Below are 57,671 nucleotides of genomic sequence, written 5' to 3'. Positions count from 1 at the left end.
ATGATCTTGAACTTGCCCAGAGGTACCGGGTCGTCCTCGAGGAGCATCGCGCCCTCGACGACCAGTTCGCGCAAAGCGGGCGCCAACATGTCCGCCGCTTCGAGGAAGGCGATGAAAGCGAGGCAGTCCGGGCCAAGTTTGCGTTGCTCCTCTGGCAGGTAGACGCGTAGCGCGCGTTGATCGCGTGGCCGCTCAATGAGTGGCGTCGTTTTCAGGCCGTCCAGCCAGCCCAGGGCGACGGTGATCGCCTCTTCTTCGAAACCGACGGCGCTCAAGCGCCGCTTCAGCATCTTGCTCTTTGGGCGGGTGCTGAAGTCGTGATAGTTCTCGAAAAGGTAGACCAGAATGTCGATCATCAGAAAAGGCTCTCAGGCTTGGCAAATGCGTTGGTAGCGGCCGCCTGGCAGAGTGGCGACCTGACCATCCAGTTCCAAGTGGAGGAGCATCACCGAAACGACGTCAGCCGTCAAGCCGCTGCGCTCGACCAGCTCGTCGAGGCTGCAGGGATCGAATCCCATGCTTGGCAGTAGGCCGCTGCCTTGCGGAGCAGGGTCGTCAGGGCTCGCGGAGGTCGTCGCCGTCAGCAGTGGCCAGGTGAGCTCGTCGAGGACGTCCTGAACGGTTTCTACCAGTTTGGCACCTTCTCTGATCAGTTTGTGGCAGCCGCGCGAATGCGGCGAATGAATCGATCCCGGAATGGCGAATACCTCGCGTCCTTGTTCGGCCGCAAGGCGTGCGGTGATCAGCGAACCGCTGTCGACGGTCGCTTCGATGACCAGGGTGCCGCGCGAGAAGCCCGCGATCAGGCGGTTGCGGCGCGGGAAGTTGGCGGCGGCGGGTGGCGCGCCGAGTGGAAACTCGGAAACGACTGTGCCTCGGGCGGCGATATCAAGGGCCAGTTGCTGGTTGGCGGCAGGGTATAGGCGGTCGATCCCGGTGCCGATGAAAGCCACCGTGCTTGCCGACGCGCGCAGCGCGCCGCGATGCGCAGCAGCGTCGATACCCAGTGCCAGGCCGCTGGCAATCGTCAGTCCGGCTTCGGCCAGGGCGGCGGCGAAGCGCTCGGCGTTGTTGACCCCTTGGGGAGTTGGGTTGCGACTGCCCACGATGGCCAGCGCCGGCTGGTTGAGCAGATCGATGCGACCACGGACATAGAGCAGCGTCGGTGGATCGGTAATCTGCAGCAGGGCTTGCGGATACTCGCGGTCGGCGAGGGTGAGCAGCTCGTGGTCAGGCGCAGCGGACCAGGCCAGGGCTCTTTCCACCCCTGCGCGATTGTCGGCAGCGAGGAGCAGGCTGGCCGCCTTGTCGCCAACAACGCCGACAATGGCGGCGCGATCCGCTGCGAAGATGGCTTCTGGAAGCCCGAAGGCGTTGAGCAGTTTGCGCTGGGTCTTGCCGCCAACACCCGGAATCAGGGTCAGTCGCAACCAGGCGGCGAGCGACTCGCCGGTGTCCATTTCTAGGGTGTGCGGACGAAGTCGTTGATATCTACCGTGCCTTCGGATTGCACGACCAGGCCATAGGAAATTCGTTCGAAGCTTCGGAAGACGAAAAGCAGGCCAATGCGTGAAGGCGGAATGTCTACCACCGCCTTGTCACCCTGCTCGTCGCGTTCATGAATCACGCGATTACGTTCGAGAGCCAGCACGTGTCCGATCTCGATGCCATCGGTGGTGCCACGGTTGATCGAGATGATCGAGCCGCGACCGGCTGCGTCGACGCCGCCATAGACGGAGATCACGCGGCCATCGACGGCGAAATCAGGCTTGTGCGGAACGTAGGCGATCAGCGGCGGCGGCGTCGCTGGCAGAAGGCGATCGCCAAAGCCGACTTCCTGCGTGGCCGAGCGCACCTCGAAGGTCGCCGGGTTGCCCGGTTGCAGCTGCTTTGCGGTGCCCAGGTAGAAGGCTTCATAGCCCAGTATGTCGTTGCTTTCCGGGTCACGCAAAGGCTTGCCGTTGCGGTAGATCTTCCAGTCGCGATGGGCAGGGTCGGCATTGGTTACGTAGGCCAGGTCGCCGTTGCCGAGAAAGACCCGATCGAGTTGCGTGGCGACGATGCGTGCGGCGGCGTCGAGTGCATTCGCTTCGACGATCAGTGGGTCGGAGAGGAAAGGCCTGATGACGTTGGGCGGAATCGCCGGAATCGCCTGCTCGTTCATTTCGGAATGAATTTGCGGCTCCAGCCGGCCACTCTGCAGACGCAGGAAGGCGTTGCCCTGCGCGTCACGATCAAGGACGATCACGTCACCGGGATAGATCAGGTGCGGGTTCCTGACTTCCTGCCGGTTCATCCGCCAGATCTCCGGCCAGCGCCAGGGCTCCTTGAGGAAAGCCCCCGATATTCCCCAGAGCGTGTCACCGGGTACGACCACATGTCGGGTGGGGGCGCTTTCGGCCAGCAGCGGGGCTTGCCCGGCGGCCAGGCACAGCGCGCTGACCGTGGCCAGAATGAACGCGGATATAATGCGGATCATCATGTTATCCTCGTACGAGCCCTCGTACATGGCGGTGTGGCGAGATAGCGGCGTGGCGGCGTAATGCTCCGGCTGCAGGGTTTGCCCCAGTTCGCTGCTGGCCGCGTCTATGGCCGAAGTCATCGTGCGCCCGACGCAACAGGCGTTGGAATACTCAAGACACTACATTAGATTCTGCACGTAGTTATTTCTTCGATCAAGTTTTTTATGTCTCTACTACCGATACTCCGCTTTCCCGATCCACGTCTGAAGACGATGGCCGTGCGCGTCCAACGGATTGACGACAACCTTCGTCGCCTGGCGCGTGACATGGCCGAGACGATGTACGAAGCACCAGGAATCGGCCTTGCCGCAACGCAGGTGGATGTGCATAAGCAGCTGATAGTCATTGACGCCTCGGAAACCAGAGATCAACTGCTTACCCTGATCAATCCGGAGATTCTCGAGCAGGACGGTTTGCAGGTCTGCGAGGAAGGTTGTCTGTCGGTGCCCGGGATCTACGACAAGGTTGCGCGCGCCGAACACGTCGTGGTCCGCTATCTCGACCTGGATGGCGCTGAGCAGACCATCGAGGCCGTGGGTTTGCTGGCCGTCTGCCTGCAGCATGAAATTGATCATCTACAGGGGCAGGTCTTTGTCGAGCACCTCTCGCAGCTCAAGCAGCTGCGGATCAGGAACAAGCTCGCCAAGCAGGCGAGAATTACCGCGTGAGACTGGTTTTCGCGGGTACGCCCGAGTTCGCGAGAGTTGCCCTGCAGTCCATCATCGCTGCCGGTCATGAGGTGCTTGTGGTCCTCACGCAGCCCGACCGCGCGTCGGGACGTGGCCTGGCGCTACGAGCTTCGCCGGTCAAGCAGCTGGCTCTGGCGTCCGGGATCCGAGTCTTGCAGCCATCGACCTTGAAGGACCTCGCCGCGCAGGAGCAGATACGCGCGCTTGGCGCCGAGGCCATGGTCGTCGCGGCCTATGGGCTGATCCTTCCGCAGGTCGTTCTGGACATGCCGGCTTCCGGCTGCATCAACATCCATGCGTCGCTGTTGCCGCGCTGGCGCGGCGCTGCGCCAGTGCAGCGGGCGATTCTTGCGGGCGACCAGGAGACCGGGGTGTGCATCATGCAGATGGACGCCGGACTCGACACTGGCCCGGTATTGCTTTCCGAGAGCCTGCCGATTGCGTCCGACGACACGGCGGCATCGCTTGGCGACCGACTTGCCCTACTCGGCGCACGCTTGATCGTCGAGGCGCTGGCCCGTCTGCCGCTGTCGCCGCAAGCTCAAGCAGGCGCTGGGGCCACCTACGCTGCCAAGATCGAGAAGGCGGAAGCGGCGCTCGACTGGCGTTTGCCGGCGGTGCAGCTGGCTCGCTGCGTCAGGGCTTTCAACCCTTTTCCCGGGGCCTCGTGCACCGTCGATGGCCATCTGCTCAAGGTCTGGCGCGCCGCCGTGGTCGCCGGTGATGGCGAGCCCGGCGAGATTCTGGTCGCCGACCGCAACTCCGTGGTCGTTGCCTGTGGCGCAGGCGCTCTGCGCCTGGACGAGCTTCAGAAGGCCGGCGGAAAACGTTTGCCGGCGACACAGTTTCTGGTCGGAACGCGAATCGGGGCGGGTTCCCGCTGCGCTTTGCCGGCGGCGTGATCCCGCGGCCGTAATGCGCTCGGCTTTGCGCCTTGCCGGCAACCCACCGGACGGGATGAAGGGCAACCGCCGGACCGTCCTTGAAATTCTTGCCGGCCGGCACCATCTACGTCGCCACACCGTCGTGGTGTACTGTTGTTCTCGCGGAGGTCTCGGAAATGCTCGGTAACTGGGTAAAAACTTCGATCCTGATGGCGGCCATCGTGGCTCTTTTCGGGGCGATTGGGGCAATGGTCGGTGGCCAGACGGGGATGTTGCTGGCGCTGCTCTTTGGCGGGGCGATGAATTTCTTCGCCTACTGGTTCTCGGACAAGATGGTGCTCAAGATGTACAAGGCGCGCGAAGTCGACGAGGCGTCGGCGCCGCAGTTCTACGGCATGGTTCGCGACCTCGCCCAACGTGCCGAACTGCCGATGCCGAAGGTCTATCTGATCGATGAGGCGCAGCCGAACGCCTTTGCCACCGGTCGCAATCCGGAGAACGCGGCGGTCGCGGCGACGACCGGAATTCTGCAGTTGCTGTCGGCAAGGGAAATCCGAGGGGTCATGGCGCATGAACTGGCGCACGTCCGGCATCGCGACATTCTGATTTCGACGATTTCGGCGACCATGGCCGGAGCAATTTCCGCACTCGCCAACTTCGCGATGTTCTTCGGCGGCCGTGATTCGGAAGGGCGGCCAGGGAACCCCGTGGCGGGCATCCTGGTCGCCCTTCTCGCGCCGCTGGCAGCATCGCTGATTCAAATGGCCATTTCGCGGGCACGCGAGTTCGAGGCCGACCGCGGGGGGGCGGAGATCTCCGGTGACGCCAATGCGCTGGCCGATGCGCTGACCAAGATCGACGCTTATGCGCGAGGTATCCCGATGGTACCTGCCGAGGCGCATCCCGAGACGGCGCAGATGATGATCATGAATCCGCTCTCGGGCGGCGGCATCAAGGGCCTCTTCAGTACGCACCCGGCGACTGAGGAACGCGTCGCGCGTCTGCGTGCTTTGGCGCGCGGTTGAGCTGCTCGGCGCTGCCTTGCTGCTGAGTTCTCCTGCTTAGCAACCGCCGGTGTTTCACGTGGAACACTGCCGCCCCGCTCCCGAAAACACGCGCTGCAGCTGTTCGGCCAGACGATAGCCGGCTTGGCCAAGTCGCTGGCCGGTGATCTCCGCCGCCCTTGCCTGGAATTCGGCGCTGATCGTGAGCACGGCATCGTCGCCACTGGGATACGCCGCCTGTCGCGCGAGCTGCCAGCTTTCCTCGAGCCATTGCGTGGCGTCTCCCGCTTGCGCCGTCGGTGGGTAGAGGAGCGTCAGTACCTTGACCGTGCTCGCCAGGCGTTTTCCGCGTAACCACGGCTTGCCCGGGAGCTCGTCCCAATAGCTGTGCAGATTGGTGGACGGATACTTCGGCTGCAAGGGGTTGAAGATCCGCTGCTCATTGCCGCCGCTGTCGTCGTCCCCGTTCGGTCGATTTCGGCTCGCCGCGTGTAGCGGCTGATGCGCATCAGCGACCAGATGGATCAGCCAGGGGAGTGCATAGGCCCGCTCGGCTGCGCTGCTTTCCGGGTCGCACAGGATCTTCGGCAGCGCAGTCAGTTGGCGGGCTAGCGCGCCCGGTGACGGGCGCCTCTTTCGCTCAGGGTGCAATGGACGATCGACATAGTGCCAGGCCAGTCGACGCTCCATGTCCGGGAATCCGTGCAGCGTCGGCGTCGGCGGCGCACGTCCGGCGGTGTAGAAACGCCGGTCCCGGCGGATGTCGTCGGGCCACGTAGAGGCTTCGAGAAAAGCCGCACGGTCCGCGTCTGCGTCTTTGCCACGTGCCTGCCAGCGCTCGTAGTCCGGATGCTGGCGCAGCACGGAAGCCACCGCAGCCTTCGTCCGCTCGTCGAGTCGTTCCCAGGCGATCAAGGCGCTGATCCGATGGCCGGCGGCGTTCCAGGCGAATGCCGGTGGCGCGACGAGCAACAGCAGCGGCAACAGCAAGCTGGGCAAAAAGGCGGGCAGAAAGGCGGGCAGGGCAGTCAGCCAACGCGGCCGGCTGCGCCACGCGGCGCCGGCGCCCGGCTCAGCGGTCAAGGCCGAGATCCTGGTGCGAAGCCGGGTCCTCGCGAGGTTCGATATGGACGAACACGGAGGCGTGCGGGAGTTCCTGACGAAGCTCGCCTTCGAGGCCTTCGACCAGTTGATGAGCGCGCGCTACCGTCCACGCGCCGGGGACGAGAACGTGCAGCGAGATGAAGCTGCGCGCCCCCGCCTCGCGGCTGCGCAGGGCGTGGTAGTCGATCCCCTGGCTACGATAGCTTTCAAGGACGCGGAGAACCTGCGCCTGTTGTTCGGGCGGCAGACTGCCGTCCATCAGTCCGTTGGCCGAGCGGCGCAGCAATTGCCAGCCGGTCCGGACGATGTTGCCGGCGACGAGCAGGGCGAGAATCGGATCCAGCCATAGCCAACCGGTAAGCGCCACGCCGCCAACGCCGACGATGACCCCAAGCGAGGTCCACACATCGGTCAATAGATGATGGCCATCCGCCTCCAGGGTGATCGAGCGCTGCCGCCGCCCGGCGAGCAGCAGGACGCGCCCGACGATGAGATTGATCAGAGCAGCGATTGCCGACACCGTGAGACCGACGCCGACGGCCTCGAGTGGCTGTGGATTGAGCAGGCGTTCGCCGGCAGCAAGGGCAATCGCGACAGCGGCGAAAAGGATCAGCAGTCCCTCGAAGCCACTCGAGAAATACTCTGCCTTGCCGTGCCCAAAGCGATGCCCCTCGTCTTCCGGCTGCTCGGCAATCGACAGCATGGCCAGCGCCATGCAGGCGCCGGCCAGATTGACCAGGGATTCCAGTGCATCGGAGAGCAGGCCGACCGAGCCGGTGAGCAGCCAGGCGACACCCTTGAGGGCAATGGTGGCCAGCGCCGCGGCAATCGAAAGCCAGACGTAAGGTTTCAGCGAGGGTGAGGACATGTGGCCATTATCGCCCGCCACCGCCCGGGTCGCCATCGTCAGGCATCGTGCTAAACTCGCCTCTCTCTCCAGAGCAAAGCATTCAAGGCCTTGTCCACTTCGCCTCCATCCCCCTCCCCGTCCGCCCGTGCGGTGCGCGTACGCCGGCCCGCACCCGGGCAGCAGACAGCACCTGTGGGCCGTAGGGCGCCGGCGTCCTCGGCGCTGGCCAGCGATTCGCTGGCCCTCAGCCTCTTGCTGGCGGCGCGGCTGATCGCCGCGGTTCGCGCCGGGAAAAGCCTGACGCAGGCGCTCGGCAGGCTTGGCGGCGAAGCTCCGGCAGCGCGCGCCGCGGCCCAGGACGTGGCCTATGGGAGCCTGCGCCGCTATGGTTGCGGCGAGTTTGTCCTCGGCCGCCTGCTGGCGCGTGCCTTGCCGCATCCCGACGTTGAAGCGCTGTTGCTGGCCGCCCTGTATCGTCTGCACACGCGTCCTGATTCGGCTTATATGATCGTCGACCAGGCTGTGGCGGCTGCCGCCGAGCTCGCCGGCGGCGCTTTCAAGGGGCTGGTGAATGGCCTGTTGCGCAACTATCTGCGGCAGCGTCACGCCTTGCAGACGGCCATGGCCGACGATGACGAAGCTACGCAACAGCACCCACGCTGGTGGCTGGCACGCCTGCGTCGTGCTTATCCGGATCGCTGGCCGGGGATCGTCGCTGCCGGCAACGAACAGCCGCCGATGACCCTGCGCGTCAATCAGCGCCGGATCGAGGTCGCCGACTATCTTGTCCGCCTGCAGGCGGCGGGCCTTTGCGCGCGTTCGCTCGGTGGGCAGGCGTTGGTGCTCGACAAGCCCATGCCGGTCGATGCCTTGCCGGGTTTTGCCGATGGGCTGGTGTCGATCCAGGATGCCGGCGCCCAGCGCGCGGCCGAGTTGCTGGCGCCGGCAGCGGGCCAGCGCGTGCTCGACGCCTGCGCCGCGCCCGGTGGCAAAGCCGCGCATCTGCTTGAAGCGGCCGATGTCGACCTGCTGGCTGTCGATATCGACGCCGTTCGTACGCGTCGCGTCGAGGACAACCTGCGCCGGCTTGGTCTGACCGCCAAGGTCACGCCTGGCGACTGCTGTGCTACCGAGCAATGGTGGGATGGCCAGTTCTTCGATGCGATTCTTGCCGACGTGCCCTGCTCTGCCTCGGGTGTCGTTCGTCGCCATCCCGATATCAAGTACCTGCGCCGGGAGAGCGATATTCGAGGCTTCGTCCGCATCCAGGCCGAGATCCTCGATCGCCTCTGGCCACTATTGAAACCGGGAGGCAAGCTGCTCTATGCCACCTGTTCAGTTTTCCCGGAAGAGAACCGTGCGCAGATCGACGCCTTCGTCTTCCGCCAGCCCGACGCGCGGCGCCTGGTCGAAGAAGAACTCGTGCCGCAGCCCGACCATGACGGATTCTTCTATGCCCTGTTGCAGAAAGCGGCTTAGCGCGTTTTTCTTCTGGCTATGGCTGCTGGTCGCCTCACCCGGCTTGCAGGCAGCAGACATCAGCGCCCGTAATCCGCTGCTCTCGGTTGGCGACGAAGGCTATGTGCTGTCCGCCGACTTCAGCGTCAGTCTTAATGCGCGCCTGGAAGACGCCGTTGCCAGGGGCGTCGGGCTGTACTTCGTCGTCGATTTCGAACTCAGCCGTTCGCGTTGGTACTGGCTCGACGAACAGGTGGCCAGCCGCAGCCAGTCCCTACTCCTTTCCTACCACGCTCTCACCCGTCAGTATCGTTTGTCCAGCGGCGCATTGCACCAGAGCTTTGCCTCGCTCGACGAAGCGCTGCGCATTCTATCGCGCCTGCGCAATTGGCTGGTTTTCGAGAAAAGCGCGGTGCATGCCGAGCAGACCTATCTGGCTGCGGTGCGCATGCGCCTTGACCTGAGCCAGATGCCGAAGACGTTTCAGGTCAACGCCCTGGCCAACAGGGACTGGAACCTCGCGTCGGAGTGGGCTCGCTGGACATTCACCCCGAGCGACTCCGCCCAACTGGGGGGGGCGGGTACGCAGGTGGTGCCGGTGGCGCCGCCTTTACCCTTGCCGGCGGCAGTATCCAGCGGTGAAGAGAAATGAAATTCCTGATCGTCGCCGCGGCCTCGTTTGGCGCCATCCTGCTCTTTCTCCTCGCCTCGGCCAGCGCCAATACCGCGCTTTTTGCCAGCAACTACGCGTGGTTGCTGGGACTGAACGTCATCGTTGCCTTGTCTCTGCTGGCGCTGATTGCCTGGCAGTTGCGGCTGCTCTGGGGCGAACATCGGGCCAAGGTGTTCGGTTCGCGACTCAAGTTGCGCCTGATGCTGATGTTTGGCCTGATGGCCGTCCTGCCGGGCGTTCTGATCTACGCGGTGTCGGTCCAGTTTGTGACCAAGAGCATCGAAACCTGGTTCGACGTTCGCGTCGAAAAAGCGCTTGAAGCGGGGCTCAATCTCGGCCGTAGTGCGCTCGATTCCCTGCTGGAAGATCTCGCTGCCAAGGCACAGACGATGGCCCTGGAACTTGGCGAGCGTTCCGAAACGCAGCGCCGGCTCGACCTCAATCGTTTGCGCGAGCAGTATGGACTGCAGTCGGCGGCGCTGTTTGCGACCAGCGGCGAACTGTTGGCCACCGCCACCGGCGACCTGGCGACCCTGTTGCCCAAACAGCCGACAGGCGAGGAGCTGCGCAGGGTGCGCAAGGAGCGCCGGGTGGCGCTGCTCGAGAGCGACGGCGAAAAAGACCTCTCCTTGCGCGTTCTGGTCGCCGTGACGCCGCCGGGCCTCGGTGCCGAGACCCGTGTCCTGCAGTTGACCGACCCGGTGCCGGCTGCCCTCGCCGTCAACGCCGATAGCGTCCAGACCGTCTATGCGGACTATCAGGAGCTGTCGCTGGGCCGTGAGGGACTGACGCGCATCTATGCAATGACGCTGACGCTGACCGTGCTTCTCGCCCTGTTCACGGCGATCGCACTGGCCTTCGTGCTGGCACGTCGTTTGTCGGCTCCACTGTCGATTCTCGCCGAGGGAACGCAGGCAGTCACCGCCGGCGATTACACGCCTCGCAAGGAGGTCCACAGTAGCGACGAACTGGGCGTGCTGACGCGCTCGTTCAAACAGATGACCCGCCAACTCGACGAAGCGCGACGCGATAACGAGCGCCAGCGTGCCGAACTCGAAGCGGCACGAGCCTACCTGGAATCGATTCTCGCCAATCTCTCTGCCGGGGTGCTGGTGTTCGATGCGCGCTTCGTGTTGCGTACCGTCAACGAAGGTGCGCTGACCATTCTGGCTGACGACTTCAGCGATCTGCTCGGCGCAGCGGCCGGCGACTGGCCGCGCCAGAGGAGGCTTGGCGAGGCTATTCTCGATGCCTTTGCCGAGCACGCCAACAGCGAGTGGCAGGAACAGATAGAGCTCGACGCGGCCGGTAGCCTGCCCCAGATCCTGTTGCTGCGCGGCACGCAACTGCCGGGCGAGTCGCTCGGTGGCTACGTGGTGGTGTTCGATGACGTAACGCGCCTGATTGCCGCTCAGCGCAGTGCAGCCTGGGGCGAAGTGGCGCGTCGACTGGCGCACGAGATCAAGAATCCCTTGACGCCGATCCAGCTTTCGGCCGAGCGCTTGCAGATGAAGCTGGCCGATCGGCTCAGCGGTGCCGACGCTGACATGCTTGAGCGCTCGACGCAGACCATCATTCGCCAGGTCGAAGCAATGAAGCGGATGGTCAATGATTTCAGCGACTACGCGCGTCTGCCGGCTCCCGAACTCGCTGCTCTGGACCTCAACGCGCTGATCAGCGAAGTGCTCGGCCTCTACGAAACCTCGCGGGCGGCGATCAAGCTCAAGCTCGCTGCCGGGTTGCCGCCAGTCTGCGGTGACGCCACGCAGTTGCGGCAAGTCATCCACAACCTCCTGCGCAATGCCGAGGACGCGCAGGAAATGGTCGACTCGCCGCGTATCACGATCAGCACGCGCCTGCTCGGCAATACGGCCGAGATGGTAGTCGGCGATCGCGGGCCGGGCTTTCCGCCCGAAGTGATGGCCCGCGTACTGGAGCCTTACGTGACCACCAAGGCACGTGGCACCGGTCTCGGTCTGGCGATCGTCAAGAAGATCGTCGACGAACACCAGGGGCGCATCAAGGTGAACAATCGCGAAGCTGTTGGCGCAATGGTCAGCATCACCCTGCCGCTGGCTGTGTTGCCGGCGAGCGAGCATCGCTCGCACAATCTTTCCTCCGAGGCCTGACATGGCGCAAATACTGATCGTCGATGATGAAATGGGCATTCGCGAGCTGCTTTCCGAGATTCTTGCCGACGAGGGACACTCGATCTCCCTGGCTGAAAATGCCGCAGCGGCGCGCAAGGTGCGCGCTGACATGCGCCCCGATCTGGTCCTCCTGGATATCTGGATGCCTGATACTGATGGCATATCCTTGCTCAAGGAGTGGGCGGCGAGCGGCTTGCTGACCATGCCGGTGGTGATGATGTCCGGGCATGGAACGATCGATTCGGCGGTCGAGGCAACGCGCATCGGCGCCACCGACTTCCTCGAGAAACCCATCGCCCTGCAGAAGTTGCTGGCGACCGTAAAGAAGGCGCTCAAGCACGAAACAGTGCTCGAGAAGAAGCCGCTGACCCTCGACGCCTTCGCGCGCTCACCGCTGCTCAAGGACCTCAAGAGGCGTCTCGAACAGGCGGCCGCCAAGACCTCGGTTCTGCTGCTGAAAAGCGCCTCGGGCAGCATCGCGGAAATCTGCGCGCGTACCTTGCAGACGCACCGCACACCGTGGCTGGATCTCTCTGCGGCGAGTACGCCGCTGACCCAGGAGATGCTGCACAACGCCAGTGGCGGGGTGGTCTTCATCGCCGACCTGGCGCTGCTTGGCAAACTGCAGCAGATGAATCTTGTTTTCGCGCTCGAACGCCTGGAGCGGCACAACCTGCAAATGGTCGCCGCCTCCAGTCGCTCGCTGCCGGCACTGGTCGACGCCGGCTGGGATCCGCTGCTGGTCAGTCGTCTCGGCGAAGTCTGGGTGGCGCTACCGCAGATTTCCGGCCACGCCGACGACGTTCCCGAGATAGCCTCGCTGCTCCTCGCCCATCTCGCCGAGCGCGGTGAAGTGCCCTTGCGCCTGTTCTCGAGTGGTGCGCGTAATGCCCTGCGCCTGCACCACTGGCAGGGCGAATGGGCGGAACTGCTGACCACCGTGAAGAACCTCGCGCTCTCGGCGCTCGACGAGGAAATTGCCGCTGAAGACGTCGAGCGCATCCTGCAGACCGAGTCGGGCGGTGCTGCCGCGCCGCTGCCGGCGCTCTTTCTCGATCAGCCGCTCCGGGAAGCCCGAGAAGCCTTCGAACGAATGTATTTCGAATATCATCTGGCTGGCGAACGCGGTAATATGACGCGCTTGGCCGAGAGGACGGGCCTCGAACGCACCCACCTGTATCGAAAGCTGAGGCAGCTTGGCCTCAATATCGGTCGGCGTGGCGACGAGCGCGAGTAATTTCTCGCCGCGTGCTTGTCAGGGAGTGAGAAGGAAATGAGGATCGTCATTCTGGGTGCCGGTCAGGTCGGCGCCAGCGTCGCCGAAAGTCTGGTCTCCGAGAACAACGACATCACCGTCGTCGACAGCGATCAGGAGCGTCTGGCTTTCCTGCAGGATCGTCTCGACCTGCGTACGGTGATCGGCAACGCCTCGTGTCCCTCCGTACTGGCCAATGCCGGCCTCCAAGATGCTGACCTGCTGATCGCCGTGACGCAGAGCGACGAGACCAACCTCGTCGCCTGCAAGGTGGCCCACAGCATCTTCAATGTCCCCGCCCGCATCGCCAGATTGCGCGCGCGTGACTTCCTCGAGAGCGAAACACTCCTGGCCCCCGAGAATTTCGCCGTCGATTACGCCTTGTGCCCGGAACAGGTGATCACCGAGTACATCGCGCGTCTGATCGACTTCCCCGAAGCGCTGCAAGTGCTCAGCTTTGCCGGCGGACGCCTGGCGCTGGTCGGCCTGCGTGCCTACGCCGGCGGGCTGCTGGTGGGCAGCCCGATCTCCGAAATGCGTAATCATTTGCCACCGGAGATCGACGGGCGGATCGCCGCCATCTATCGTCACGGTGGCGCGATAACACCGACTGGTGAAACGATCATTGCCGACGGCGACGAAGTCTTCGTCCTTGCTGCGGACGAACACATCCGTACCGTGATGCGCGAGTTGCGCCGCTCGATGGAGCCCGTGCGGCGCGTGATGATTGCCGGTGGCGGCAACATCGGCCATCGCGTCGCACAAGCGCTGGAGGGCAAGTGCGAGGTCAAACTGATCGAGGTCGACCGCCGCCGCGCCGAATTCGTCGCCAACTCGCTGAAGTCGGTATTGGTCCTCAATGGCGATGCCACCGACGAGGAGTTGTTGCAGCAGGAAGGCATCGAAGAGATGGAGCTCTTCCTTGCCCTGAGCAACGCCGACGAAGACAACATCATGGGCGCCTCGCTGGCCAAGCGCATGGGCTGTCAGCGGGTGGTGGCGCTGATCAACCGGCGGGCCTACGCCGAACTGGTGCAGGGCGGGCCGATTGACATTGCGATCTCGCCGGCACAGGTCTCGATCGGCACCCTGCTCACCTATGTCCGCCATGGCGACGTTGTTCAGGTGCATAGCCTGCGCCGTGGCGCTGCGGAAGCGCTCGAGATTGTCGCCCATGGCGACAAGAAGAATTCGCGCGCAGTCGGTCGCTGCGTCGGCGAGTTGCCGGTGATTCATGGCGCCTTCATCGCTGCCATCGTGCGCGACCTCGGCGAGACGGACGACTTCAACTTCTTTCGCCTGGGAGCGAAGAAGCAGACCGGGCGGGTGCTCATCGCCCACAAGGACGTGGTCATCGAGACGGGTGACCACGTCGTCGTCTTCTGCATCGACAAGAAGGTGGTCAAGCAGGTCGAGAAACTGTTCGAGGTTGGCTTCCACTTTTTCTGAGCCGACAGCATGCAACGCTTCTACCCGGTGGTCCGGGTACTCTCGCTGGTCATCCTGATGTTCGGGCTGACCATGCTCTTGCCGCTGGGGGTCTCCTGGTTCCTCGACGACGGCGCTTTCGCATCGTTCGATGAAGCGGTTCTGCTGACCATCGCCACTGGCCTGGGCCTGTGGTACGCGACCCGCAGGGCAACCCGCGACCTGACGATTCGTGACGGCTTCCTGATGGTCGCACTGGTGTGGACGCTGCTGCCGATCTACGCCGCGTTGCCGCTGGTACTCCAGCTCAACCTCAGTTTCACGGACGCCTATTTTGAAGCGGTGTCCGGACTGACGACTACCGGTGCGACCGTTCTCATCGGTCTGGACGACCTGCCGGTGTCGATCAATCTCTGGCGAACGCAGATGGTCTGGCTCGGCGGCATGGGTTTGATCGTTCTGGCCATCGCCATCCTGCCCTTGCTGGGCATCGGCGGTCGACAGATGTTCAAGGCCGAAACGCCGGGACCGATGAAGGACACCAAGATGACTCCGCGCATCGCGGAAACGGCGAAGGGATTGTGGACCGTTTATACGCTGGCCTCGATTTGCTGCGCGTTGGCCTACTATTGGGCGGGAATGAGCGGGCTGGACGCCATCATGCACATGTTCGCCACCATGGGACTCGGTGGTTTTTCCAGCCACGATGCGAGCTTTGCCTATTTTGCTTCGCCGACCATCGAAGCGGTGGCCATCGCCTTCATGCTTTTCGCCGGCATGAACTTCGCGACCCACTTCGTTGTTCTCTCCGGGCGTTCCCTGCGCCCCTATCGCTCGGACCCGGAAGCGGGCTTGTTTCTGCTCGTGACCCTCGGCAGTGTTGTTGGCATCACCGCCTTTCTCGTCTTTCACGACGTCTATGCCAGTTTCGGCGAAGCCCTGCGTTATGCGGCCTTCAACGTCGTCTCCATCGCCACGACGACCGGCTTCGCGACCACCGACTATGCACTGTGGCCGTTCTTCGCGCCGCTGTGGATGCTCTTCCTGTGCAGTTTTGCGACCAGCGCCGGCTCGACCGGCGGCGGCATCAAAATGATTCGCGCCATGGTGCTCTACAAGCAGGTTTACCGCGAACTGACGCGCGCCATGCATCCCAGCGCCGTGCATCCAGTGAAGGTGGGCGGTGACGTCGTGCCGCCCAACATTCTCTTTGCCGTGCTTGCCTTCGGTTTCATGTACATGGTCTGCATCGCCAGCATGACGCTGCTGCTCTCCTTCTCCGGGCTGGAGATCATTACCGCGTTCTCGGCGGTCGTCGCCAGTATCAATAACACCGGGCCAGGTCTCGGCGAGGTCGGGCCAGCAACGAACTTCGCCGGGCTGAGCGATTTCCAGACCTGGGTGTGCACCTTCGCCATGCTCCTCGGTCGCCTCGAGATCTTCACCCTGCTGGTGGTGATGACGCCGGCTTTCTGGCGGAAGTAGCGGGGAAAGGGGATAATCGCGGTTTCCGAGCCCCATTCCGCTCGCCGCCGGAGTTTGCCGTGACCCGCCCAGCCAACGATACCTTTCTGCGCGCTCTGCTCAAGGAGCCGACCACGCACACCCCGGTCTGGTTGATGCGTCAGGCCGGCCGCTACCTGCCCGAGTACCGCGAAACGCGCGCCCGCGCCGGCAGTTTCATGCAGTTGTGTACCAACCCCGGTCTGGCTTGCGAGGTGACGCTGCAGCCATTGTCGCGCTTCGATCTCGACGCGGCGATCCTCTTTTCGGACATCCTGACCATTCCCGACGCGATGGGGCTCGGACTCTATTTCACCGACGGCGAAGGGCCGCGTTTCGAACGCCCGCTGCGCGAGGAATGGGCGATTCGCGACCTCAGCGCGCCCGATCCCTGGGATCACCTGCGTTACGTCATGGACGCCGTAGCGGAAATCAGACGCGCGCTGAACAATTCGCTGCCGCTGATCGGCTTCTCCGGGAGTCCTTACACGCTCGCCTGTTACATGGTTGAAGGCGCCTCGAGTACCGATTACCGGCGCATCAAAGGCATGCTCTACGACCGGCCGGACCTCCTGCATCATATCCTCTCGGTTACTGCCGACGCGGTGACGGCGTATCTCAACGCGCAGATCGAATCGGGTGCCCAGGCGGTGATGATCTTTGATTCCTGGGGGGGCTCCCTGTCCCCGGCAGCGTATCGCGAGTTCTCGCTCGCCTACATGCAGCGAATTATCGACAAGCTGATCAAGAAAAGGGATGGTGAGCGCGTGCCATCGATCGTGTTTACCAAAGGCGGTGGCCTGTGGCTGGAAGCGATCGCCGAGATTGGCTGCGACGCGGTCGGCCTCGACTGGACAATCGACATCGGCGAAGCGCGCCGACGCGTCGGCGACAGGGTCTCGCTGCAAGGCAACATCGACCCGGCGGTGCTCTTCGCTTCTCCTGAAACGATTGCCTGCGAGGCCAGGAAGGTGCTCGACGCCTACGGCCCGGGTGCGACCGGGCATGTCTTCAACCTTGGCCACGGCATCTCGCAGTTCACGCCGCCGGACAACGTCAAGGCGTTGGTTGACGCGGTACACGAGCACAGTCGGATTCTGCGCCAGAAAGGGGCTTGAGTCCGCGATTACCGCTTGACTTGTTCACAGAAGCGACTTCCGAGTTCATCGCTACGGCGAAAGTTGCTTGTAAATCAGGGTTGTAATCGTAAGTCTATAATTTAAAAGCGTTTTACAATTGCCTGTTTTTCCGGCAATGGCTCTGAAACCCTTACGGAAAGGGCGGTTGCGATGTGTTCAGGCACTCCGATCCACAGAGTTATCCACAGAATCTGTGAATCGCGCAGAAACCTCAAATAACTGAAGATCTTATCCTGCACTACGAGAAGTGGCACGAGCTTCCAGCGCTAACTAGCGCTCCTTTTTTCCATTCGTCTGCAAACGGCGTTTCGACCTGATGTTCTTGCCGCAGATCGCCCGTGTCGCGCTCGATCTTCCTCTTCGTCGTCTCTTCGACTACCGCGTCGCCGATGGCGAGCTGCTGTCGGCGAGCGACATCGGCTACCGCGTTCGCGTGCCCTTCGGCCGCCACGAGAAGGTCGGGATTCTCGTCGAGCTGCCGGTGGCGAGCGATCTTCCGCTGGCGCAACTCAAGCCACTTGGCGACGTACTGCGCGACTTGCCCCCTTTGCCTGCCGACTGGTTTCGCCTCGCCGAGTTCTGTGCCGACTACTATCACGTCCCGCTTGGCCAGGTCATGCTGTCGACCTTGCCGGCCGGACTGCGCGCCGTCAAGCAAGTCAAGGCCAGGAAGTCGCGTAGTGCTCAGCCAACCGCGGCGGCAGCGGCAAAGCAGCCAGAACTGACCGGCGAGCAGCAGGTCGTGCTGAGGTCGATCGCCGAATCTGGCGATGGCTTCCACGCCTACCTCCTGCACGGCGTCACCGGCAGCGGCAAGACCGAAATCTACCTGCGCCTCATCGAGCGCGCCCTGGCCGACGGACAGCAATCCCTCCTGCTGGTCCCGGAAATCAACCTGACGCCGCAGCTCGAAGCGCGCGTCGCGGCGCGTTTCCCCGCTGCCGGCCTGGTCAGTCTGCATAGTGAACTCGGCGAGGCTGCGCGCAGCCGGAACTGGTGCGCGGCCCTGACTGGCGAGGCGCGAATTGTCCTGGGTACGCGCCTCGCCATCTTCACTCCCTTGCCGGAGCTTGGCCTGATCGTCGTCGACGAGGAGCACGACGCCTCGTTCAAGCAGCAGGACGGTATCCGTTATTCGGCGCGCGACCTGGCCGTCTTTCGTGCCCGCCAGCGCGCCATCAAGATCGTCCTCGGTTCGGCGACTCCTTCACTGGAAAGCTGGGCCAACGCCACCGCGGCCGCCGGCCGCGGCCGCTATCGCCTGCTGACCCTGAGTGAGCGGGCGGTGGAAGGTGCCCGCCTGCCCGCCGTGCAGCGCATCGACACTCGCCTCGACAAGCCACAGGATGGTCTCAGCAGCGCTCTCCTGCGCGCCATCGAGGTGCGCCTGGCGCGCGGCGAACAGAGCCTGCTCTTTCTCAATCGCCGTGGCTACGCACCGGTGCTGGCCTGCGCCGCTTGCGGGTGGACCTCGCACTGCCATCGCTGTGCCGCGAATCTGGTGCTGCATCTTGCCGACCGCCGCCTGCGTTGCCACCACTGTGGCTTCGAAGCGCGTCTGCCGAAAGCCTGCCCGACCTGTGGCAACCAGGACCTGAGCGCCTTCGGGCGCGGTACGCAGCGTCTGGAAGCGGTACTCGCCGAGCGTTTTCCAGAGGCCCGGGTGCTGCGCGTCGACCGCGACGCGGCGAGTAGCCGCAAACAGTGGGAAGCCCTGGTGGCACGGATTTACAGCGGTGACGCCGACATCCTGGTCGGCACCCAGATGCTGGCCAAGGGGCACGATTTCCCCAAGCTCACCCTGGTCGGTGCAATTGCTCCGGACGCCGCGCTGTTTGCCGCCGACTGGCGCGCACCCGAACGCCTCTTCGCACAGCTGATGCAGGTCGCCGGCCGCGCCGGCCGCGCCGAACACCCGGGCGAGTTCCTGATTCAGACGCAGTTTCCCGAGCATCCGCTCTACTCTGCGCTGGTCGGCCATGACTTTCCCGGTTTCGCCGCCGAGCTGCTCGACGAGCGCCAGCAGGCCGGTTTCCCGCCCTACGCGCACCAGGCCATGCTGCGGGCCGAAGCGCCGCTGATGGCCGACGCGCTGGGTTTTCTGAAAAGCGCGCGCCACTGTCCGGCGGTTGAAGGCCGGCATGCGGTGACCTTCTACGACCCGGTGCCGATGCGTCTCGCCCGGCGCGCCAGCTTCGAACGCGGCCAGTTGCTCGTCGAGTCGCCCGCACGGCGCGCGCTGCAAGGCTTTCTTACCGACTGGCTGCCGCAACTCGAAGCGATCAAGGCGCCGTCCCGCCTGCGCTGGCACCTGGAGGTCGATCCGCTCGAGTTCTGAGATCGGCCGCGGCGATCGATTGACGACGGTCGCGGCGGCAGGGATACTCTGTCTGCATGCGGGTCACGGATCCCGCAACGTGAGCCTTTTCACGGCGAACAGGGCGCACTTCCGCTATCTTTCCGTTCGCCGGGGAATGAGTTGCGCGCTGCCACCCACCGCGCCTGCCGCCAGCTGGCGGGGCGGTCAAGGAGCCAGCCGAGGCCCGTTTCCCGGCGCCAAGCCAAGGGACGTCACGCTGCGCTGGCGTGCGGTCACGGCGAAGCAGACCTGGCCGACGCGGGCAGGCCGCCAAATCGTCCCGCGTGCGCCCTTTTTTCAAGCAGCGGCAAGGAGTTCTGACGTGTCTTCCGAATTTGTAGCGGCGATCGACCTTGGTTCGAACAGCTTTCACATGATCGTCGCCCGCCTGGTCAATGGGCAGGTGCAGGTCCATGACCGCTTGCGCGAGATGGTTCAGTTGGCGGGCGGTCTCGATGCGCGCAACCGCCTCTCGCAGGATGCGCAGAAGCGAGCTCTCGAATGCCTCGCACGCTTCGGCCAGCGGCTGCGTGACATTCCACCCGAACAACTGCGCATTGTCGGTACCAATACCCTGCGCCAGGCACGCAACAGTGCCGAGTTCGTCGCGCGCGCCGAACAGGTTCTCGGCCACAAGGTCGAAATCGTCCGTGGCCAGGAAGAAGCGCGCCTGATCTATCTGGGCGTGGCGCACAGCGTGGGCGACGTCCCCGGGCAGCGCCTGGTGATCGACATTGGCGGTGGCAGCACCGAGCTCATCATCGGCGAAAAATTCGATCCCCTTCACCTGGCCAGCCTGAAGATGGGTTGCGTCAGCCTCAGCCGGGCCTGTTTTGGCGACGGGCGGGTGACTGCCAGTCGCCTGCGCGAGGCCGAACTGCTCGTGCAACTGACCCTCGAGCCGGTCCGCCAGGAGTATGTGGCGCGCGGTTGGGGGGTGGTCACCGGCGCCTCCGGCTCGATCAAGGCGATCCAGGATGTGCTGATCAGCGAGGGCTGGAGCCGCGAGGGAATCACCCGCGAAGCGTTGCGCCGTCTGCGCGGCGAGTTGCTCGAGGTGCGCGACACGACGGCCATTGCCAGCCGCTGGCAACTCGACCCGGCACGCGCGCGCGTCTTTGTCGGCGGTTTCGTCGTTCTGCACGGGCTCTGCGAGGCGCTCGCCATCGACCAGCTGGAGGTCTCGGAAGGCGCCCTGCGCGAAGGCCTGATCTATGACCTGCTGGGGCGCATTCGCCACGAGGACGTGCGCGACCGGACGATCGTCGACGTCATCACGCGCTTCAACCTTGACGAAGCCCAGGCGCGGCGCGTCAGCGCGACGGCGCTCGCCCTGCTGCGCCAGGTGCGCAGCAAATGGCAACTCGGCGGCGAAGAGGCGGCGCATGTTCTCGAAAGGGCCGCTCGCCTGCATGAAATCGGCCTCTTGCTGACCCACGACCAGCACCACAAGCACGGCGCCTATGTGATCGAACACGCCGATCTGCCCGGCTACTCGCGCGACGACCAACTGCTGCTCTCGGCACTGGTCAGGCGTCACCGACGCTCATTTCCCGGCAACGCCTTCGCGCACCTGCCGCGCGCGTGGAAGGACGCCGCGCCGCGGCTGTGCGTTCTCCTGCGCCTCGCGGTGGTCCTCCACCGCAGCCGCACGAGCGACCCCCTACCGACGATCGGACTGCGCGTCGAGCGGCGCCAGCTCGAGCTACGCTTCCCGCCCGGCTGGCTTGAAGAGCATCCGCTGACCCGTGCCGATCTGCAAAACGAAGCGCCCATGATGCGCAAGGCGGGCTTTGCGTTTCGCCTGGGCAGTCCCGACAGCACGCTGACGCCGCTGCCTTCGGCCACCTCTGCCGCACCATGAACGGCGAGCCTGGCAGCGCTGCCAGGCCGCAGCAGCGGGGTGCGCGCGCGCCGCTGAGTGAGCGACGCTGCGCCAGCCGGCAGACGCTTTCCGCGCTGCGCCGGTGATACGCCTCTTCGTCCTCCTGCCGCTCCTCGCTGCGGCAGTCCTTTTTCTTGCCGGCCTGCAAACGGTGCCGCTGGTCAGCCGCGGCGAAACCATTTCGCCAGCGGCGATCGCCGAGGCGCGCGGGCTTCTGCTCAGCAACGACCCGCGTCGACTGCGCCGTGGCGAGCAACGAACGGCGCAGATTCCCGTAGCGCTGGTCGACGAAGCCGTCAATCATCTGGCGACGCGCAGGCTACAAGGGCGCGGCGCCTTTTCGCTGGTCGACCAGGCGGGCGAATTCCGCCTCACTGTCCCTTTCCGGCTCCCCGGTCTTTCCGGTGCTCGCTATCTGAATCTGCGCGCAGCTTTCCGGTCCGACGCCGGGCAAGTGCAGCTCGCCTCCGTGACCCTCGGGTCGCTGCCGCTACCGCCGCGCCTGGTCGAGTGGTTGAGCGTCGCGGTGATCGAGCTTGCCGGACTTGGCGAGCCTTGGCTGCTGCTGCAACAGGCGTTTCGCCGCCTCGACTTCGTGCCCGCGCGTGGCGTCGTCGCTATCGCCTACGTCTGGGAGCCAGGTCTTCTCGATCGCGCCCGCTCGTTCGCCTTCACACCCGCCGACAGCAGGCGCGTCGAGGCCGCCCAGCGCGCGCTCGCCGACCTCTTCATGCACTACCCGGTGAACGCCCGCGTACCCCTGAGCGAGGTTCTGCTGCCCTTGCTGGCCGGCCCCGCCGGGGAAGAAGGCGTACAGCAGCGACGGGCGGCGCTGCTCGTGCTGGCAGCGTACGAGTCTGGAAAAAGCCTCAACACCCTCTTTCCGCAAGCCGGCGAGTGGCCACGTGCGCGCCGTCTCAACCTGGAGTTGCTCGGACGCTACGACAGCGCGCAGCATTTCGTCATTTCGGCCGCTCTGGCCGCCTGGGCCGGCGAACCGGCGGCCAACGCCATCGGCATCTACAAGGAAATCGACGATTCGCGGCGCGGGAGTGGTTTTTCGTTCGCCGACCTCGCCGCCGATCGTGCCGGGACGCGCTTCGGCGAACTGCTGGCTGGCGACCCGCAACGCTTCAACGCGGCCATGAGCCGGACGCGGCGCGACAGTGACCTGGCGCCGTCGCTGAGCGGTCTCCCCGAATACCTCTCGGAAGCCCGCTTCGAGCGCCGTTACGGTGGCCCGGACAACGCTGCCTATCGGCAACTTGGCGCCGACATCGAGGCGCGGCTGGCCGCCTTGCCCTTCTATCGCTAAATCGCTGATTGCCGGTTTTCTGTGCTCAGGGTGGGCGGCCATGGAACAGTGGCCGGGCCGGCTGTGTGCCGCTGTCGTTGCTGCGCAGCCAGTGCCGGCGATCACGCAGCTTCTTCTGCCAGCCGGGGTTCAAGCCGGGCGCCGCGGACAAACGCTGCAGAGTCGCCGCGGCGGGCCGGTGCTCGCGCCAGACCTGCCACAGCTCGGCGAGCGAGACGGCGCCCGGCAGACGTTCGATCAGTTCGAGTCGGTCGCCCGTGCCGATCCTGGCTTCTTCGAGGACGCGGTAGTACCAGCCGGTCAGGCCGGTCTCGGCGATCAGCCGCGCGACGCCAGCGTGGCCATAGCGGTGGTCGATTTTCCAGCACGGGCTGCGGGGCTGGCTGACCTGAATCCTGGCGCGACCGAGACTGAATACGTCGCCGATGAAAACCGTGCTTTCATCGACAGCGGCGGCGGAAACGTTCTCGCCGATGCTGCCGACGACCAGTTGCGCGGCGATTGCCGGCAGCTGCTCGGCCAGGCGCCGATAGTTGTCGACGGCGTACTGATGGAGCGCTTTCTCCGGCCCGCCATGGACGCGACGGTCGGCCTGGACATCGCCGGCGAGGCCCTCGAAGCCGAGCTCGACCGGGGCGGCCACCGGTTTCTTGAAGATGCCAGTCGACTGCCCGTGTTCGTCGATTCTCGTCAAACCACCGCTGAACAGCACGATCTCGCTCAATTTTCGCTCCATAGCCAGGCGGCGCCACGCACGCCGGAAGAGTCGCCATGCACGTTGCGCAACAGCCGCGTGCGAATGACGTCGGAAAAGACGTGCGCGGCCCAGAGTCGCGGCACCCGGTCATACAGGCGCTCGATATTCGACAGTCCGCCACCGAGCACGATGACCTGCGGATCGAGAACATTGACCACCTGCGCCAGGGCCTTGGCCAGGCGCCGCTCGTAGCGCGCCAGCGTCTGTTCGCAGGCCAGGTCGCCGGCCGCGGCAGCGGCGCAGATCTGCTCGGCGGCGAGCGCCTTGCCGCCATGGCGCAGGTGATCGGCGCACAGCGCCGGGCCCGACAGCCAGGTTTCGACGCAGCCGAGTCGCCCGCAGTAGCAGCGCGCCGGCGGCCGGCTTTCCTCTTCCGAAAGTGGCAAGGGGTTATGCCCCCATTCGCCGGCAATGCGGTTGGCGCCAGCGAGAACGCCTTTCCTGACGACGATGCCGCCGCCGACGCCAGTGCCGAGAATCACGCCGAAGACCACCTCTGCCCCGCTGCCGGCGCCGTCGATGGCTTCCGAAAGGGCAAAGCAGTTGGCGTCGTTGGCCAGGCGAATTTCGCGTTGCAGCAGCGCCTGCAGATCCTCGCGCAAGGCCTCGCCGATCAGGCAGGTCGAGTTGGCGTTCTTGATCCGCCCGTCAAGGGCCGATTCGGCGCCGGGCACGCCGATGCCGACGCTGCCGCTCTGGCCAAGCTCGCTTTCCGCCGCTTCGACCAGCTCGCCGACCGCCCGCAGCGTACCGTGGTAATCGCCCTGCGGCGTCGGACAGCGCCGCCGCAGCAAGACCCCGCCCGCGCCGTCGAGCGCGATCAGTTCAATCTTGCTGCCGCCAAGGTCTATCCCAATCCTTAACATGCTGTATAAACGAGACTTGGTAGTCACACCATCACCACTAGCTACGCAGCGAGTGTAGTTTTGCCTTCTTGATGAGACTTTAAGAAGCTTGAAGGCCGCGGGGAATCCGGCGCCCGTCCCGCACCCACCGTCATTGCGAGGAGGCGCAGCCGACGCGGTAGTCCAGTGCCATTCTCTCACGGCCTTTCCGCCGCATCGCCAATGCGCCGCGCTAAATCTCTGGATTGGCGCGTCGGCTGCGCCTCCTCGCAATGACGCGTTGGCTGATGTCGTGCTGCGGCATCTTTGACGAGGCTTTCAGCAGAGCATACCTGCAAACGGCGCACGATCGTTGACCTGGCTGGAGTTCGTCAGCTCCACACGGCGGGCAACACTGCACTAGCCGCGCGCCGACAGCCAGCGCTCTCCGTCTCCGGCCGCCGATAGTTCGACGATGATAGGCTTCGGTCCGACGCAACCCGAGGGCGGCAAGCGGATCCAGATGAGGTCCAACAAACGATTCTTCCCCATGCTGCCCCTGCTTACTCCGCTCGAACCATTCTTGACGCAGAAGGGGCGGCCGAGCGAGATCGCGCTGGTTAAGTGACATCACGGCGAAGGGGCGCGTGCTCCTTGGTAGCGCACAGTTCGCACCGATGACCGCGGCCGACCGGGCCGTTCAGGAGGTGCTCGACACGCGTGGCAAGGCCGGGCTGGAGCAGCTCTCGAATACCTTTGTCAACGGCATCGACGCGGCGAAGTCTGTAAACGGATGGGAAGTACGGGCGGACGTAGTCAGCGCCGGGGTACTGCAGCCGGCCGTGGGCAGGGTGGAAAAGCGCCTTGCCGCCGTTGCGGGTAGCTCCATCACCCTATCCGTGCTGACGCCAGGCGGCCTCATAGTGAAGCCCGAGGGGTTTCACCAAGGTGCAACGATCACTCGAGCAGGGACTGGCCCGCCGACGGGTCACCCTGGATCCCGCCGAACGAAGCGATCCATCGAGGTAGCCGACCCCACCAATCGACGGCTGCATAGCACTCGCCCCACGCGGCGGACTGGCATCGGCGAAACTCCGCGAGCCGGACGAAACATGGGTTCCGTTGCAGAGCGCCGATATCGCGCGACGAACTCGGCGGACGTGGCCTTGCGATCCGGAAAGGGATCGCACTTGGCTAACCTGGCCAAGCAGAGCTAAACTGCAGCTATCCGGGGTCGTTCTGGAAGGAAGTCACAATGCAAGTCAACATGCTCGAGGCCAAGAACCAGCTATCGAAACTGGTACAGGCAGCGCTGGCGGGTGAGGACGTCGTAATTGCCAACAACGGCGTCCCGGTGGTCAGGCTGGTGAAGGTCGGCGCGCCGGAGGTTGCGCGCCAGCCCGGCGCGTGGGTTGCCTTGCCCCCGGCTGAGGCGGATTGGGATGCGCCTGCGACCAATGCCGCCATCGCCGACGAACTCACCGGTGGCGGCATATCGTGATGCGCTACCTGCTCGACACCCATCTGGTCTATTGGTGGATGACGGGCGACGAGCGTCTGGGCGAGACCACACGAGCCCTCATCGCACGATCCGACATCACGGTCAGCACTGCCAGCGTGTGGGAAATGGTGTTGAAAAACGCCAAAGGCAAGCTGCCCTTACCGCAGGGCGCCATTGGCGAACAACTCGAAGCGCAGGGCTTTGTCTTGCTGCCGATCCTCCCGCGCCACATCGAAGCCGTGCGCAGCCTGAGCTGCGCGCACGCCGACCCATTCGATCGATTGCTTGTCGCGCAGGCGAAAGACGAGCGACTGACGTTGCTGACCCGCGATTCGGCAATACTGGAATTGGAACTGGACGAGGTGGAGAAGGCTTGACCGCCGGCCGTCGGCGCCTGCAAGACTTGGCCCCCAACCGGCACTCGCCTTGACCTGCACCTCCGGCCGCGACGACCATGGTCGGGCAGTCACGAGCGGAGGCCTGACCCTGCGCGCATGCCCCGTGCTCGCGTATCATTCGATATATACAAGCATTAATAAGATCGGGGTATGAAAAGATTGATGGTTGCGCTGATGTCAATTGTGGGTGTAGTTGTGAGTTGGTGCGCTAATCGCCTTGCAGCAGTAGTTTCAGCGGGCGCTTCGGCGCCCATTTTCTCGTCCTCCCTGTGAATGACCGCTTCCCTGGCTACAAGACGATTCCTGACCATGGACCGACCCCTCCTGTGGGTGAACGTGGCTCGGGTTATGCCAACAATTGCTGGCCTGGGGCCTGATGTTGGCTGATCTGCTCGTTCAGAGGGCTTGCGCCACGGCACTGCGTGAAAAAGATTGACCTTGAGCCGTGCCGCCCTACAATCCCCACAGCGACGGTGATGCCGGCGGCAGATGCACTGCCGGCGCCGGCCGCTGGTTGCAAACCTTCGCCAGCAGAATCGGTCTCAGCAGCAGTCAGACCGTTGACCAAGGAGGAGAGCCTGCCGTGAGCAATATCGCCAGCGTTCAAGAGATCTACACAGCGTTCGCCAGCGGCGACGTTCCGACCATCCTGAGTCACTTGAGCGACGATGTGATTTGGGAATACGACAAGCAAGACGCTGGAATCCCCTGGCTTGTGCCGCGGCATGGGCGAAATGAGGTGCCGAAGTTTTTCCAGGCGCTGGGCGCCCTGGATCTCCGGAGGTTCCAGCCCAAGACCTTGCTCGAATCCGGCAGCATCGTCGTTGCCCTCAACGACATCGTTTTTGTGGTCAAGGCGACCGGTAAGGAAGTCGTCGAAGAAGACGAAGTTCACATCTGGCATTTTGACAGCAGCGGACAAGTGACAAAGTTCTGTCACAAGACCGATACGCACGAACACTGGGCCGCCCTCCGGGGAAGCTGATCGGGCGCGGGGGACGTTTTTATTCGCCCGTCCAGACCTGACGCGCCACACGTCTTGCCGAGGCTGGCTGCACCTTGCGTACCAGGAGCAGTCCAGAGATAAGGTCGGAACCCAGTGGTGCATGACCTCTTACGACCGACAAGCAAGGAGAGAAGCAGCCATGGCCACCAGCACCGTTCGATTTCACCGCATTTTGCGGGCGCCACCGGAGCGGGTCTACCGCGCCTTCCTCAATCCCCTGGCTATGGCCAAGTGGATTCCCCCGAACGGATTTACGTGCACCGTTCATCATATGGAGGCCAGGGTCGGTGGAACATTCAGAATGTCGTTCACCAACTTTGCCAGCGAGCAGATCCACTCCTTCGGCGGTGAGTACCTCGAACTCATCCCCAATGAACTGATCCGCTACACCGACAGCTTCGAGGATCCGAAGCTGCCGGGCGTCCTGCAGGTAACGGTATCGATCAAGGCGGTCTCCTGTGGCAGCGAGTTGAACATCGTCCAGGAGGGGATTCCCGAAGTCATACCCGTGGAAATGTGTTACCTGGGCTGGCAGGATTCGCTCGAGTCGCTCGCCAGACTCGTCGAGCCGGAAATCCGCGAGTAACCGTGGTGCTGCATTCTTGATGAGACCTTCAACGGCCCTGCCAGCAGCGTGAAACCCGTGCGGTGGCTGGACTGCGCCCGCTTCATACCGCTCCCTGCGTCGCCTCCTCGCAATGACGTGCTGGCGGGTGCGCTGCATTTCCGACGACACGTTCAGCAAGCTGGATAGCCGCTTGAAACGATTCCGTCGCTGGAATTCTCAGCTTCCATACGGCGTGCACCACCACGCTAGCCGGGCTTGCCGTCGAGCCTTGCCCGTGACAGCACCGGCCAGTAGAGAATGGCGTAGATAGCGAAGGCGAGCGACCAGCAAACTCCTGAGCCGACGAGTGTGCCCAGATAGGCGTCGGGAACGATCATTCCGCCGAAGACGCGGATCAGCGCGGCGCACAGGACCAGCACGTAAGCCGCGACCTCGTAGCGGTCGGCGACGAGCGGCCGGCCGGTATGGCCGCGAGCGGTGCGCGTCATCATGCCGAGCGTCATGCCGCCGATGGCACCGATGGTCAGTGCGTGCAGCGCGAGGGCCTCGGCGACCAGGCCGAACGCCGCCGAGGCGCGCAGTACGAGGTAGACGACGATCCAGGCGTAGGCCGCGTGCAGCACCCACACCAGCGGCGTGCGCAGCGTCCGCCACGGTTGCCAGCGATAGAGCCGGGCGGCGTGCGCCAGCGCGGCGACCAGGGCGATGCCCGCGATCACTGCCGCTGGCGCCTGCACAACGTCCGCCGCCAGCAAGAGCAGAACGCTTCCCAGGGCGAGTCTTTCGACAAGCGGATGGCGGCTCGCGTGCGTGCCGGGGATGCCGTTGTTGGTGAACATCGGGATCACTCGCCCACCCATCACCGCGATGATGAACAGGACGACGTCGAGCCCGGCCAGCAGACTGGCGCGTTCTGGCCAGGCCAGCATGCCAAGCCAGGAAAGGTGCAGCGCCAGCACTGCCGCGCCGAGCAGCAGCAGCAGGGGAACGAAGAAGTAATTGCGCCGGTTGCGGCTCTTCCACAGCGGGACGGCCAGCGCGATGGCCACGGCCACCGGGAAAGCGGCGTTGACCACCGCCGCGGCAAGCGCGTAAGGCGTCAGCATCAGGACCCGCCCGGCGACCCAGAGCAGGGCGAAAGCGAGCAGGGCGTGGCCGGTCGGCGTGGGCTGCCCGGTCCAGTTGCGACCCGCCGTAAACAGGAAGCCGGCAACCACCGCCAGCGTGTACCCGAAGAGCATCTCGTGACCATGCCAGGCCGGGCTGTGCGCAAGAGCCGCCGGCAGATAGCCCGCGTACTGAGCCACCCACAGGGGAATCGACAGCGCGGCGAAGACGCTGGCGAGCAGATAGAACGGCCGGAAGGCGAGTGCCCAGAGGGCGAATGGTGCGGCCGGCGCGTCGGTCGGCGGCTCGGGTTCGGCAATAGTGAGCGGTTTGGGCATGGCGATACTCATCTTCGAAAAGTCGGCAACGGCGCCTGAAGAACGCCGCGCTCGGCAAGCCGGGCATCTGCCAGGCGACGTTCGCGCAAGCCGCCGCTCAGGCGTTCAGGCTCGGGTAGTCGGTATAGCCTTTTGCGCCCGGCGAATAGAAGGTCGCCGGGTCGGGCTTGTTCAGTGCGGCGCCGATCCTGATCCGCTGCGGCAGGTCGGGGTTGGCCAGGAAGCTTGTGCCGAAGGCGACGGCGTCGACCTTGCCGGCAGCAACGGCTTTCTCCGCCTCGTCGGGCGTGTAGCCCATATTGCCGATCAGGACACCCCTGTACTTCGTCCGCACCGGGGTCACCACGTCGCCGCTCTGCTTCTGGAAGAAGTCGCTGCGCATCAGGTGCAGATAGGCCAGGTTGAAGTCGTTGAGTCGCCCGGCAAGCCAGCTGGCAAGAGCGATCGGATCGCTGTCGATCATGCTGTTGTAGCTGTTCAGCGGCGATATGCGCAGGCCGACGCGATCACTGCCCCAGACCTCGCTGACCGCGGCGATGACCTCGAGCAGCAGCCGCGCGCGATTCTCGAACGAGCCACCGTAGGGACCGACGCGTCTGTTCGCCCCGTCGCGCAGGAATTCGTCGAGCAGGTAGCCGTTGGCGCCGTGCACTTCGACGCCATCGAAGCCCGCGGCCCGGGCGTTCCGGGCCGCCGCCCGGAAACCGGCGACGATGGCCGGCAGCTCGTCGTCGCGCAGTTCGCGCGGCAATAAGTAAGGCTTCTTGCCCTCCGGCGTCTGTACCTCGTCGCCGGTGATGGCAATCGCGCTCGGGGCGACCGGCTGGAGGCCATCATTGAGCAGCGGATGGCAGGCGCGCCCGCCATGCCAGATCTGGAGAAAGATCCTGCCGCCGGCGGCGTGTACGGCGTCGGTGGTGAGCTTCCATCCGTCGACCTGTTCCGGCGAGTGGATGCCGGGCTCCCTCCAGAACGCCGAGTTGCCGGCCATGGCCATCGTCGCTTCGGCGATGACCAGTCCGCCGCTCGCGCGTTGCGCATAGTACTGCGCCATCAGCGCGGTCGGGACATGCTCGGCGTCCGCACGGCAGCGCGTCAGCGGCGCCATGAAGATACGATTCGGGACCGTGATCGGGCCCAGCGCGAGTGGGCTGAAGAGTTTGCTCATTGCCGGCTTTCTCGTTGCGTTGCGAAGCCGGCATCTTAGCCGAAGGCGGCCGGCGTCTGGTGATGGCGCGTTGTTCGTCGCCACGGCGTGGGTCTTCGCTTCCGCCCGTGCGCTGTTTTGCAGGTCTGCCCTGCTGACAGCCTCGTCAAGGATGCCGCAGCACGACATCAGCCGACGCGTCATTGCGAGGAGGCGCAGCCGACGTGGCAATCCAGAGATTTGGCGCTGCGCATTGGCGATGCGGCGGAAAGGCCGTGAGAGAAAGGCACCGGATTGCCGCGTCGGCTGCACCTCCTCGCAATGACGGTGGGTGCGGGAGGGGCGCCGGATTACCCGCTGCCTTCGAGAGCTTTCTTAAAAGTCTCGTCAAGAAGGCAACACTACACCAGGGAGCGCCCACGATAGGGCGATAGGCGCCACGCCCTCACCGTTTGTCTAAGGCTCCCACGCAAAAATCCGCTTCCAGTCGTTCTTCATGCTGATTACCGTCCAGCGTTGCTTGGTCGCCTGATCGTATAGCGCCTGGGTAAAGGCTCCGATCTTGGTCGCCGGCAGTCCCTGCGCCGGGCCGTAGGCGTACTCCCGCGTCGCATCGTCGTGCAGAACAATCATCGATAGCCGCGCGCCGTCGCCCGCCTTGGTGTATTCGAGCATCTGCCGGTCGCCCGTCGAGTTGCCTACCGCCAGCACAGGCCGGCGGCCGACCATCAGGTGGATGCCTTCGGGCTTGCCAGCGTTGTTGTCGTTGAGCAGCAGCTTGGCTTCCTTGGTCAGGAAGGGTTTGCCGTCCTTCGCGTAGCCGTATTTGGTGCCGCTGGCGGTGCCGACTACCTGCTCCCGTGGAATGCCGTAAACCTGCTCGGAGTACTGGCGCACGAAGTCCTGCCCGCCGCCGGTGACGATCCAGGTTTTGTAGCCGTTGTCACGAAGGTAGTTGAGCACTTCCTGCATCGGCAGGTAGGTGAGTTCGGTATACGGTTTCTTCCAGCGTGGATCCTTCGCTTCGGCGAGCCACTTCTTGACTTCGGCATTGAAAGTATCGACGGGCATGCCGGTCAGCGTGGCGGCGGCGAGCTTCTCGAGGTCGGGCAGCGTCAGTTTGGCGATGGCCGCACGATCGCCCCTGAGTATCTCCAGGACCGTCGAGTAGGGCGCGACCTTGGCCAGTTCAGGCTTCGCCTTGACCAGCGCTGGCACACGTTCGAGGATGTACATCACCTGCGAGTACATCGGGTGCTCGACCCACAGCGTGCCGTCCTGGTCGAAGGTGGCGATGCGCTCGGCCGGCGGAACGAACTGCAGACTGCCTGGCGTCGTGGTTTCTGTCACGAAGCCAATGATCGCCTGCTTGGCGGCACCGTCGTTCCAGGACGGCAACGGGTCTGTTTGCGCCTGGGCGGGCACGGCGAGAGCGAGCAGCGCCGCCAATGCCAGCGAACGGGCGAAGGTCGAAAAGGAGTCGATGAATCTCGGCACGGGTTTTCTCCCGGGAAATCATGAAAACGGGCGCCCGATTACAGGCGCCCGCAGGGGCATGTCACGAGCCGTCAGCGTGCCGACTCAATCGTGGCCGTGGCGGCCAGCTTGCTGCATGGCCTTGAGGATGCCATCCAGGTTATAGGTCTCCGGTGCCTGCATCGGCGGAAACTCCTTGTACGAGAACAGCTCCTTCTCCCACAGCAACTGGCCGATCGGCAACATGTTCCAGTTGTAGATATAGGCGTTGCCCGGAGAGCCAAGCGCACCGCCGTAACCCAGCAAGGACTTCGCGTCGGCGCCGACCGTCGTCTCGAAGGGGTCACGCTTGAGGTTGAGGAGCTGCGTCCAGTGAAAACTGACGGCCCCGAACAGCCCGCCGGTCGCGGTATCCGGAACGATCGTGTAATACATCTTCCAGTTCTTGTAGCGCACCGCCGACGGTTGCGAACCGGTGTAGTAGAAAAACACCTCACGCGCCGATTTCTCCGACTTGCCGGTCAGGTAATCGGTCTGGTCAACGCCGTCGAGCTTGGTCTTGACGATGCCGGGGTACTTGCCGGCCATGATCTGCTCGTTGAGTGCGTTGCCCTTGACCCCGCCAGCGATGTTAACCAGCGTCGGCACCCAGTCGAGCGAGGCGAAGATGTCGTCCTTGACCGTTCCCCGCTTGATGACGCCCGGCCAGCGCATGAGCATCGGTGCGCGCATGCCGCCTTCCCAGGTGGTCAGCTTGCCGCCTTTGAAGGGGGTGTTGCCACCGTCCGGAAAGGTGATGGTCTCGGCGCCGTTGTCGGTGGTGAACACGACGATGGTGTTGTCGAGCTGGCCCATGTCCTCCAGCTTCTTCATGACGGCGCCGATGTTGTCGTCCATCTGCTTCATGCCGGCTTCGTTGGTCCCCCAGTCCTTGCCGCCGGGTTCACCGACCATCGCCTCGTACTTCGGCGACAGCATGGTCGTGACGTGCATGCGCGCCGGGTTGTACCAGACGAAGAACGGCTTGCCGGTCTTTTTCGGATCGTTGCGGTCCATGAAGTCGATGACCTTGGCCGAGATTTCCTCGTCGACGGTCCGCGATCGATCGAGCGTCAGCGGACCTTCATCCTTGCACGTCGTGTTCTTCTGCGTGCCGTCGCTGGACTTGCACCAGATGACCGGGCGCGGTGGCGTCAGGCAGGTCGACGTTTTCGGATCCAGAGCGCCGGGAACCTCGGGCAAGCCGGTGATCGGCGTGTTCTTGCACGGCGGCGCAATGCCCTGCACCAGCGGCGTCTTGTTGATATCGACGAAGCTCACGCCCTGCATGGCGTCGAGGTGATACAGGTAACCCCAGTATTCCTGAAAGCCGTGCGAAGTCGGCAGCGCCTCGAAATGGTCGCCGAGGTGATTCTTGCCGAACTCGCCAGTGTTGTAACCGAGGTCGAGCAGGAACTTGGCCAGCGCTGGCGTGCCCGGACGCAACCAGGACGGGCTACCCGGCAGTTGCGGCGGGATCATGCCCGTGCGCAGCGGATGCATGCCGGTGAAGAAGGCGTTGCGCCCCGCCGTACAACTCTGTTCGGCGTAATAGGTCATAAATCTCGCACCTTCCTTGCCGATGCGATCGATGTTCGGCGTTTCGCCGACCATCAGGCCCTGATGATAGATGCTCGGCTGCATCCAGCCAATGTCGTCGCCCATGATGAACAGGATGTTGGGCTTGGCAGCGGCGGTCGCACCGGCGGTCGCTGTCGCGGCGGCCGCGGCGAAGGCTGATCCGGCGCCCAGGGTCAATACGGCGAAAAGTGTCAGTAATCTAAAGTGGACTATCGAGACAAGCTTCATTTCTCCTCTTTTATGTTGCTTCTGTTGGCGACGATCCGACTCAGAACCTGTCAGGCGTCGGGTGATACAGCTTTGCTTTGCTTCCTTCGGGGCTCCGTCGAGCAGGATTCGAAGGCGTTAGCCTATGTCTATGTAGGGCTTGGACAAAGCTGATCATCAGCTTGTCGTGGTGATGGCGGGACTCACCGAGAACCGATGGTTCGCTACCGCGATTGATTCGTGTTGCCCCCGGCATTTCGTCAGCATCGTAGACGAAACGTCTTGTGGGCCGCAAGAAGAAATGACTAACGCCTACCTTGTTGGGCGTCCGCTATGGCCGAGGAGCAGGCCACAGGTCGGTAGGGACGAGCGACAGCTTCCCGATCAGTAAGCGGCCGTTCGAGCCCGCTAATTTTTCGTTGAGGCTGTGACTCCTTCTGGCCGGTTTCTGTTGTTCGGCATGACTTCTGCATCATTGACCATCTCTGAGGATTCCCCAAGGGCAGCGACCGACCCAGAAGATCCGTTCAGGTTTCTACTCAATGGCAGTCGGGTATGTGGGGTCGACTTGCCGCTCGGTTTCCAGCAGCCGGAGTTGGGAATCTCGAATTCTCGTCAGGAAAAGGGCCGAGAAATCCCGGCCCGTCTCAATGCCTCACGTCGCGTCTATCGTTTTGCGACGCTGCTCTTGCGGGCATGCTTGTCCCGCAGATCCTCGGCGGTACTCTTGATCTCGACCAGATCCAGCAGCATTGCACTCCAGCCGTACCACAGCGCGTAGTCGGGGTTGGAGTGGAAAGCGCCCTGGAAGGCACGCATGCGATGCTTCAGATGCATTACGAACAGCTTGTGCTCGATCGGCGTCGGCGCATCGTGGAAAGCCAGTAGGTCCGGGAATTCATAGGTGTAGCTGGCGGGTTTGGTCAGAACGCCATCCTTGTACAAGCCGGCAATGATGCGGATTGCCTCGGCCAGTTGGTGGTCCGCCTGGCGAATGATTTGGTCACCTTTCTCCATCTCTCCGCTGGCGAAGTTCTCCGAGTGACACTGGGTACAGGTCTTGATCATCTTCTTGCGCTCCTCGTCGAAGCTGGCCTGATCGAGGCGAGCGACGTCGGCGGCTTTGACGGCCTCAAGGCGGGCGGTCGGATTGCCCTGCGGATCAAGGACACCCAGGGCCTGCAGGATGGTGATCTGATCGGCCCTCCAGATCGGGTCCTCGGGCAGCGGCAGGCGTACGGCGAGGAAACCCCAGGCCGTCCTCACCTCGTGGTTGCCGTCCTGCATGTGACAGGTCTGGCAGGTCGGCGCGGCTGCAGTTTCAGGCAGAATCCCGATTTGTTTCAGCAACGCGCGTACCCCGTGCTTTGACGAGGAATACATCTCCCACTGCGGGTGATCGAAGCCCATGTGGCAAGTCTGGCAGGCCTGCGGTGCTTGCGCTTCCTTCTTGCTGAAGGTGTGACGGGTATGGCAGGCGTCACAGGAAGCGTTGCCGTGCTCGATACCTTGGGACCTGAGCGCTTTAACCTCGTCCTCCGACTTGCTGCCCAGCTTGTGGCAACCGCCGCAGCCCTTCATGCCGGCGGCAAGTTGCATGGGCAGCATGTGCGTTGTCGGCATGGCCTTCATGACGGTCCAGGCCAGCGCATGCTTGCCTTTCAGGAACTGGTTTTCCTGCTCGTCGTGGCAAGAACCGCAAGTGGCCGCTGTCGGCATTTTGGCTAGCTTGGCGTCTTCCATGTCCTTGTGGTCCCTGCCGTGACAGGTGGCGCAGGTCGCCCGACCTTTCTTGACGATGGAGTGCTTGCTGGCTTCCCAGTCCTTGACCACGCCGGGTGATATTTTCTGATGACACTTGACGCATTCGTCGGCGAATGCGGGCATCGCAAGCACGATGCCCAACAAAAAGGCGAACAGTTTGAACATGATGAATCCTCCCCCTGAAGCTGTCTGCAAACGCTATTAAATCTAGACCAGCGAGCGCGGGAAAGCCATGTCACAAAAAAGGTTTTGGCCATTGACAGCTTGGCATCCGGGTTGGCCCCCGGGAAGCGACACCACTCGGCCGTATCCCGCCTTCCATGTGAGCCGAGTTCCACCCGCTTGGACGGCAGCTTGCGCCCGGCAGGGCCTCTCAGTGCATCGGTCTGGCACGACACCTGCGCCCGAAAGGCTGGCGTACTCGCCAGGCTGCACCCGACAGTGAACAGGATCGGCGGCACGAGCAGCGACAACAACAGGGGTGGCCGACGCCCGCACGAAACTGCGCGGAAGCGTGCGTCTATCCCGTGCTTCCTGAAATCTCTTTTCCTGACTTCGTATCCGGGTTCGCCACTGCGCACGCCTGCTCATCGCTCGCCGCCAGTTCCTTTTCCAGTTGCCGGTGGACGCGCCCTGGCGAGCCGGTGTGCCTGGCCAGCAGGTCGTAGGCGACGGGGACGACGAAGAGGGTGAACAGGGTCGCCGAGAGGATGCCGCAGAGGACGACGGTGCCGATTACCGTGCGCGTTTCGGTGCCGGCGCCGGAAGAAAACAAGAGCGGGATGGCGCCGGCGGCGGTCGTCACGCCGGTCATGATGATCGGTCGCAGGCGGATTTCGGAGGCTTCGACGAGCGCTTCGCGAAACGGCCTGCCGGCGTCGCGCAGCTGGTTGGCGAATTCGACGATCAGGATGCCGTTCTTGGCAGCGAGTCCGACGAGCATGATCAGGCCGATCTGACTGTAGAGGTTGAGCGTCTGGCCGGAGACATACAGCCCGAAGAGTGCCCCGGCCATCGCCAGCGGCACGGTGAGCATGATCACGAAGGGATGTACCCAGCTCTCGAACTGCGCGGCGAGGACCAGGAAGACGACGATGACGCCGAGCACGAAGGCGAACACGATCGCGCCGCCGGTCGACTTGAAGTCCTCCGACTGGCCCTTGTAGTCGATGATCACCTCGCTGGGCAGGCTTTCCCTGGTCAGTTGTTCGAGGCTGCGCAGGGCGTCGCCCAGCGCCACGCCATCGGCGAGGTTGGCCTCCAGGGTGATCGCGCGCACCCGGTTGTAGCGGTTGAGCTGTATCGAATCGGCAAATTCCTCGAGCCGCACCAGATTGGCGAGCGGTATCAGGGCCTGCGTGCGCGCCGAGCGGACGTGGATGTTCTCCAGGCTGGCCGGCGTACGCTGCGTGCTGCGCTCGCCTTTCAGGATCACGTCGTACTCTTCGCCGGCGTCGATATAGGTGGTCACCTTCCGCGAGCCGAGAACGGTTTCCAGCGTGCGCCCGATGCTGCCGACGCTGACGCCGAGTTCGGCAGCGCGGTCGTAGTCGATCACCACGCGCAATTGCGGCTTGGTTTCCTTGTAGTCCCAGTCCAGCCCGACCAGGCCGGGATTGTTGGCGTTGATCTTGTCGACCAGGGTGTCGCGCCACTGCGCGAGCTGTTCATAGGTGCCGCCGCCGATGACGAACTGCACCGGCTTCTGGATACGCGACCCGAAGCCCTGGCGCATCACCGGAAAAGCGCGCACCCCGGGCAAGTCCTGGAGACGCAGGCGGACGTCTTCCATGATCTCCCACGCCGAGCGTCGCTGCGCCCAGTCGCTGAGCACGTTGATGACGATGCCGGTATTGAAGATCTCGAAATTGCCGAAGGCGCGCGGCGCACGCACGAGCATGCGCGAAATCTCGCCGTTTTCCACCAACGGCATCAGGCGCTGTTCGATCTCGGTCATGTACGCGGCGATGTACGGATACGAGCTTCCTTCCGGACCGCTGACCATCACGTAGAAAACGCCACGGTCTTCACGCGGCGCGTACTCGTCGGGGATGTTGCGGTAGAGCCACACCGAGCTGCCGAGCAGGGCGACAAAGAGCAGACCGATGACCCAGCTGTGTCCGAGAGCGCCCTGCAGCAGGGTGTGATAGCCGTGGCGCACCTTGCCGAACAAGCGATCGACGACCCCTGACAGCCGCGAGTGGCCGGCGTCCTGCGGCAGGATCTTCGAGGCCAGCATCGGCGACAGCGACAGCGCAACGAAGCTCGAGAAACAGACCGCCGCGGCCATGGTCAGCGAAAACTCGGCGAACAGGCGGCCGATGTTGCCCTGCAGGAAGGCAATCGGCACGAACACCGCCACCAGCACCACCGTGGTGGCGATGACCGCGAAACCGACCTGGCGGGTGCCGCGGTAGGCGGCCACCAGGCGTGTTTCACCGTATTCCTGCATGCGCCGGTGAATGTTCTCGATGACCACGATGGCGTCGTCGACGACCAGGCCGATGGCCAGCACCAGCGCCAGCAGGGTGAGAATGTTGAGCGAGAAATCGAGCGCCAGCAGGACCATGAAAGTCGCCACCAGCGAGACCGGGACGGTCACCGCCGGCACCAGCATGGCGCGCAGGCTGCCGAGGAAGAGCAGGATCACGCCGACGACCATGGCGATGGCGATGAACAGCGTCTTGTAGACCTCGTGGATGGCGCCTTCGACGAAGACCGAGCTGTCGTAGCTCTGCTTGATCGTCATTCCCGGTGGCAGGCTGCTGTTGATGCGCACCATTTCCGCCTTCGCCGCCTTGGCCACGGCCAGGGTATTGGCCGTCGACTGCTTGGTGATGCCGATGCCGACCATCGGCACGCCGTTGCCGCGGAAGAACAGGCGGTCTTCGGTGGTGCCGCGGACGACGCGCGCGACGTCGGCGAGGCGGACCAGGTAACCGTCGTCACCGCGGGCCAGCACCAGCTGGGCAAAGTCCTGCGCGGTCAGGAAAGTGCGCTGCGTGCGCACCGTAAACTGACGATTCTCGGAGTCGATGCTGCCCGCCGGCAGCTCCAGGTTCTCGGCACGCAGCGCGGCCTCGACGTCGGCGACGGTGAGCTTGCGCGCCGCCAGATCGCGCCGGTCGAGCCAGATGCGCATCGCGTACTCCTGGCCACCGCCGACGCGCACCCGGGCGACGCCGTCGAGGACCGAAAAGCGGTCCATCAGGTAGCGCCTGGCGTAGTCGGTCAGCTGCGGGATGTTCATCCCGTCGCCGGCCAGGTTGAGCCACATGATCACGTCTTCGTTGCTGTCCTGCTTCTGGATGTCCGGCGGTTCGGCCTCGTCGGGCAGGTCGTCGACGATCGCCGAGACGCGATCGCGGATGTCGTTGGCGGCGGCGTCGATATCGCGACCGACGGCGAATTCCAGCGTGATGCGCGAGCGCCCATCCTCGCTGCTCGAAGCAATGAAGCGGATTCCCTCGATTCCCGAAATGCGCTCCTCGATCAACTTGGTGACGCGGTTTTCGACGACGTTGGCCGCGGCCCCCGGGTAGCCGGTATCGACGGTGACGATCGGCGGATCGATGTCCGGGTATTCGCGCAGCGGCAGGCGGTCGAACGAGAGCAGGCCGAAGGCGATGAGCAGCAGGGACATCACCGAGGCGAAAACCGGCCGGGTGACCGACACATCGGAGAGGATCATGGGCTGCCGACGCCGCCGGGCAGCGCGCGCAGCAATTCGGGAAGGCTGCGGCTGCCATCATCGATGGCCAGAACCTTGACCGCCTGGCCTGGACGCAACTGCAGGTGACCGTGGGTGACCACCTGCTCGTTGGCCGCGAGACCCTTGTCCACCTCGACCAGGCCGGGACGACGCCCGCCAATCTGCACTTCGCGTTTGTCGACCCTGCTGTCCGCGCCGACGACAAAGACGAACTGCCGCTCAGCGAGTGGCACGAGCGACTCCTCCGGGATGACCAGCGTCGTGCGTGGCTCCTGCTGCACGACGACCTGCATCAGCATGCCGGGTCTGAGCAGATGCTCGGGGTTGGGCAGCGTGGCGCGCACGCGGATGGAACGGGTGACCGGATCGATACGACTGTTCACCGCCTTCACCGTGCCGCTGAAGCTGCGCCCGGGAAACGCCCGGCTGCTGGCAAGCACCTCCAGCCCGGGGCGGAGCACCTGGAGGTAAGTGGCGGAAACCGGCAGCTCGAGCTTGACGCTACTGTCGTCGTCGAGGGTCGTGATCAGGTCGCCGGGCTCGACCAGCGCGCCGACGCTCAGGTCGCGCAGGCCGACGACACCGGCGAACGGCGCCTTGATCAGCCGGTCGGCGAGTCGCGATTCGATGGCCACGAGTCGGGCGCGCGCCGTTTCCCAGTCGCGCTGGCGCTCGTCGAGCAGCGACCTGGCCGCCGTGCCCCTGGCCGCCAGTGACTGGAAGCGCTGATACTGGCGCAGCGCCTCGCTGACCGTGGCGCGCGCCTCGTCGAGCTGGGCGTGTTCTTCGCGGCTGCTCAACTCGGCGAGTAGCTGGCCCTTCTCGACCCGATCACCGTCGTCGAAGTGAATGGCGCCGACGGTTTCCGTGACCGTCGCCGTCAAGGCGACGGATTCCACGGCGGCGACCGTGCCCAGCGCCTCGATGGTGTCGGCGAACTGGACCTGGCGTACCGGGGCGACGATCACCCCGGCTGGCGGCGGCTCGGCGGCCTGGGCCACCGCGCAGAGCAGGGCCAGGCCGGCAAGGAGAAGGTGCAGATCGGTGGCGCTTCGCATGGGGCTTCCGTCGGTTGGCGAGGTTGGTATCGGTATGCGGCGTGGATCAGCCTTTGCATACTAGCAGTCCGCTTGACTGACCGCAGCCGCCGCTCGACGTTCGCCTGGGGCGCAGCCCGGCGGGGGCCGTTTTTTTCGACGAGCAGTGCCGGCCGGAATATCCGGAATGCAAGACACATGGCCGTCAGTCTTGTTATATTGCCGACTGTCCCGTTACGCAGGAGAAAACCATGCGCAAGATTCGCTGCCTGAGCAATGTACTTTGCCTGTTCGTCTCTGCCCTGTTGGTCTCCGCCCCGGCGGCCGCGCAGCAGGTCACCGGCACCCTGGGTTCGCCCGGCGCCACCACCAGCATCAGCGGCAAGCAGTTGCCGGCACCCGACCCGAAGTTTGGCGGTGTGATCAAGAACGATGCCCTGCAGTCGAAAGCCTGGTGGGCGCCGCGGATTGTGCCCCCGAAGGGCGCGCCCAACGTCTTGCTGATCATCACCGACGACGCCGGCTTCGGCGTTCCGAGCACCTTCGGCGGCGTTATCCCGACGCCGACGATGGACCGCCTCGCCAGCGAGGGCCTGCGCTACAACCGCATCTTCTCGACCGCGCTTTGCTCGCCGACACGCGCCGCGCTGATCACCGGGCGCAACCACCACTCGGCCGGTTTCGGCGTGATCTCCGAGCAGTCCACGGGTTTCCCGGGTTACAACAGCATCATCGGCAAGGACAAGGCGACGATCGGGCGGATCCTGCTCGACAACGGCTACTCCACGTCGTGGTTCGGCAAGAACCACAACACGCCGGCCTTTGCCGCCAGCCAGGTCGGGCCCTTCGATCAGTGGCCGACCGGCATGGGCTTCGAGTACTTCTACGGCTTCGTCGGCGGCGACGCCAATCAGTGGCAGCCGAACCTGTTCCGCAACACGACGCAGATCTATCCTTTCGACGGCAAGCCGGGCTGGAATCTGATCACCGGCATGGCGGATGACGCCATCGACTACATGACGCGCATCCATCAGACCGACCCCTCGAAGCCGATCTTCATCAAGTACGCGCCCGGCGCCACGCACGCGCCGCACCACCCGACCAAGGAGTGGGTGGAGAAGATCAGGGCGATGCACCTCTTCGATGACGGCTACAACAAGCTGCGCGAGACGATCTTTGAAAACCAGAAGAAGCTCGGCGTGGTGCCCAAGGACGCCAGGCTGACGCCCTGGCCCAACGAAGTACTGAAGCCGTGGGACCAGCTCAGCGCCGAGGAGAAGAAGCTGTTCGTCCGCCAGGTCGAGATCTTCGCCGCCTACGCCGCCTACAACGACCACGAGATCGGCCGCGTGATCAAGTCCTTCGAGGATCTGGGCAAGCTTGACAACACGCTGATCATCTACATCAACGGCGACAACGGCACCAGTGCCGAGGGTGGTCCGCTCGGCACGCCCAACGAGGTCGCTTTCTTCAACGGTCTCAATGAGCTGCCGGTCGATGTGCAGATGAAGTTCTACGACGTCTGGGGCACCGAGCTGACCTACAACCACATGTCGGCGGGCTGGTCGTGGGCTTTCGACACACCCTTTGACTGGTTCAAGCAGAACGCCTCCCGGCTCGGCGGCATCAACCAGAACATGGTCGTCTCGTGGCCGGCACGGATCAAGGACAAGGGCGGCCTGCGCGAGCAGTTCATTCACGTCATCGACGTCGTACCGACGATCCTCGAAGCCGCCGGCATCAAGGCACCCGAGATGGTCGACGGGATAAGGCAGGCGCCGATCGAAGGGACGAGCTTCGCCTATACCTTCGACGCGGCCAACGCCAAGATGGCATCGCGGCACAAGACGCAATACTTCGAGATGATGGGCCAGTGGGCGCTGTACGAAGACGGCTGGCTGCTCAGCACGAAGGTCAATCGCGCACCGTGGCAGGCGTTCGGCGCGGCCAACCCCGATCCGTTGAACAACCAGGTGTTCCAGCTCTACAACCTGAACAAGGACTTCAGCCAGTTCGACGATATCGCGGCGCAGCACCCGCAGAAGGTCAAGGAGATGCGCGAGAAATTCCTTGCCGAAGCGAAGAAGTACCAGGTGTTGCCGCTCGATGCGTCGGTTGCGGCGCGTGTCGTCGCGCCGCGTCCGAACATCACCGCCGGGCGCAGCGAGTTTGTCTATACGCGGCCGATGGTCGGCCTGCCGCAGGGCGATTCGCCGTTCCTGCTCAACGCGTCGTACACCATCAGCGCCGACATCGACGTGCCGCAAGGCGGTGCCGAAGGCATGATCCTGACTTCGGGCGGGCGCTTTGCCGGCTACGGCTTCTACCTGCTCAAGGGTAAACCCGTGTTTCTGTGGAACCTGGTCGATCTCGAACGCATCAAGTGGGAAGCGGCCGAGGCTCTCACACCGGGTCGGCACACCGTCGAGTTCGACTTCAAGTACGACGGCCTGGGTCTCGGCACGCTGGCGTTCAACAACCTGAGTGGCCTGGGCAAGCCCGGTACCGGAACGCTCAAGGTCGATGGCAAGGCGGTGGCCACCAAGACCATGCCAAAAACGCTGCCGATGATCCTGCAGTGGGACGAGAGCTTCGACATCGGTTCGGACACGCTCACCGGCGTGAACGATGCCGACTACAAGCCGCCATTCCCGCTGACCGCCAAGCTCAACAAGCTGACCGTCAAGATCGACCGTCCGCAGTTGTCGCCCGAGGATATCAAGAAGCTCGAGGCGGCAATGATCGAAAAGGCCAAGAGCGACTAAGTCTCGCCGCCGACGGCAGGAAGGGCGCAGTCCGTGCATGGGTAACACGCCGGCCTGCGCCCTTCTTCTTTCGCCGCCTGGCCCGGTCCGGCAACAGCCAGTCGCGCGCGCCGCCCGGGTACGCTGGCTCAGCTGTTCTTCATCTCTTCAGCCTTTTGCCGCATCGTTTTTCTCGGCGTCGTGAAATCTATCGCCGGACAAGGTGCCTTGGAATCGATCAGGATCACCATGTGCCCTTTGCGCACCTTCTTCTGCACTTCGTTGTCGATCGCCAGGGTATTCATTGCCACGGGTGGGCTGTCCCCCTGCCAGACCACCTCATTCGACGGCGAATAGATGATGTAGCACGCGGCAGATGCGACGCTTGAAAAAGAAAACGCCAGCAACGCAAAAATAGCTTTCATGTCAGACCTCCTGATAGTCATGCGACGACAATGGCTCGCGCCTGGCGGCGGCGTGATCGCCGATTGACTGGGCGTAGCGCAGTGGGTTGCCGCCGGAATTGCGTCTTGCAAGGGTAATCCAAGCGTCCTGGACTGGAAAGCACGAGTATCGCGATAGCGCGCAGGAATACACTGCCGAGCTTACGGATCCGGGGCCAGCCTCAACTGCCCTTCGCAGCCTGCTCGGCGACGGCGCCATCCAGTAGCCGTTCGCACTCCACCATCAGTGCGCGCCCGATCTCTGACTCGTAGTTGGGGTCGAGCGCTTCCATCATTTCATGTGCGGTGTGCAGTGCAGCTTCGCGCGACAGCGTGTCGGCGATCTGCCGGGCCAGTTGCTCGCTCAAGGCAGACAGCTGCCGTCGCTCGTCGAGCGGCAGGCGGCGTTTCGAGCGCGCCAGCCAGTCCGCGGCGAGGCTTGCGCCCTGGCCTTCCTTCAGCCATTGATCGTGCTCGTAGTAGACCGACAGGCGTTCGGCAGCGAGGGCGAAGATCAAGGCGATGCGTATCCCGCGATCTGTCGCCGGAGACGGCGAAGCGTTTTCCCAGGTCATCGCCGGCTTGCCAGGCGACGGTGTTCAAGGAGGTCAAGCCTGGCGGCTTGCCGGACTCGCGTCGTGCTCACTCCGCATAGCGCAATTCGACCCGGCGCATCTTCCGTCTGCACTCTTCCGTCTTGCAGGTCTTCGGCGTTTTCTCGCTGCCGACGCTGTAGCGACGAATCTGGCCGCCGGGGACCCGGTAAGCGCGCAGCAGCTTCCTCACCGCCGCCACCCGCTGTTCGGCGATGGCGACGTTGTAGTTGCGACTGCCGAGGTCGTCGGTGAAGCCGATCAAGGTCACCGACGTCTCCGGGTTTTCCTTCAGGTAGGCGGCATGCTGCTGCAGCTTCGCTCTTTCGCGGCTGCTCACCGTCACCCCGCCGAGCGAGAAGTAGATGTTGTTTTCCACCTGGTTGGCGGCGGCGATCACCTTTTGCTCGAGTGTTGCAGCAGTCTTTTCCTGCGCCGTCATGGCCGGCGGGGCGGGACTCTGCGCTTTGCTTTCTTCTTGCGACTGCCACGGCAGGGCGCCGCATCCGGACAGGGAAAAGGCAATGGCCAGAACGCTGCCGCAACGCCGGCCAAGAAGCGAGCGGAAAGCGAACGCGACCAGGCTCCTGGACGCTCCCGGGCTGGCGACAGCGGGTTGGCGCGCCGGTGGCGCATGGGCGGCAAGAGCCGGCGTCGGGGGGCAAATTATCCGGGCAATCACTTGCTCTTCGTCTCCTCTGGGCCCGCGGGGGCTGTTTGCGGGTCCGTCTCTGGCGGCGTCTGGAGCGCTGCCGTCTGCTCTTCTTCGCGCGCCTTCGCCGCTGCCGTTTGCGCGCGCTGCTGGGCCACGAAGCCCAGAGCCAGCTGCTGATAGAGCTCCGGGCTGACCCGTCCGCTGACGGCCTTGGCGATCAGGGTGACGGCCATCAGGCTGATCACCATCTCGTGGCCATCGATCATTTCCATGACGATGATCGCCGCGGTTATCGGCGATTGCGTAACTGCGGCCAGAAAGGCCGCCATGCACAGCGCGGTGATCGGTACCGCGTCCGCGCCAAAGCCGAGGATACCGCTGGTACTCGCACCAAGAGCTGCGCCGACCGCCAGGCAGGGGGCGAAGATGCCGCCGGGAATGCCGGAGAAGTAGGTGACCACGGTCGCCACGAAGCGGGTGACGGGAGCGTGCCAGGGCGCCGACAAGGCGTCGCTGGAAATCAGCGACGAGGTCACCGAGTAGCCACTTCCGAACGACAGGCCGCCGCCAAGCCAGCCGATCAGCGCAATGACCAGCCCGCAGCCGCCGGCAAAAAGCACCGGACGCGCGGTGCGCCAGCGCCAGAGGACGAAGCTGGGGTGTTGCTGCGGCCAGAGCAGCAGCCGACTGAAAACCCCGCCGAGCAGCCCGCAGGCCATGCCATAAAAGACCACCGGGCCGACGATTTCGTTGAACTGCGCGATTTTCATGCGCCCGAAGTGATAGTAGTTCCCCTCGATGGCGATCGCCACCAGGCCCGACAGGATGATCGTGCCGACGAGGATCCCGGTGGTCTTCGCCTCCAGGCGTTTACCCAGCTCCTCGACGGCGAAGACGATGCCGGCGAGCGGCGTGTTGAAGGCCGCGGCGATTCCCGCGGCGCCACCGGCGAGAATCAGATCGGCGGGGGAAATTGCCCGCGAGTGCGGCAGGAAACGATGCGCGAAGTGCAGTATCGACGCTGCGACCTGTACCGACGGTCCCTCTCGACCGGCGGAAAATCCACCGAGGAGCGCCATCGATCCGACGACGATCTTGCCCAAGGCGATGCGCAGCGAAACCAGGCCGCTGACCGATTCCCCGCGCGCGGCCAGATGCGTTGCGGCGATGACCTGCGGAATGCCGCTGCCCTGTCCTCCCGGGAAGAAGCGCCGCGTCAGCCACACCGCGGCCATCCCGGCCACCGGCGCAGTGACAAACGGCATCCAGGGAAATGGCAAGCCGGGATGGTAGTTGTAGAGGTCGAAAAATGTCTTCAGCGCGACGTCGGCAAGTCGCGTGAAAGCGACCACCGCCAGGCCGGCACACGCTGCTGCCCCCCACAGGGTCAAACGGGTACGCCACCTGAAGGTGCTGAGCCTGCCGCGGAGTGGGTTCAGGTTTTTCATGGGCCTTCCGTCGGTATGGTGGGTACGCGCCCCGCGGTACCCAAGCTGCGCAGTCTAACACCTGTGCTGGCCAGTGCGAGCAGGCCGGGGAGCCGCACACAGGGCCAGGCGGAGTGCCTGTCTTTGGCTGCCCGCCTCGCCTTGCTGCTCGACATCGAGCCTCGGTATGCTAGGCTCAAAGCGTGGCAGTTTGACACTTCAATCAGGAGGTCCCATGAGCTGGCGCCCATTACGTATCGGTCTTTCCGCGCGCATCTACCATCCGCAGGCCGGCGCGACAGCGCTGCTGTCGAAGTCGCTGCACTATCTGGAGCAATCGGTTGCGCACTGGGCGATGTCGCGCGACGTAATGGTGTTCATGATCCCGGCGGTGAGCGGTGACGGTCTCGTCAATCGCAGCAGTATCCGCCTCTCGGACTACCCGGAATACCTCGACGGCCTGCTGCTCCAGGGCGGCGCCGACGTCAATCCACAAAGTTACGGCGAGGAGCCAATGCATCCCGATTGGGCGGGAGACATGGTCCGCGACGCGTACGAAATGGAACTGCTGCACGAATTCATCGAGGCCGGCAAAGCCGTTCTCGGCATTTGTCGCGGCGCCCAGGTGATCAACGTGGCCCTTGGCGGAACGCTCTACCAGGACATAGCGACGCAGATCGACGGCGCCGGAACGCACGTTCATGACGATTACGATCGTCACAGCCACGCCATTGCCTGGGACAAGGATTCCGGTCTGGCCAAGCTCTATCCTGGCAGCAGCGGCGGCAACGTGATCTCTATCCATCACCAGTCGATCAAGACGCTCGGGCGCGGCTTGAAGGTCGAGGCGCGCGGCGAGAGTGACGGCATCGTCGAAGCCGTACGCCTGCAAGGCAAACCCTACGTCCTGGGTCTGCAATGGCATCCCGAGTTTCATCCGCCGGGAAGCCCGGACCTGCTCGACAGTTCGCCGATCCTCGAGGAGTTTCTCAACGCCGCACGCGGCCGTCGCTGGTGAAGCGCTCCGCCGGCGGCGGGTGATCGGCGGGCGGTGGCAAGGCGCCAGTTTGCCACCGCCCGCCGCTCTGCTCAGGGCTCGCCCGGCGAAGCCAGCAGCGCGACCGGGAAGCTGGCCAGGATGTCGCCGATGGCCAGCTGCGCGCCTGCCGAATGGCTTTCGCCGCTGAGCAGGTTGTTCCAGCCCTCGGAGGCCAGCCCGTCGGGCAGTTCGAGCATCGTATCGGCCCAGACCTCGTTGCCCAGTGGCAGCAGCTGCTTGTCGCCGAGCAGGCGTACCGACAGCAGCGGCACGACGACGACAATGGCGCGCGCGCCGTGACGGCGTGCGTAGGCACAGACGTGCGCGGCGTGCTCGCCGCTCACTTTCAGAGGCAGGTAGTCGCCCTGCTCGAGAACCTCCGGCCAGCGCGCGCGCAGTGCCAGACTCTGCCACAGCGTGTACAGCTTGATGCGCCCGTCGCGCATGTCGCTGACCAGCGGCTGCAGGCGTTCGCGCCATTGCTCGGGCGGCGCGTCGACCAGCGCTTGCACCTGGGCCAGCAACTCGCCGCGCAGCACGAAGTCGACCGGGCGGCGGTTGTCCGGGTCGACCAGGTTGAACTGCCATAGCTCGCAGCCCTGGTAGATGTCCGGCACGCCCGGTGAGGTGACCTTGATCAGCGCCTGGGCCAGCGCGTTGATCAGGCCGTGGTGGGCGATGGTGTGCACCATGGGCACGAAGTCGGCCAGGAAGAGGTTCTTCTCGCCGGGTGCCAGAAGCGCGTGCACAAAGTCGCTGACCGCAGCTTCGTAGTCGTCGTTGACCTGCACCCAGCTGCTGTGCTCCTTGCCCTCGCGCAAGGCCTTGGTCATGTAAGCGGCGATGCGCGTCCGGTAGTCGGCGAGTTCGTCGTCGTTCGGTGACAGCAGCGGCCAGGTGCCGATCAGCGTCTGGTAGAGCAGGTACTCGTCGTTGCGCGACGGGGCCTCGCCGCCGTCGACCAGGCGTTTGCGGCCTCGATTCAGGCGGCGCCAGCGTTTGAGCATCAGCTTCCAGGCGGCCGGAATCTCGGAGAGAACGTTGATCCGCGCGCGCGCGTCCTCGGAACGCTTGCTATCGTGCGTCGAGGTGGCAAGCATGTTGTGCGGCCAGCGGACGGCACGGGCGCGTGTGGCGGCATGGAAGGCGGCCACCGATACCCCGAAGCGGCGCGGTTCGCCGCCGACGTCGTTGAGCGAGGTCAGCCGATGGTAGCGGTAGAACGCCGTGTCCTCGACGCCCTTGGCCATCACCGGTGACGACACCTGCTGGAACTTCATGGCGAAGGCCTCCAGCGGCTCGCGGTACGAGGCGCTGCAGCCGCGGGCGAGATCGGTGGTCAGCACCCCCTCGATGAAATCGTAGATGCCGGTATCGAGCAGCGGGCTGCGCTTCTTGGCCACCGCCACGGCCCACGCGATGTGGCGGCGATCGTCGGCCGACAGCTCGCCATGGGCAACGTAGCTGCGATAGACGGGGAAACAGGCGACCACTTCGATGAGCGCCTCGCGCAGGCCATTGAGGGTGAAGTCGCAGGTGTCGCGGCTGGCGTTGGCGATACGCGCCAGGCGGTTGGCAAGGACGCTGAACTCGCTCGCCAGAGCGGTGTACATGATCAACTTCTTGGCGTCGTAGGCGAGTTCCTCGAAGTCGCTGTCGACGCCCGTGAAATCGCGGTAGATGCGCGTCATGCGCCGCTCGGAGGCGGTGTCTACGAAGAGATTGTTGACCAGGTTGGCGAAGCGATAGCCGGTGGCGCCGTGAATCGGCCAGTCGTCCGGCAGACGCTCGTGCTCGGCGAGGATCTTCTCGATGACCAGATAGATCGACAGCGGCCCGCCCGGCGCCGGCAGTCTGCCGCCAGCCGCCTGTTGCAGGTGGCGGAAATACTCACCGGGGTCGAACATTCCGTCCGGATGGTCGATGCGCAGTCCCTCGACCTTGCCCTGGGCGACCAGGTCGAGAATCAGATGATGGGTGGCATCGAACACCGCCGGGTCTTCCATGCGCAGCGCGGCGAGGTCGTTGATATCGAAGAAGCGTCGATAGTTGATCTCGTCGCAGGCGACGCGCCAGTAGGCGAGGCGGTAGCCCTGCACCTGGATCAGCTCGTGCAGCAGGTCGAAGCTGGCCGGGTGCCCGGGGCGGCCGTTGAACTCGGCGAGGTTGTCGGCGATATGGTGGGCAATGTCGGCGTGCTCCTCGGAGAACGCTCCCAGGTGGCGTTTATGCACCTCCTTGTCGCGTTGCCGCTCGGCCATCTTCACTGGCTTGGTATTGCTCCGCGCAGGCAGGTGGCCAAACGCGGTGAGCAGGGTTTCCAGTTCGCCGTAGCGTTCGTGGCCCTCTCCGAGGGCTGCAGCCAGGCGTTCGCGGCGATGGCCGATGATGCGCGGGTAGCTCGCCGGGTCCACCGGCAGCCGGTGCTGGTAGTAGAAGATGCTGAACTCACCGCGCTCGGCGTCGTAGTCCAGGCGCAGTTCGCCGGCGTTGAGCACCTGCCCGTAGTGCGCGCCAAGCAGTGGCAGCAGCACCTTGCCCTTGAGGTCGCGGTTGAGGGGATCCCAGTCTATGTCGAAGAACGCCCCCCAGGCCGATGCCGGACCGTTCTCCAGGACGTCCAGCCACCAGGCGTTGTCCGACCCCATGATCCCCATGTGGTTGGGGACCACGTCGATGACCTGCGACAGCCCGTTCTCCTTGAGCGCGGTGGCGAAGTCTTCGAATTCCTGCGGCGTACCGATTTCCGGGTTGAGCTCGGAATGGCCGACGATGTCGTAACCGTGCGTGCTGCCCGGGCGCGCCCGCAGGTACGGCGAAGCGTAGCAGTGGCTGACCCCCAGCGCCGCAAGGTACGACGCCAGCGCGCCGGCCTGGGCAAAGGTGAAGTCGCGGTTGAACTGCATGCGGTAGGTCGCGCGCGGGATGACCGCCACCCGTGTCGGCGCCAGCATTTCGTTCGGCGGCGCGACCGCGGTGCCACGCTCGTTGATCAGCACTTCACCAACGGCGTTGAAGCGACCGTCTTCCGGCCAGTCTTCAAGATGCAGTGGCAGGCGACGCCGCCAGTTGGGATGCTGGTCATCGCGGCTGCCGGGAAGATTGGCCTGCTCGACGACGCCGAGAATATCCTCGGGCTGGACGACCAGCAGTTGCGCGGGCGTTCTCGCCAGAAAGGCGTGGATGGCGACCACCAGCGGCTGTGTGATCTCGGGGATCGAGAAGGGGTGCACGCTGGCCCCCTCGGGCAGCAGTTCGGCGTGCTTCAGCGCCATCAGGAAACGGGCGCGATCCTGGGCGCGGTCGACGACCATGTGGTCGAACTGCGCTTCCTCGGGGAAAAGCTGCAGCGCCGCGCGGGTGTCGATGTCGTGGCCCTTCCAGAAGCCCTGCAGGGTCGGTAGATCGTGTGTGCTGACGGCGACCAGTGCCTGACGCGGATACTCGGCCGGTGGCTTGAAGTTGCCGTCCGCGCTGCGTTCGAAAAGGAAGGGTCGGTAGGAGAGCACGCCAGCCGCCGCCAGGCGCGGCCTGAAGCCGTCCGGGACGGTGCCCAGGTCTTCACCGATGACCATGCAGCGATTGCGCTGGCTTTCCAGCGCGACGATGGCCAGCAAATCTTCGAGGGCATAGCTGACGTAGGCGCCCTCGGTCGCCGGTTGGTCAACGGGAACCCAGAACAGGCGCGCCAGGCCCATGACATGGTCGATGCGCAGCGCGCCGCAGTGGCGCATGTTGGCGCGCAGCATGGCGATGAATGGTGCGTAGGCGGCTTCACGCAGGCGGTGCGGCACAAGCGGCGGTAGCCCCCAGTCCTGGCCGACCGGGTTGAACTCGTCGGGTGGTGCGCCCACGTAAGCGGCGCCGGCAAAAGCGCCTTGCCATGCCCAGGCCTCCGAGCCACCGGGATTGACGCCAACCGCCAGATCCTGATAAAGGCCGACGCCGACGCCGCGGCGCCACGACTGCTGGCCGAGCGCGGTGAGTTGTTCGTCGGCGAGCCACTGCAGCCATGCCGAGTATTCGACGGCTTCGCTTTGCTCATCGCCGAAGGCGGCCACCGCCGGAGCCTGTGGGTCGCGGTATTCCTCGGGCCACGCGGGCCAGCCCCAGACGTCGGGGTTGTCACTCTGGAAGTGCGCTTGCAGGGCCTCGAATCGGGCGTGCAATTCAAGCGTCTGGCCGCTTTCCGCGCGGAACAGGCGGAAAGCACGCGCCCGGGCGGTGTCGTTGGCGAGATGCTGGTCGCGGAAGTGGCGGTAAAGTGCGGCCAGGACCTCGCGCTTGGCGGCCGACACTTCCTCGTAGTCGACTTCATCGGCGACGCGCAGGCGGCGCAGGCGGCCCTGGAAACGCTCGGAGGCGACCAGATTGCGCGCCGCCTCGCACTCGGCGAACTCGGGAATGGCTTCGACGTCGATGTACAGCACGTTGACGAAGCAGCGGCTGGACGGGCTGTAGGGGCTGATTCGCGTCGGGTCGTCCGGGAACAGCGCGTGCAGGGGATTGACGCCGATGACGCCGCCGCCGGCGTCCGCCGACAGATCGATCAGCGTGCGCAGGTCGCCAAAGTCACCGATGCCCCAGTTGCGCCGCGAGCGCAGGCCATAGAGCTGCACCGTCGGACCCCAGACACGGCCGTCGCGCTGCACGGCGTCGGGAAGGAAACAGCTTGGCGGCGCGACGACCAGGGTCGTCGCCACCTGTGCCAGGCCACCGCTGCCGGGTTGTTCCACTTCCAGGCGGTAGTAGCCGGCTTCGCTCGGCGGCGGCAGAAGAAGTTCGCCGCGCAGGAAATCGACTCCGTCAAGCCGCTGCTCGGCGAGTCTGGGCAGCTTGGCGGGTTCGAACTCGCCGCTGCTCGTGGTGCCGTTTTCTGCGCTCAGGATCCAGCGGTGCGGCTGGCTGGCGCGGGCGACCGGCAGCGAGACGGCCAGCGCTGGCGTTTCGCCAAGCGTGATCACCTTGACCGGCGGCAGTGGCCGCCGCCATTCGTCTTCCTGCAAGCCCTGCAGCAGTGCCGCCGGGTCGCCATCCGCGGGGAAATGCATCGCTGCCAGCAGGGCGCGCAAGGTTTTCTCCGAGGTGGCGTGCGTCTTGCCCCAGACGTCGTCATAGCCGGCGCTGATGCCGCAGTACTCGGCAAGTTGCGCCAGCGCGCCGCGGCCGTTCTCGTTGGCAGCGCTCATGGACGGTCTCCGAGGTGCAGATGCCAGGCCACCGACCACGCCGGCAGCTGGCCGCCGGCCAGCGCGTCGGCGTCGAGATTGGCGGTCGCGAAGAGCAGCTGTCCGCCCGGCGGGGTGACCGCGAGCGGCTCGTCGCCGAGATTGGCGAGCAGGGTCAGCAGACTGCGGTCGCCGAGGGTCCAGTTGATCGACAAGGTGCGTGGCGAGAGGAGCTGCAGCTGCGGGTCACCGTTACCCATGCCGGCCAGGCGTGGCACGATCCACTGGTGACGTAGGGAGAGCAGTTGCCGGTGCAGTTCCAGGGTGGCACGGTGGGGCGCGCGGTCGATCGCGCTCCAGTCGAGAACGCCGGCTTCGAAAGTCGCCAGCGCGTTCGGATCGGGAATGCTTGCGCGTACCGCCGGATCGGCAAAACGCGCAAAGCGCCCGAACTCGCGGCGGCGGCCCTCGGTAACCAGGCGCGCCAGTTCGGGGCCGAAGTCGCAGAAGAACTGGAAGGGCTGCGCGGTCGCAAACTCCTCGCCCATGAACAGCAGCGGCGGCTGCGGCGCGAGCAGCAGGACGCTGGTGACGGCCTCCATGGCCACCGGCGAAGCGAGGTGAGCGAGACGCTCGCCGAAGGCGCGGTTGCCGATCTGGTCGTGGTTCTGGAGAAAATTGATGAACGCCGCCGGCGGCAGGTGGGCGCTCGCTTCACCGCGCAGTTCGCCGTGCGCAAAGGTCGATGCTTCGCCCTGATAGGCGAAGCCTTCGCTCAGGCAGCGACCGAGAAGGCGCGCCGGCTCGGCCGCGTAGTCGCTGTAGTAGCCGTCGGTTTCGCCCGTGGCCACGACGTGAAAGCAGTGGTGGATGTCGTCGTTCCACTGTGCGGTGCCATGCACCAGGCGGCCGGACTCGTCGCGGGCGAGGTAGCGCGCCTGATTGCGCTCGTTTTCGAGCACCATGTGCACGTGCCGTGCGCGTCCCGGCACCGCCTTGAAGGCGGCGGCGAGTTCCTCGATGATGTCCGGCGAGCTGTCGTCGCAGATGGCGTGGATGGCGTCGAGGCGCAGGCCGTCGAGATGAAACTCCTCCAGCCAGTAGAGGACGTTGTGCACGAAGAAGTCGCGTACCGCACGGCTGCCCTCGCCGTCGAAGTTGATTGCCGCACCCCAGGGGGTTTCGTGGCGCGGGTTGAAGAAGTCCGGCGCGTAGGCGTGCAGATAGTTTCCTTCCGGACCGAAGTGGTTGTAAACCACGTCGAGCAGGACCATCAGGCCGCGTTCGTGCGCGGCGGCGATCAGGCGCTTGAAGTCTTCCGGGCGACCGTACGCGGCATCGGGTGCGAACGGCAGGACGCCGTCGTAGCCCCAGTTGCGCTGCCCCGGAAAATCGGAGACCGGCATGATTTCGAGCGCGGTGACGCCGAGTTCGACGAGATAGTCGAGGCGCTCGATGGCGCCGGCGAAGTCGCCGGCCTTGGTGAAGCTGCCGATGTGCAGCTCGTAGATGACGGCTTCCTCCCACGGCCGACCGCGCCATTCGCCGTCGGGCCAGTCGAAGGCGGCTGGAGCGACGATCTCGGAGGCGCCATGCACGTCTTCCGGGTTGTAGCGCGAAGCCGGGTCAGGTACCAGCAGGCCGTCAGGCAGCTTGAACAGGTAGCGGTTGCCGGCTTGCGCTTCGGCGACGGTGAGCTCGAACCAGCCGCCCGCGGCAGCGGTCATCGGCAACTCGGCGGTGCCGTCGAGCTGTGCGAGTTGCAGGCTGACGGCGTGTACGCCGGGCGCCCAGAGGCGAAAGCGGACGCCACCCTGGTCGAGCAGCTCGGCGCCGAAGGGCATGCTGTGCTGGCGCTTCATGATTGCTTCCTTTGCATCAGGAGAGCCAGCGAGCGGCTCTCGAGGGGGTAGGTGTCGCCGCCCTGGAAGACGCCGTCGGGCTGCAGGCCATTGGCGACATGGGTATCCAGGACGCTCTGCCATTCGCAGGCCTCGGCTAGTACCGGCAGGCGAAAGTCGATGTTCTCGTGATGGCTGTTGAAGAGGAGCACAAAGTTGTCGTCGTGTACGGGACGACCGCGTCGGTCACGCTCCTGCATCGCTTCGCCGCTGAGATAGACGCCCAGGCATTGCGCGTAGCTGTGCGCCCACTCGTGGTCGTTCATCTCGCTGCCGTCGGGTTTCAGCCAGTGGATGTCCTTGAGCAGCGAACCCTCGGGGGCGCTGCCGTGGAAAAAGTTGCGGCGGCGGAAAACCGGATGCTCGCGGCGCAGGGCAATGACCCGTTGCACGAAAGCCAGGAAGTCGCGGTCGGCGGGCGAAAGATCCCAGTTGACCCAGCTGATCTCGTTGTCCTGGCAGTAGGCGTTGTTGTTGCCGCCCTGGGTACGCCCCATCTCGTCGCCGGCAAGCAGCATCGGCACACCCTGCGAAAAGAACAGCGTTGCCAGCAGATTACGTTTCTGACGCGCACGCAGTTCATTGATCCCGGCGTCGTCGGTCGGCCCCTCGGCACCGCAGTTCCAGGAACGGTTGTTGTCGTTACCGTCGCGGTTGTCCTCGCAGTTGGCTGCGTTGTGCTTGTCGTTGTAACTGACCAGGTCGTGCAGGGTGAAGCCGTCGTGGGCGGTAACGAAGTTGACGCTCGCCCAGGGCTTGCGGCCGCTGTGCTGGTAGAAGTCGCTGGAGCCGGTGAGGCGGCTGGCGAAGTCGCCGATCAGGCCGCTGTCGCCTTTCCAGTGCGCGCGCATGGTGTCGCGGTAGTGATCGTTCCACTCGCCCCAGCCGGCCGGGAAGTTGCCGACCTGGTAACCGCCTTCGCCGAGGTCCCAGGGTTCGGCGATCAGCTTGACCTGCGACAGCACCGGGTCCTGCAACAGGATGTCGAAGAAGGCGCCGAGCTTGTCGACGGCGTGCAGTTCGCGTGCCAGCGCTGACGCCAGATCGAAGCGGAAGCCATCGACGTGCATTTCCAGCACCCAGTAGCGCAGCGAGTCCATGATCAGCTGCAGCATGCGTGGCTGCTGAAGGTCGAGGGTGTTGCCGCAGCCGGTGTAGTCCATGTAGTAGCGCTTGTTGTCGCCGACCAGCCGGTAGTAAGACGCGTTGTCGACGCCGCGGAACGAGAGCGTCGGGCCGAGCTGGTTGCCTTCGGCGGTGTGGTTGTACACGACGTCGAGAATGACTTCCATGCCGTGCGAGTGCAGCGTCTTGACCATCGTCTTGAACTCGCTGACCACGCCGCTAGCGCTGTAGCGGTGGTCTGGCGCGAAGAAGCCGATCGAGTTGTAGCCCCAGTAGTTGGTCAGGCCGCGCTCGATCAGATGGCGGTCGTTGAGGAAGGCATGCACCGGCATCAACTCGACCGAAGTGACGCCCAGGCGCTTGAGGTGGTCGATCACCGGCGCCGTGGCCAGGCCGGCGTAGGTGCCACGCAAGGACGGCGGCACCTCCGGATGCTTCATCGTGAAGCCGCGCACGTGCGTCTCGTAGATCACCATGTCCGGCCAGGGAATGTTCGGTGCCTTGTCGTCGCCCCAGGTGAAGGCCGGGTCGATGACCCGGCATTTGGGCATGCCGGCGTGGTTGTCTCGGCGGTCGAAGGACAGATCCTCGTTGCGGTGACCGATCTTGTAGCCGAAATGTGCGTCGCTCCAGCGCACCTGTCCGACAATATCCTTGGCATAAGGCTCAATGAGCAGCTTGTTGCCGTTGAAGCGGTGGCCGTTGGCGGGGTCGTAGGGGCCGTGGACGCGGTAGCCGTAGAGCAGGCCGGGGCGCGCCTCGGGCAGGTAGCAGTGCCAGACCAGATTGGTCTGCTCACGCAATTCGATGCGCTGCACTTCGCGGCGTCCGTTGGGGTCGAAAAGGCATAGTTCGACACGTTCGGCGTGTTCCGAAAAGAGGGCGAAGTTAACGCCCTCGCCGTCCCAGGTAGCACCGCGTGGAGTGGGAGCGCCAGGCCAGACGGCGGTGAGGGGAAGGTTCATGGGTAGCTCTCCTAAATCTGGTAACGGGTCACGTCGGGGACATCGTGGCCTTTGGCGAGGACGACCACGCCGCCTTCGCTGACGGTATAGCGGGCGCGGTCGGCGGCGGCGTCGAAGCCGATGCGCGAGTTGGGCTCGATGACGTTGTAGCGGTCGACGATCACTCGTTTCAGGCGCGAGCCGCGGCGGATGACGGTGTAGTCCATGATCAGGCAGTCGTCGATTTCGACGTCTTCTTCGACGACGACTTCGCGACGCAGCATCGAGTTGCGGATGCGCGCGTCCTTGACCAGCGAGCCGGCGGCGATTGTGCTGTCCTTGATGTCGCCGGAGAGGATGCGCGGCGACGGGCCCTGGTAAGCGCTCGAGTTGATGAACCACTGCGGGTTGAAAAGGTTGAAACGCGGTTGCGCGCCGAGGACGTCGTAGTGCGCGGCGTAGTAGGCATCGATGTTACCGACGTCGCGCCAGTAGGACTGCTCCTCGTAGTCGGCGACGCCGGGGACGTGGTTGTCGGCGAAGTTGTAGGCCAGGACCTGATGCGTCTTGATCAGACGCGGCAGAATGTGGTGGCCGAAATCGTGTTCGCCGAGTTCGTTGGCCTCGCGCAACGCCTTGAGCAGGACTTCGGTGTTGAACAGGTAGTTGCCCATCGAGCCGTAGGCGCGCGTCGGGTCGCTGAGCATCGCCGGCGGATTGGCCGGTTTTTCAAGGAAGCCGCGGATGCGGTGTCGCTTGTCAGCGTCGATGATGCCGAAGGATGAGGCTTCGGCCAGCGGCACCGGAATCGCGGCCACCGAAACGTGCGCAGAATTGCGACGGTGAAAGTCGATCATCTGGCGCACGTCCATGCGGTAGATGTGATCGGCGCCGAACACGGCGACCAGGTCCGGCGAGTGGCGCTCGATCAGGTTGATGTTCTGGAAGACAGCGTCGGAGGTGCCCTGGAACCACTCCGGACCCTCGCGCATCTGCGGTGGCACGACGGTGACGAACTGGCCGGTGTAGGCGTTCGAATTGCCCCAGGCCTTGGCGACGTGCTCGATCAGCGACTGTGACTTGTACTGAACCATCATGTAGATGCCACGAATCTCGGAGTTCACCATGTTGCTGAGCACGAAGTCGGCAATCCGGTAGCGGCCGCCAAAGGGCACCGCCGGCTTGGAACGTTCTGCGGTCAGAGGGTGCAGCCGGGAACCCTGGCCGCCGGCCAGGACCATCGCGAGTACTTTCATGGTGTTTCTCCTTTACGGGTAGCAATTAGCTCGGTTCTTGCTCTTCAAGGTTCCTGAGCAGGCTGAAGAGGGGGACGGCAACCCAGTCGGGTCGGTTACCCATCTCGTAGCGCAACTCGTAGAGCGCCTTCTCGATGACGAAGAACTCGATCAGTCGTTCAGCAGCGCCCGCTTCCTCGGGCCACGCCGGGCAGCCCTTGACGGCGTCGCGGTAGCCGCTCATGAAGGCGTCTCTGACCTGCGCCTCCCAGCTCTCGACCAGCGGCCCGGCCCGATGGCGGTCGACCGGGTCTTCGTTGGTCAGGCGGTTGGTGGCCACCGCCGCCGCGTAGCTGAACGAGCGCAGCATGCCGGCGACGTCGCGTAGGGGCGAATGCTTCTGGCGACGCTCGTCCATCGAACGTGCGGGTTCGCCCTCGAAGTCGATGATCACGAAATCATTGTCGACGCGCAGCACCTGGCCGAGATGATAGTCGCCGTGATAGCGCATCTTGGCGGCCGAAATGCCGGCCAGTGCCTGCGGCGAAATGCGGTCCAGGAGCACCGGCCGCAACGCGGACAGGCGGTCGCAGCCGTCGCGCACCTCGTCGGAGAAGTCCTCTCTGCGCCGTTCGAGTTCGTCGAGCGTGGTCACTGCTTCGGCCTTCAACGCGTTTGACCAGCCGCTCATGTCCTGCTCGCTGATCGGTTCACGTT

42 protein-coding genes (2 of these 42 cut by a window edge) are annotated in these 57,671 nt (G+C 64.5%); 19 read left to right on the top strand and 23 right to left on the bottom strand.

Annotation, left to right across the window (positions count from 1 at the left end; genetic code table 11):
- The 3 genes in view from QZ634_RS14870 to QZ634_RS14860 are tightly spaced (at most 12 nt apart) and all read right to left on the bottom strand, a layout consistent with a single transcriptional unit that may run on beyond the window.
- Nucleotides 1-356: the 5' portion of a DUF494 domain-containing protein gene (locus QZ634_RS14870; protein WP_291989658.1), read on the bottom strand. 94 nt of this gene lie to the left of the window's left edge; only the first 356 of its 450 coding nucleotides appear in the window; its start codon is at nt 354-356; the stop codon falls past the left edge of the window.
- A gap of 12 nt (nt 357-368) precedes the next feature.
- Nucleotides 369-1,460, bottom strand: a complete 1,092-nt coding sequence (gene dprA / locus QZ634_RS14865; RefSeq protein ID WP_291989656.1) for a DNA-processing protein DprA — start codon at nt 1,458-1,460, stop codon at nt 369-371.
- A gap of 2 nt (nt 1,461-1,462) precedes the next feature.
- The gene (locus tag QZ634_RS14860; RefSeq protein ID WP_291989654.1) at nt 1,463-2,602 is read right to left on the bottom strand and encodes a LysM peptidoglycan-binding domain-containing protein; all 1,140 of its coding nucleotides are present in this window, start codon (nt 2,600-2,602) and stop codon (nt 1,463-1,465) included.
- An 84-nt stretch (nt 2,603-2,686) separates the two neighbouring features.
- On the opposite strand from QZ634_RS14860, the gene def reads away from it, so the two are divergent.
- The 3 genes from def (at nt 2,687) to htpX (ending at nt 5,120) form a co-directional block, all read left to right on the top strand.
- Nucleotides 2,687-3,190: a peptide deformylase gene (gene def / locus QZ634_RS14855; RefSeq protein WP_291989652.1), complete on the top strand. Its 504-nt coding sequence runs from the start codon at nt 2,687-2,689 to the stop codon at nt 3,188-3,190.
- Entirely contained in the window at nt 3,187-4,113 is a 927-nt protein-coding gene (gene fmt / locus QZ634_RS14850; protein ID WP_291989650.1) for a methionyl-tRNA formyltransferase, read from the top strand. The genes def and fmt overlap by 4 nt, the downstream gene beginning before the upstream one ends.
- A 158-nt stretch (nt 4,114-4,271) precedes the next feature.
- Entirely contained in the window at nt 4,272-5,120 is an 849-nt protein-coding gene (gene htpX / locus QZ634_RS14845) for a zinc metalloprotease HtpX (RefSeq protein WP_291989962.1), read from the top strand.
- A gap of 54 nt (nt 5,121-5,174) precedes the next feature.
- Here the strand turns inward: htpX and QZ634_RS14840 are convergent, their stop codons facing one another.
- Both QZ634_RS14840 and QZ634_RS14835 read right to left on the bottom strand, forming a co-directional pair.
- Complete coding sequence (locus QZ634_RS14840) at nt 5,175-6,182, bottom strand: S1/P1 nuclease (protein WP_291989648.1); 1,008 nt, start codon at nt 6,180-6,182, stop codon at nt 5,175-5,177.
- A complete protein-coding gene (locus QZ634_RS14835) occupies nt 6,172-7,071 on the bottom strand; it encodes a cation diffusion facilitator family transporter (RefSeq protein WP_291989646.1) in 900 nt (299 codons plus the stop codon). Before QZ634_RS14835 ends, QZ634_RS14840 begins: the two co-directional genes overlap by 11 nt.
- A 174-nt stretch (nt 7,072-7,245) precedes the next feature.
- On the opposite strand from QZ634_RS14835, the gene rsmB reads away from it, so the two are divergent.
- From rsmB to QZ634_RS14785, 10 genes are all read left to right on the top strand, one after another.
- Nucleotides 7,246-8,532: a 16S rRNA (cytosine(967)-C(5))-methyltransferase RsmB gene (gene rsmB / locus QZ634_RS14830; protein WP_291989644.1), complete on the top strand. Its 1,287-nt coding sequence runs from the start codon at nt 7,246-7,248 to the stop codon at nt 8,530-8,532.
- Nucleotides 8,507-9,163, top strand: a complete 657-nt coding sequence (locus QZ634_RS14825; protein ID WP_291989642.1) for a DUF4390 domain-containing protein — start codon at nt 8,507-8,509, stop codon at nt 9,161-9,163. The genes rsmB and QZ634_RS14825 overlap by 26 nt, the downstream gene beginning before the upstream one ends.
- The gene (locus QZ634_RS14820) at nt 9,160-11,313 is read left to right on the top strand and encodes an ATP-binding protein (protein WP_291989640.1); all 2,154 of its coding nucleotides are present in this window, start codon (nt 9,160-9,162) and stop codon (nt 11,311-11,313) included. The genes QZ634_RS14825 and QZ634_RS14820 overlap by 4 nt, the downstream gene beginning before the upstream one ends.
- A gap of 1 nt (nt 11,314) precedes the next feature.
- Nucleotides 11,315-12,571 (top strand): response regulator, encoded by a 1,257-nt coding sequence (locus QZ634_RS14815; protein WP_291989639.1) that lies wholly within the window; start codon nt 11,315-11,317, stop codon nt 12,569-12,571.
- Between the two features lie 36 nt (nt 12,572-12,607).
- A complete protein-coding gene (gene trkA / locus QZ634_RS14810) occupies nt 12,608-14,038 on the top strand; it encodes a Trk system potassium transporter TrkA (RefSeq protein ID WP_291989637.1) in 1,431 nt (476 codons plus the stop codon).
- 9 nt (nt 14,039-14,047) lie between these two features.
- Nucleotides 14,048-15,502, top strand: coding sequence for a potassium transporter TrkG (locus QZ634_RS14805; RefSeq protein ID WP_291989634.1), 1,455 nt, complete (start codon nt 14,048-14,050; stop codon nt 15,500-15,502).
- 59 nt (nt 15,503-15,561) lie between these two features.
- Nucleotides 15,562-16,638, top strand: a complete 1,077-nt coding sequence (gene hemE, locus QZ634_RS14800; protein WP_291989632.1) for a uroporphyrinogen decarboxylase — start codon at nt 15,562-15,564, stop codon at nt 16,636-16,638.
- Nucleotides 16,639-16,975: 337 nt separating this feature from the next.
- Nucleotides 16,976-18,997: a primosomal protein N' gene (locus QZ634_RS14795; RefSeq protein ID WP_291989630.1), complete on the top strand. Its 2,022-nt coding sequence runs from the start codon at nt 16,976-16,978 to the stop codon at nt 18,995-18,997.
- A 343-nt stretch (nt 18,998-19,340) separates the two neighbouring features.
- Complete coding sequence (locus QZ634_RS14790) at nt 19,341-20,882, top strand: HD domain-containing protein (protein ID WP_291989628.1); 1,542 nt, start codon at nt 19,341-19,343, stop codon at nt 20,880-20,882.
- A 103-nt stretch (nt 20,883-20,985) separates the two neighbouring features.
- Nucleotides 20,986-22,218, top strand: a complete 1,233-nt coding sequence (locus QZ634_RS14785; protein WP_291989626.1) for a hypothetical protein — start codon at nt 20,986-20,988, stop codon at nt 22,216-22,218.
- Between the two features lie 25 nt (nt 22,219-22,243).
- Here QZ634_RS14785 and QZ634_RS14780 read toward each other — a convergent pair whose 3' ends face one another.
- Complete coding sequence (locus tag QZ634_RS14780; protein WP_291989624.1) at nt 22,244-22,942, bottom strand: MOSC domain-containing protein; 699 nt, start codon at nt 22,940-22,942, stop codon at nt 22,244-22,246.
- Nucleotides 22,939-23,841, bottom strand: a complete 903-nt coding sequence (locus QZ634_RS14775; RefSeq protein ID WP_291989622.1) for an ROK family protein — start codon at nt 23,839-23,841, stop codon at nt 22,939-22,941. Before QZ634_RS14775 ends, QZ634_RS14780 begins: the two co-directional genes overlap by 4 nt.
- Nucleotides 23,842-25,054: 1,213 nt before the next feature.
- On the opposite strand from QZ634_RS14775, the gene QZ634_RS14770 reads away from it, so the two are divergent.
- From QZ634_RS14770 to QZ634_RS14755, 4 genes are all read left to right on the top strand, one after another.
- Nucleotides 25,055-25,300: a type II toxin-antitoxin system prevent-host-death family antitoxin gene (locus QZ634_RS14770; protein WP_291989620.1), complete on the top strand. Its 246-nt coding sequence runs from the start codon at nt 25,055-25,057 to the stop codon at nt 25,298-25,300.
- Nucleotides 25,300-25,677: a type II toxin-antitoxin system VapC family toxin gene (locus QZ634_RS14765; RefSeq protein ID WP_291989960.1), complete on the top strand. Its 378-nt coding sequence runs from the start codon at nt 25,300-25,302 to the stop codon at nt 25,675-25,677. The genes QZ634_RS14770 and QZ634_RS14765 overlap by 1 nt, the downstream gene beginning before the upstream one ends.
- A gap of 604 nt (nt 25,678-26,281) precedes the next feature.
- Entirely contained in the window at nt 26,282-26,683 is a 402-nt protein-coding gene (locus QZ634_RS14760) for a nuclear transport factor 2 family protein (protein WP_291989618.1), read from the top strand.
- A gap of 160 nt (nt 26,684-26,843) precedes the next feature.
- The gene (locus QZ634_RS14755) at nt 26,844-27,290 is read left to right on the top strand and encodes an SRPBCC family protein (RefSeq protein ID WP_291903988.1); all 447 of its coding nucleotides are present in this window, start codon (nt 26,844-26,846) and stop codon (nt 27,288-27,290) included.
- A gap of 227 nt (nt 27,291-27,517) precedes the next feature.
- Here the strand turns inward: QZ634_RS14755 and QZ634_RS14750 are convergent, their stop codons facing one another.
- The 7 genes from QZ634_RS14750 to QZ634_RS14720 form a co-directional block, all read right to left on the bottom strand.
- On the bottom strand, nt 27,518-28,717 hold the full coding sequence (locus QZ634_RS14750; RefSeq protein WP_291989616.1) for an NnrS family protein: 1,200 nt from the start codon (nt 28,715-28,717) through the stop codon (nt 27,518-27,520).
- A 97-nt stretch (nt 28,718-28,814) separates the two neighbouring features.
- Complete coding sequence (locus tag QZ634_RS14745) at nt 28,815-29,885, bottom strand: alkene reductase (protein ID WP_291989614.1); 1,071 nt, start codon at nt 29,883-29,885, stop codon at nt 28,815-28,817.
- Nucleotides 29,886-30,320: 435 nt separating this feature from the next.
- A complete protein-coding gene (locus tag QZ634_RS14740; protein WP_291989958.1) occupies nt 30,321-31,319 on the bottom strand; it encodes an HAD family hydrolase in 999 nt (332 codons plus the stop codon).
- Between the two features lie 126 nt (nt 31,320-31,445).
- Nucleotides 31,446-33,188 carry an arylsulfatase gene (locus QZ634_RS14735; protein WP_291989612.1) on the bottom strand — a complete coding sequence of 581 codons (1,743 nt, stop codon included), beginning with the start codon at nt 33,186-33,188 and terminating at the stop codon, nt 31,446-31,448.
- Nucleotides 33,189-33,833: 645 nt separating this feature from the next.
- Nucleotides 33,834-35,096, bottom strand: coding sequence for a multiheme c-type cytochrome (locus QZ634_RS14730; RefSeq protein WP_291989610.1), 1,263 nt, complete (start codon nt 35,094-35,096; stop codon nt 33,834-33,836).
- Nucleotides 35,097-35,451: 355 nt separating this feature from the next.
- Nucleotides 35,452-38,622, bottom strand: coding sequence for an efflux RND transporter permease subunit (locus QZ634_RS14725; protein ID WP_291989608.1), 3,171 nt, complete (start codon nt 38,620-38,622; stop codon nt 35,452-35,454).
- A complete protein-coding gene (locus tag QZ634_RS14720; RefSeq protein ID WP_291989606.1) occupies nt 38,619-39,701 on the bottom strand; it encodes an efflux RND transporter periplasmic adaptor subunit in 1,083 nt (360 codons plus the stop codon). The genes QZ634_RS14725 and QZ634_RS14720 overlap by 4 nt, the downstream gene beginning before the upstream one ends.
- A 230-nt stretch (nt 39,702-39,931) precedes the next feature.
- Here QZ634_RS14720 and QZ634_RS14715 point away from each other — a divergent pair, with 230 nt between their 5' ends.
- Nucleotides 39,932-42,445 carry an arylsulfatase gene (locus QZ634_RS14715; protein WP_291989605.1) on the top strand — a complete coding sequence of 838 codons (2,514 nt, stop codon included), beginning with the start codon at nt 39,932-39,934 and terminating at the stop codon, nt 42,443-42,445.
- Between the two features lie 128 nt (nt 42,446-42,573).
- On the opposite strand, the gene QZ634_RS14710 is transcribed toward QZ634_RS14715, so the two are convergent.
- From QZ634_RS14710 to QZ634_RS14695, 4 genes are all read right to left on the bottom strand, one after another.
- Nucleotides 42,574-42,849, bottom strand: a complete 276-nt coding sequence (locus QZ634_RS14710; protein WP_043566307.1) for a hypothetical protein — start codon at nt 42,847-42,849, stop codon at nt 42,574-42,576.
- 200 nt (nt 42,850-43,049) lie between these two features.
- Nucleotides 43,050-43,442: a hypothetical protein gene (locus QZ634_RS14705; RefSeq protein WP_291989603.1), complete on the bottom strand. Its 393-nt coding sequence runs from the start codon at nt 43,440-43,442 to the stop codon at nt 43,050-43,052.
- A 67-nt stretch (nt 43,443-43,509) separates the two neighbouring features.
- Entirely contained in the window at nt 43,510-44,142 is a 633-nt protein-coding gene (locus QZ634_RS14700) for an OmpA family protein (protein ID WP_291989601.1), read from the bottom strand.
- On the bottom strand, nt 44,139-45,563 hold the full coding sequence (locus tag QZ634_RS14695; RefSeq protein WP_291989600.1) for a chloride channel protein: 1,425 nt from the start codon (nt 45,561-45,563) through the stop codon (nt 44,139-44,141). Before QZ634_RS14695 ends, QZ634_RS14700 begins: the two co-directional genes overlap by 4 nt.
- Nucleotides 45,564-45,777: 214 nt before the next feature.
- On the opposite strand from QZ634_RS14695, the gene QZ634_RS14690 reads away from it, so the two are divergent.
- Complete coding sequence (locus QZ634_RS14690; protein WP_291866340.1) at nt 45,778-46,560, top strand: type 1 glutamine amidotransferase; 783 nt, start codon at nt 45,778-45,780, stop codon at nt 46,558-46,560.
- A 71-nt stretch (nt 46,561-46,631) separates the two neighbouring features.
- Here the strand turns inward: QZ634_RS14690 and QZ634_RS14685 are convergent, their stop codons facing one another.
- The 5 genes in view from QZ634_RS14685 to treS are tightly spaced (at most 25 nt apart) and all read right to left on the bottom strand, a layout consistent with a single transcriptional unit that may run on beyond the window.
- Complete coding sequence (locus QZ634_RS14685) at nt 46,632-51,770, bottom strand: malto-oligosyltrehalose synthase (protein WP_291989598.1); 5,139 nt, start codon at nt 51,768-51,770, stop codon at nt 46,632-46,634.
- Nucleotides 51,767-53,611 (bottom strand): malto-oligosyltrehalose trehalohydrolase, encoded by a 1,845-nt coding sequence (gene treZ / locus QZ634_RS14680; protein ID WP_291989596.1) that lies wholly within the window; start codon nt 53,609-53,611, stop codon nt 51,767-51,769. Before treZ ends, QZ634_RS14685 begins: the two co-directional genes overlap by 4 nt.
- Nucleotides 53,608-55,740 carry a glycogen debranching protein GlgX gene (glgX, locus tag QZ634_RS14675; RefSeq protein ID WP_291989594.1) on the bottom strand — a complete coding sequence of 711 codons (2,133 nt, stop codon included), beginning with the start codon at nt 55,738-55,740 and terminating at the stop codon, nt 53,608-53,610. The genes treZ and glgX overlap by 4 nt, the downstream gene beginning before the upstream one ends.
- An 11-nt stretch (nt 55,741-55,751) precedes the next feature.
- Nucleotides 55,752-56,975 carry a glucose-1-phosphate adenylyltransferase gene (locus QZ634_RS14670; RefSeq protein WP_291989592.1) on the bottom strand — a complete coding sequence of 408 codons (1,224 nt, stop codon included), beginning with the start codon at nt 56,973-56,975 and terminating at the stop codon, nt 55,752-55,754.
- 25 nt (nt 56,976-57,000) lie between these two features.
- Nucleotides 57,001-57,671, bottom strand: the 3' end of a protein-coding gene (treS, locus tag QZ634_RS14665; protein WP_291989590.1) for a maltose alpha-D-glucosyltransferase. It continues 2,677 nt past the right edge of the window; the window shows 671 of its 3,348 coding nt (coding positions 2,678-3,348); the start codon falls outside the window, past its right edge; the stop codon is at nt 57,001-57,003.

Source organism: Candidatus Accumulibacter sp. ACC007 (assembly GCF_907163205.1).
In the GTDB taxonomy this organism is placed as follows: Bacteria; Pseudomonadota; Gammaproteobacteria; order Burkholderiales; family Rhodocyclaceae; genus Accumulibacter; species Accumulibacter regalis.
Note: the sequence above shows the minus strand (reverse complement) of the source record. Positions and strands in the feature narration are given on the sequence as shown.

What these genes read in the sequence shown, in the direction of transcription:
- QZ634_RS14730 (WP_291989610.1), bottom strand. Translation starts at nt 35,096, where the DNA reads ATGTTCAAACTGTTCGCCTTTTTGTTGGGCATCGTGCTTGCGATGCCC.
- treZ (WP_291989596.1), bottom strand. Translation starts at nt 53,611, where the DNA reads ATGAAGCGCCAGCACAGCATGCCCTTCGGCGCCGAGCTGCTCGACCAG.
- QZ634_RS14715 (WP_291989605.1), top strand. Translation starts at nt 39,932, where the DNA reads ATGCGCAAGATTCGCTGCCTGAGCAATGTACTTTGCCTGTTCGTCTCT.
- QZ634_RS14705 (WP_291989603.1), bottom strand. Translation starts at nt 43,442, where the DNA reads ATGACCTGGGAAAACGCTTCGCCGTCTCCGGCGACAGATCGCGGGATA.
- QZ634_RS14820 (WP_291989640.1), top strand. Translation starts at nt 9,160, where the DNA reads ATGAAATTCCTGATCGTCGCCGCGGCCTCGTTTGGCGCCATCCTGCTC.
- QZ634_RS14720 (WP_291989606.1), bottom strand. Translation starts at nt 39,701, where the DNA reads ATGCGAAGCGCCACCGATCTGCACCTTCTCCTTGCCGGCCTGGCCCTG.
- QZ634_RS14750 (WP_291989616.1), bottom strand. Translation starts at nt 28,717, where the DNA reads ATGCCCAAACCGCTCACTATTGCCGAACCCGAGCCGCCGACCGACGCG.
- QZ634_RS14765 (WP_291989960.1), top strand. Translation starts at nt 25,300, where the DNA reads ATGCGCTACCTGCTCGACACCCATCTGGTCTATTGGTGGATGACGGGC.
- QZ634_RS14825 (WP_291989642.1), top strand. Translation starts at nt 8,507, where the DNA reads ATGCCCTGTTGCAGAAAGCGGCTTAGCGCGTTTTTCTTCTGGCTATGG.
- QZ634_RS14735 (WP_291989612.1), bottom strand. Translation starts at nt 33,188, where the DNA reads ATGAAGCTTGTCTCGATAGTCCACTTTAGATTACTGACACTTTTCGCC.
- QZ634_RS14835 (WP_291989646.1), bottom strand. Translation starts at nt 7,071, where the DNA reads ATGTCCTCACCCTCGCTGAAACCTTACGTCTGGCTTTCGATTGCCGCG.
- QZ634_RS14695 (WP_291989600.1), bottom strand. Translation starts at nt 45,563, where the DNA reads ATGAAAAACCTGAACCCACTCCGCGGCAGGCTCAGCACCTTCAGGTGG.
- QZ634_RS14755 (WP_291903988.1), top strand. Translation starts at nt 26,844, where the DNA reads ATGGCCACCAGCACCGTTCGATTTCACCGCATTTTGCGGGCGCCACCG.
- dprA (WP_291989656.1), bottom strand. Translation starts at nt 1,460, where the DNA reads ATGGACACCGGCGAGTCGCTCGCCGCCTGGTTGCGACTGACCCTGATT.
- QZ634_RS14795 (WP_291989630.1), top strand. Translation starts at nt 16,976, where the DNA reads ATGTTCTTGCCGCAGATCGCCCGTGTCGCGCTCGATCTTCCTCTTCGT.
- trkA (WP_291989637.1), top strand. Translation starts at nt 12,608, where the DNA reads ATGAGGATCGTCATTCTGGGTGCCGGTCAGGTCGGCGCCAGCGTCGCC.
- QZ634_RS14815 (WP_291989639.1), top strand. Translation starts at nt 11,315, where the DNA reads ATGGCGCAAATACTGATCGTCGATGATGAAATGGGCATTCGCGAGCTG.
- QZ634_RS14860 (WP_291989654.1), bottom strand. Translation starts at nt 2,602, where the DNA reads ATGACTTCGGCCATAGACGCGGCCAGCAGCGAACTGGGGCAAACCCTG.
- glgX (WP_291989594.1), bottom strand. Translation starts at nt 55,740, where the DNA reads ATGAACCTTCCCCTCACCGCCGTCTGGCCTGGCGCTCCCACTCCACGC.
- def (WP_291989652.1), top strand. Translation starts at nt 2,687, where the DNA reads ATGTCTCTACTACCGATACTCCGCTTTCCCGATCCACGTCTGAAGACG.
- QZ634_RS14745 (WP_291989614.1), bottom strand. Translation starts at nt 29,885, where the DNA reads ATGAGCAAACTCTTCAGCCCACTCGCGCTGGGCCCGATCACGGTCCCG.
- QZ634_RS14770 (WP_291989620.1), top strand. Translation starts at nt 25,055, where the DNA reads ATGCAAGTCAACATGCTCGAGGCCAAGAACCAGCTATCGAAACTGGTA.
- htpX (WP_291989962.1), top strand. Translation starts at nt 4,272, where the DNA reads ATGCTCGGTAACTGGGTAAAAACTTCGATCCTGATGGCGGCCATCGTG.
- QZ634_RS14685 (WP_291989598.1), bottom strand. Translation starts at nt 51,770, where the DNA reads ATGAGCGCTGCCAACGAGAACGGCCGCGGCGCGCTGGCGCAACTTGCC.
- QZ634_RS14670 (WP_291989592.1), bottom strand. Translation starts at nt 56,975, where the DNA reads ATGAAAGTACTCGCGATGGTCCTGGCCGGCGGCCAGGGTTCCCGGCTG.
- QZ634_RS14775 (WP_291989622.1), bottom strand. Translation starts at nt 23,841, where the DNA reads ATGTTAAGGATTGGGATAGACCTTGGCGGCAGCAAGATTGAACTGATC.
- QZ634_RS14725 (WP_291989608.1), bottom strand. Translation starts at nt 38,622, where the DNA reads ATGATCCTCTCCGATGTGTCGGTCACCCGGCCGGTTTTCGCCTCGGTG.
- QZ634_RS14690 (WP_291866340.1), top strand. Translation starts at nt 45,778, where the DNA reads ATGAGCTGGCGCCCATTACGTATCGGTCTTTCCGCGCGCATCTACCAT.
- QZ634_RS14805 (WP_291989634.1), top strand. Translation starts at nt 14,048, where the DNA reads ATGCAACGCTTCTACCCGGTGGTCCGGGTACTCTCGCTGGTCATCCTG.
- QZ634_RS14710 (WP_043566307.1), bottom strand. Translation starts at nt 42,849, where the DNA reads ATGAAAGCTATTTTTGCGTTGCTGGCGTTTTCTTTTTCAAGCGTCGCA.